The following is a 54,589-nucleotide window of genomic DNA, read 5'->3' as shown; positions in this document are numbered from 1 at the left end:
CGTGAAGCGGCTGCTGCGGCGCCTGGCCGGCCTGGCCAGGAACGCCGGCGCGGCCATCGTGCTGGTCACCCTGGTGTCGCTGGCGGCCAGCTGGATCAACTGGGGCTTCGGCCTGGTGGTCGGCGCGCTGTTCGCCAAGGAGCTCGCCAAGCAGATCCGCGTCGACTATCGGCTGCTGGTGGCCAGCGCCTACTCGGGCTTCGTCGTCTGGCACGGCGGCCTGGCCGGCTCGGTGCCGCTGACCATCGCCACCGAGGGCCACTTCAGCGTCGAGCAGATCGGCGTGATCGGCACCTCCGAGACCATCTTCTCGCTGTTCAACCTGGCGATCGTGCTGGCGCTGTTCGTCGCCGTGCCGCTGTTCAACCGCATGATGCTGCCCGACGAGAAGGACAGCGTGTTCATCGACCCGAGCCTGCTCGAGGACGACGACGATCAGCGCGTGCGCATCACCCGCCCGGCGGAGCGCCTCGAGAACAGCATGACCCTGGCCTGGCTGGTCGGCATTCCCGGGCTCCTGTTCCTGGTCGACCACTTCGTGCTGCAGGGCGGCGGGCTCAACCTGAACGTGGTCAACTTCCTGTTCCTGTTCCTGGCCATCGTGCTGCATCGCACCCCGCGCAGCCTGCTCGAGAGCCTGCAGGAGGCGATCAAGGGCGGCGCCGGCATCGTCATCCAGTTCCCGTTCTACGCCGGCATCATGGCGATCATGGTGCAGTCGGGGCTGGCCGAGACGCTGTCCCAGGCGCTGGTCTCGCTGGCCACCGAGACCACGTTGCCGTTCTGGACCTTCATCAGCGCCGGCATCGTCAACATCTTCGTGCCCTCCGGCGGCGGCCAGTGGGCGGTGCAGGCGCCGGTGATGCTGCCGGCCGCCGAGGCGCTGGGCGTCGACGTGCCGCGGGTCGCCATGGCCGTGGCCTGGGGCGACGCCTGGACCAACCTGCTGCAGCCGTTCTGGGCCCTGCCGGTGCTCGGCATCGCCGGTCTCAAGGCCAAGGACATCATGGGCTTCTGCCTGGTCCAGCTGCTGCTGACCGGCATTATCATCGCCCTCGGACTGACCTTCCTCTAGACCTGGCAGGGAGAACGCTATCGACGCCTTGTCCCCATTGCGGGGGCAAGGCGTTATGCTGTGGGGACAATCGCCTCAAGGATCCCCTCTCGATGGACGAACACGCCCTTTCCGGCCAGCACGAGCTGACCATGACCGTGCTAATGACCCCCGACATGGCCAACTTCAGCGGCAAGGTGCACGGCGGCGCCATCCTCAAGAAGCTCGACGAGGTGGCCTACGCCTGCGCCAGCCGCTTCTCCGGGCACTACGTGGTGACCCTGTCGGTGGACCAGGTGCTGTTCAAGCAGCCGATCCACGTCGGCGAGCTGGTGACCTTCCTGGCCAGCGTCAATCACGTGGGGCGCTCCTCCATGGAGATCGGCATCAAGGTGGTCGCCGAGGACATCCAGAACAAGCTGATCCGCCACACCAACAGCTGCTACCTGACCATGGTGGCGGTGAACGAGCACGGCAAGCCGGCCCGGGTGCCGGAGCTGGCACTCGAGACCGATACCCAGAAGCTACGCTTTGAGAAGGCCGAGATGCGCAAGAAGCGGCGCAAGCAGGCCGAGGAGGAGGAGCGCCGTGCCCAGGTCGAGCACGGCGCCGGCTGATGCCTGGAGGGCTTACTCAGAGGATTGCTGAATGGCCTCGCCGCCCTGCTCGATGTCCTGGCCCACGCCGCGCACGGTGTTGCAGCCGGCGAGCAGGGACAGGGTGAAGAGCGCGGCGATCGACAGCAGAAGGGTCCGTTTCATGTGAGCTCCTTGGGAGTGAGTCGTGAAAACCGTCTGTGCCGGTTCAATCTAGCAAACTCGATGCGTTGAGCCACCCCCGATCAGGTCAACAGCAGCCGCAGCATGATCGCCACGATCACCGCCACGGTCAGCCACTTCACCCACAGCGCCCCTCTGGGGCTCATGTTGACCTTCACCGCCAGCCAGGCGCCGGTCATGCTGCCGGCGGCCAGCGCCAGGCCGTAGCCCCAGCGCACCTGCCCCTCGAACACGAACACGGCCAGCGCCGGCAGGGTGTAGACCAGCACGATCAGCACCTTGAAGACGTTCACCTGGGCCAGGTCGATCTTCAGCAGGCGGTAGAGCACCACGATGAACAGGATGCCGACCCCGACCTGGATGAAGCCGCCGTAGACGCCGATGGCGAACATCGCCAGATAGATCGCCGGCGTGAGCCGCTCCGGCGTCAGCGGCCGGGTCTCGAGCGTCGGCTGCGGCAGCAGCATCAGCAGCGCCGACAGCGCCATGACCACCACCAGCACGGTCTCGAACAGGGCGTCGCTCACGTCCAGCGCCAGGCGCGCCCCGAGCAGGGCGCCGAGCATCGCCGGCACCGCCAGGCGCAGGCTCAGGCCCAGGTGATGGGCGCCGGCGCGGAAGAAGCTGGCCACCGCCGACACGCTCTGCAGGGCGACCGACACCCGGTTGGTGCCGTTGGCGGCCTGGGGCGGCAGCCCCAGGAAGATCAGCAGCGGCAGGGTAAGCATCGAGCCCCCCGCCGACAGCACGTTGATGAAGCCGGCCAGCCCGCCGATGGCGAACAGGGCCAGGAGCTCGAGTGGCGTCATGATGGCATCCCTTCCGGTCGGTGACGCGCCCGGGGCATCGCCGGGCGCCGCGCTGTGCCATCATAGCGCCTTCACGCCCCCAGGATGCCACCAGGAGCCCCCATGACGGATGTCACGCTGGATCCCCGCCTGATCGAGGACACCCATCCGGTCACCGAGCTGCCGCTGTGCCAGCTGCGGCTGATGGACGACACCCGCTACCCGTGGCTGGTGCTGATTCCGCGCCGACCCGGCGCGGTCGAGGTGTTCGACATGAGCGAGGACGACCAGCAGCAGCTGTGGCGCGAGGCCGGCCTGCTCGGCCGCGCCCTCAAGGAGACCCTCGGCGGCGACAAGCTCAACATCGCCACCCTCGGCAACATCGTGCCGCAGCTGCATCTGCACCTGGTGCTGCGCCGCGAGGGGGACGCCGCCTGGCCGGGGCCGGTCTGGGGGCAGGGCCAGGCCGAACCCTTCGGTCTCGACGGCCTGGCGGCGATGCGCGACCGCCTGCTGGCGATCGTCGACGGCATCGACGAGCTGCGCGGCGCGTAAGGCCGAGCCAGGTTCTAGCGCTCGAGGCGAGCGTTCAGATCGGTCAGCAGCGGCTCGACCAGTGACGGCGGCAGCGGCCGGCCGCCGCGCCAGGCGGTCATCGCCAGCCGGCTGCGGCCGACGCTCGCCTCGCCGTTCACGCCGCCGGCCGCCTCGATCTCCAGCCGCACGCGATAGCCGGGCCAGCGGGCGATCACCGCCTCCAGGCGCCCCAGCTCGGCGTCGGCGTGGCGAATCACGTAGCCGCGCTCCATCAGCATCGAAATCGAGGCCGCATGCGCCGAGGCCGGCGCCACCGCCAGCGTGCGGATGGCGGGCACGGCCGGCGACGGCGACGGCGTCGCCGCGCATCCGCTCAGCCCCGGTCCTGGCCCGAGTATCAGCCCCAGCGCCAGCAGCGCCGCCCGCATCACGCCCGAACGTCTCATGAGGCCTCTCCCGACTGACGGCGCATCGCCTCGCGCAGCCCGCGGCAGAAGGCGTCGTCGCTGGCGGTGCGCGAACGGCGCGGCTCGCCCCGCCAGTCGAACAGGCGGATGTCCCGGGTCACCCGCACCGTCGCCTCGCCAATGACCACCGAGACCCGCTCGATCTCGGTGGCCTCGTCGTCGAGCAGGCCGAAGCCCACGCCGCCGCCGATCAGCACCCCGTGGCCGCCGCCACGGGACGCGCCCAGCAGGAAGATGTCCGGCTCGGGGACGCCGTGGAACAAGGTGCGCCGGGAGCGCTCGGCGCTGACCAGCCCCAGCGTGGTCTCGGTGTGGCGGATCAGGAAGTCGTCGTCTTCCAGCGCCACCACCGCGCCGGCCAGGGTAATCGGCGGCACATCGTCGCCGCGCGGCCAGTGGCACGCCTCGGCGGGCGGCGGCTCGGCCACCGGCAGCTGCGACGGCAGCGCCTGACAGCCGGCCAGCCCCGCGAGCAGGATGATTCCCCATGGACGCCACATGCGCGATTTCTCCTCGATCTGCCTGGAGTCTAGCAGCGCGCCCCTTGAAAGACGGCGACGACGCCTCGATATGATGGAGCAGGGCTATGATGGTGATGCAGTCAATTAGCTTATCCCCCATGCTCTGCTCACATACACTGCTGGGATACACCGGCAGTCCAGAGATCAAGGAGGCATCTACATGAGCAACACCAACAGCATCGGCCTGCACGAAGGCAGCGCCAGTCAGCTCGCCGAGCGACTCAACGTCCTGCTGGCCAACTATCAGATCTTCTACATGAACGTGCGCGGCTACCACTGGAACGTGAAGGGCCAGCAGTTCTTCCAGCTGCACGAGAAGTTCGAGGAGCTCTACACCGACCTGCTGACCAAGGTCGACGAGGTCGCCGAGCGCATCCTGACCCTGGGCCACACCCCGGTGCACGCCTACAGCGACTACTTCAAGATCGCCAGCATCGAGGAAGACAAGGACATTCACGACGGCCAGTCCTGCGTGCGTGGCGTGCTTCAGGGCTACCAGCAGATGCTCGAGCTGCAGCGCGAGATCCTCTCCCTGGCCTCCGACGCCGACGATGAGGGCACCGCCGCCCAGGTCGGCGACTACATCCGCGAACAGGAAAAGACCGTCTGGATGCTCAACGCCTACCTGGGTTGATCCCGCAGACGCGCCGTCACCACGAGACGCCGCCCCACGGGGCGGCGTCTTGCGTTGGTCAGGAAGGCATCAGGAAGGCTCGTCGCCCGACGCAGCGGCGCCCGACGCAACGGCGCCAGACGCCTCGCCCTCGGCGGCGCGCACCAGCTCGTCGGGCAGCGGCTTCTTCATGCGCACGCCCAGCCGCTCCAGCTCGCGGGCCTGGGCCACCAGGCTACCCTGGCCCTCGGAGAGCCGATTGACCGCGCGGCGATGGCTGTCGCCGGCGCGCTCCAGGTGGCGCCCCACCTCCTGCAGGCTCTCCACCAGGCCGGAGAACTTGGTCAGCAGCCGCTCGGCACGCTCGCCGATCAGCCGCGCGTTCTCGTTCTGGCGCTCCAGGCTCCAGAGCCCGGCCACGGTGCGCAGGCTGGCCAGCAGCGTGGTCGGCGTGACCATCACCACCTGACGGTCGAAGGCCTCCTGGAACAGCGTCGGATCGCGCTCGAAGGCGGCCGCGAAGGCCGGCTCCACCGCCACGAACAGGAACACGAAGTCCGGCGAGTGCAGCCCCGGCAGGGCGGGATAGTCCTTGGCGGCGAGCCCGCGCACGTGGGCGCGCAGCGAGCGCAGGTGATCGCCCATGGCCGCCTCGCGCTCGGCCTCGTGCTCGGCGTTGACCACCCGGTTCCAGGCCACCAGCGAGACCTTGGCATCGACGATCAGGTGGCGCGACTCGGGCAGGTAGATGATGGCATCGGGGCGCTGCCGGCCGGCCTCGCCGTCGATCGACACCTCGCGGCGGTATTCGACGTCGCGGCGCAGGCCGCTGCGCTCCAGTACCGTCTCGAGGATCAGCTCGCCCCAGTTGCCCTGGGCCTTCTGATCGCCCTTGAGCGCCCGGGCAAGCGTGGCCGCCTCGTCGCCGAGCCGCGCATTGAGCCCGGCCAGCTGGTCGAGCTGGGCCTTGAGCGAGCCGCGCTCGCGCTGCTCCTGGCCGTGCAGCGTCTCGACCCGCTGGCGGAACTGCTCGACCTGCTCGCGGAACGGCTGGAGCAAGGCCTCCAGGCTCTCGCGGCTCTGGGCGCTGTAGGCCTGCTGACGCTCCTCGAAGACCCTGCCGGCGAGCTGGTGGAACTCGTCCTTGAGCCGCTCCCGGGCCTCCTCCAGCAGCGCCAGCTGCTCGCGGTGGCGCAGCGTCGCCTGCTCGCGCTCCGCCTCCAGCCGGGCCGAACGCTCGCGCTGCTCGGCCAGCCGGTCGCGGGCCTCGGCGAGCGCCGCCTCGACGCCCTCGAGGCGCTCGCGGCAGCCGTCGAGCTGGGCGTCGCTCTGGGTGAGCTCCTGCTCCAGCCGCGCCGCGGCGTGCCGGCGCTCGGCCAGTTCGTCTCGGGTCTCGGACAGCTCGCAGCGCGACTCATCCCGCTCGCGACACGTTTCGGCCAGCCGGCGCCGCTGGGCGAGCCCCCAGCCCACGGCCAGCAGCGCCAACGCGCCGAGGGCGATCATCGCGCCGCCGGTTCCCGCCATCTCATCGAGCATGCTGCCCTCCCTGATCACGCCCGTCGCGAGCGCCGCACGCTCCCGCGCGGCGATATCGCCGTCACTATACTGGGAACACCGCTCAGCCGCCGAGGAGCCTTTCGATGCGCCGCCCGACGACCGCCCTGCTCGCCTCGCTCCTGTGGCCGCTCCTGCTGCCGCTCGCGCTGCGGACGCCGGCCATGGCGGACGACCTCCGCCACGGGCCCGTGGCCTACGGCACCGGCGGGACGCATCAGCACGGCCCCGTCGTCTACGGCAATGGCCCGGACGACCGGGAAGTGCCGGGCCGCTATCGCACCCATCCGCGAGAGGCCGATCCCCGGCGGCACGGTCGCGCGACGCCGTGGATCATCGTCGCGCCGCGCATCGAGCTGGAGCGCCATCGACGCCGGTCCCGTGCGCCTCTCAGGCGGCCTCCGCCGCCAGATCCTCGATCAGGGACCTGAGCAGCCCCCAGAACTCCTCCACCGAGGCCAGCTCGACCCGCTCATCCGGCGAGTGGGCGCCGCGGATCAGCGGGCCGAAGGAGATCATCGCCATGTCCGGATACTTGGCGCCGAGGATGCCGCACTCCAGGCCGGCGTGGATCACCTTGACCTCGGGGTCGACGCCCAGCCGCGCGGCGTGCAGCGCGCGGAAGCGGGCCAGCAGCGGGCTCTCGGGGTCCGGCGTCCAGCCGGGGTAGGCGTTCTCGACCCGGGTGCGGGCGCCGATCAGGTCGAACAGCGCGCGGAAGCGGTCGGCCAGGTCCAGGACCGCGCTGTCGCGCAGCGAGCGCACCAGGGCGCAGAGATGGAAGCGACCCGCCTCCAGCGACACCACGCCCAGGTTGTTGGAGGTCTCCACCACCCCGGGCACGGCCACGCTCATGCGCTCGACGCCGCAGGGCGCGGCATGCAGCGCGGCCACCAGCAGACGGCTGGCGTCGCGGCTGAGCGCCTCCCCCTCGGGGGCCGACACGCGCTCGAGCGAGAGCGCCAGGCCATCGTCGGCGCCGGCCAGCTCGTCGCGCAGGCGGGCCTCCAGGGTCGGCAGCCGCTCGCGGGCGGCCTCGGCGGCGTCGGCGGGCAGCGCCAGGGTGGCAAAGGCCTCCCGCGGCAGGGCGTTGCGCAGGGTGCCGCCACGATAGTCGACCAGCCGCGCGTCGAGCGATTCCAGCTCGCGCAGCACCCGCATCAGCAGGCGGTTGGCGTTGCCGCGGCCCTTATCGATGTCGATGCCGGAGTGGCCGCCGCGCAGGCCGGTCAGCGACAGCCGCAGCGCGACCTCCTCGTCGCGCAGCGCCGAGGTCGGCAACTGGGCGTCGACCATCACGTCGGCCCCGCCGGCGCAGCCGATGTAGACCTGGCCGCGGTCCTCGGAGTCCAGGTTGAGCAGCAGCCGGCCGTCCAGCCAGCCCTCGGCCAGGTTCAGCGCGCCGCCCATGGAGGATTCCTCCTCGAGGGTGAACAGCGCCTCCAGCGGGCCGTGGGTCAGGGTGTCGTCCTCTAGCACCGCCAGCGCCGCCGCCACCCCGAGGCCGTTGTCGGCGCCCAGGGTGGTGTGACGGGCGTGCAGCCAGCCGTCCTCCACCAGGGTGTCGATGGGGTCGCGGGTGAAGTCGTGGGGATGATCGGCGTTGGCCTGGGCGACCATGTCCAGATGCCCCTGCAGCACGATGCCCGGCGCGTCTTCATGGCCGGGGCTGGCCGGCTTGCGCAGGCGCAGGTTGCCGTAGGCGTCGCGGTCGTGGGCCAGGCCGCGCTGGTCGGCCCAGGCCTCGAGGAGGGCCACCAGCGCGGCCTCGTGGCCGGAGGGGCGCGGCGTGTTGCACAGGGTGCGGAAGTGGCGCCACAGGGGCTGCGGCGAGAGCTGCTCGAGATGTGCGTTCATGGTGCTTCTGTATCGACGTTGACCCGGGCACTCTACCCCTCGCCCCGGCCCGAGGAAAGCGTCGGCCCGGCCAGCCGGCGCGCCACCTGCTTGCGGCGCCAGGCGTCCACCGCCTTGCCGCCGGCGAGCCCCAGCCGCGTGGCCAGCCAGGCCGTATCGCGGCCCTGGAAGGCCCAGGCGGCGAGCGCCGCCAGGTCATCGTCCGCCTCGCTGGCGCCTTCGCTGCCGGCGACAAGGCGGATCAGCGCCTGCAGCGCGGGGCGCACCAGCGCCGGCTCGCGGTGGCCGTGGGCCACGTCCTCCAGGTCACGGCGCGCCGCGTCGTCGAGCGGCCGAGGCTCGCCCTCGGCCAGCAGCGCCAGCGCCACCGCCGGGTCGAGCGCCTTCAGCTCGAAGGCCAGCAGCGACGGCAGCAGGGCCTGGAAATGGCGCGCCAGCCGCTCGGCCAGGGCCTCGCCGCCCTCGCCCGCCGGCGCGACCACCATCACCGCGTGTTCGCCGGTGGCCGCCTCCCGGGTCAGGCCGAGGCGCACCGTGCGAAAGCCCTGGGCGCGCCAGAAGGCCAGCAGGCCCGGCTCGGCGCCGAAGCTCGCCCCCAACAGGGCGATCCCCGCGTCACCGGCCGCCTCGCGCTCCCGCGCCAGCAGTTCGCGCCCCAGCCCGCGGCGACGCGCGCCCGGATGCACGGCGATGCGCTGCACCCGGCGCAGGCGGCCGGTCAGCGCCTCCCGCGAGCCGGCGTGGGCGGCCAGCGACTGGGCCATCAGGTGCCCACGGGGGCGGCGCTCGCCCCGCGCCACCCGCTCGGCCAGGGCGGCGTCGAAGCCGCCCTCGTCGGCCACCACCGCCACGGCCGCGGGGCCGGCGGCATCGCCCAGGGTCACGACCCGCGTGTCCGGGCCATCCAGCAGGTGACGCAGATCGCTCGGCGTGGTGCGGTAGTGGGCCTGCACCAGCAGCCCGAACAGCGCCCGCAGGCGTGGCTCGTCCCGGGCCAGCGCCTCCGGCGACTCGACCCGCCAGGCGGCCTTCGCCGTAGCTCCGGTGCCATCGGGCGCGACCGGCTCGGCGTCGAGCATCAGCAGCCTCGAGGTCAGCGCCTCCAGCGGGTCGTCCTCGGCCCAGCGGATCGGCGCGGACAGGTGATACGCCCGCCACTCCGGGGTCAGGCGCTCCAGCCGCGCGCGGAAGCGCAGCGCGAAGCCGCGCCCGGCGCCCTCGTAGCCGTGCACGGTGGTGGCGAAGGCGATGCGCGGGAAGGCCGAGAGCCACTGCCCGAGCAGCCCGGCCGGCATCGCCGCGGCCTCGTCGACCAGCAGCCAGGTGCCGGCGCCGCCGGCCTCACCGCGCTCGACCCGGGCGCTGAGCTCGTCCGGGGCGAGGAAGGTCACGCCCCCGCCGGCGTCCGCGGCGCGATTCCCCTGGCGCCGGACCTCGGGGCGCAGCGCGGCGAGCCGCTCGAACAGCCCGGCCACCGCCGCGGGGCGCGGCGCGGTGACGAGGATCTCGATCTCGGCGCCATCCTGCTGCGCCTTCGCCAGCAGCCGGGCGCAGGCGATGCCCAGCGCCGCCGTCTTGCCGCGGCCGCGATCGGCGGTCAGCACCAGCGGCCGGCGCCGGCGCAGCCGGACCAGCCTCGCCACCGCCTCGGCCTGATCGGCGGTCAGGCAGTCGCCATCGTCGGGCGCCGACGGCGAAGACGGCGGCGCCTCGGGCCAGTCGGGCAGCGTCGGCGCGCCCGACGCGGGCCAGCGGATCGTCCGCGGCGAGGCCTCCAGCAGGCGGGCGAGACGCGCCAGATAGTGCGACGAGAGCGCCTCGGCCGCATGCGGGTGGGCGGCGAGCCGGGCGTAGTCGGCGTCGGGGTGCACGCCCCAGTCGTCGGGGGTCAGCAGCACCAGCAGCCCACCGGCGCGCAGGGTGCCCGAGAGCGCGCCGAAGGCGTCGGGATCGAAGCCGGCCCCGGGCGACAGCGCATCGAAGACGATCAGGTCGTGCTCGCCGCCGAGCCGGGTGCGGGCCTTGGCGGCGGGCAGCCAGGCCTCGGCGGCGATGCCCTCGGGCGGCTCGGGGCCGACCCACAGCGGCGCCGTCACGCCCAGGGCGTGCCACAGCGCCACAGCCCGCTCATAACAGAGCGCCGCCCCCCGCTCACGGGCGCTCTCGACATCGCCGGTCAGCCATGCCAGGCCCCGCCAGCGGCGTTCGGTCAGACCCTCCTGGCAGGCCAGCAGCCCGGCGGGCACGGAAGCTTCCATCGTCGACCTCTCTTTAAGAACCTTCTAATGACTTGAATCGCTGAACTTTGGTCTAAGCGGTCGACGCCCTTTCAACGCCCGGCGCCCCTTCGGCGATGCAGCATACCGGTCATACTCTTGTTTTATACACCTGAAAACCAAGGAATTTTCCTGGCCGGGGGGGCAACACGACCGACACGCGCCCGCACCACTTCGACGTTTGGAGGCCTTCTCGCGGTCCCCAAGGGCCATGCTAGCTTGTTGCCAGGGTCGCCACGCGGAGCCCCTCACCGGCGGGCGACCGTGTTTTTTTGCACCGCATCATCCCCACAACCAGAACAAGCTTTCGGGAGAGCATCACCATGAAGCCGACGCGTTTCGCCCTGACCGGCCTGGCTGCTGGCATCGCCCTGGCCGGCATGACCGCCGCCCAGGCCCAGGAATCGTGGACCATGACCACCACCTGGCCGGACAACCTCGATCTGATCCAGATCGACCGCCACTGGGCGGAGCTGGTCAACCAGCTGGCCGGCGACGAGCTGCAGATCGAATTCTACGCCGGCGGCACCCTGATGCCCGGCACCGAGGTGTTCGACGCCACCGAGACCGGCAGCATCCAGGCCGCCGGCGACTGGCCAGGCTACTGGGCGGGGCGCAGCCCGGCCTTCTCGCCGCTGGCCACCACCACCAGCCTGTTCAACGGCGTGGACTACCTGAACTGGATCAACCAGTGGGGTGGCTTCGATCTCTATCAGGAGGTCTACGGCCAGTACAACATGGTCTATCTGCCCTACGGCATCACCAACAACGAGTCCGGCTTCCGCGGCGGCACGCCGATCGAGAGCCTCGCCGACCTGGAAGGCAAGCGCCTGCGTCTCTCCGGGCGCGACCAGGGCCGGGTGCTGGAACAGCTCGGCGGCTCACAGGTCACCCTGGCCGGCGGCGAGATCTACCAGGCCATCGAGCGCGGCGTGGTCGACGGCGCCGAGTTCTCGACCCCGGGCGTGGACTACAAGGCCGGCTTCTCCGAGGTCGCCGACTACTGGATGACCCCGGGCTGGCACCAGTCGGCCAGCGTGTTCGGCGTGATGATCAACCGGGACGCCTGGGACGCGCTCTCCGAGGAGACCCGCGAGACCCTGAAGATCGCCGCCGAGGCCACCATGGCCTGGTCGCTGGCCTGGTCCGAGAAGCAGTCCACCGAGGGTACCGCCAAGTTCCTCGAGGACGGCACCACCATCAACCAGCTCTCCGAGGAAGACCTGGCGACGATCCAGGACATCACCAACGAGGTGATCGTGCAGGGCGCCTGCGAGGACCCGATGCACGCCAAGATCTACCACTCGATGATCAGCTACATGGAGGACTACGCCCAGTGGCGTGACGTCTCGGTGCCCTTCAACATGAGCCGGGTCACCGACAACCTGCCCTCCCTGGAGGACATCGAGGCCTGCATGAACCCGTAAGCGGTTCGCGCCCGATCCCCCTGTCCGGCCGGCGGCACCCTCAAGGCCGCCGGCTTTATACGTTATTCGAGGAGGCTCTCCGGATGCATGCCATCGCCCGGGCCATCGATGCCCTCAACGAGGGCTTCGGTCGCCTGATCGCCCCGCTGATCGCGATCATTACCGTCGTGGTGGTCTACGACATCGCCATGCGCTTCTTCTTCGGCCGGCCCAGCGACTGGGCCTTCGATGTCACCACCATGCTGTTCGGCAGCCACTTCATGCTGATGGCCGCCTACGGCCTCAAGCATCACGCCCACGTCGAGGTGGACGTGCTCAAGCGGCTGCTCTCGCGGCGCGGCCGGGCGCTGATCGAGCTGCTCGGCTACCTGCTGTTCTTTACCCCCTTCATCCTGATGTTCATCACCTACAGCTGGCGCTTCTTCGAGCGCTCCTGGAGCCGTGGTGAATCCACCTACGGCATCGTCTCGATCCCGGTCTACCCGGTGAAGGCGGTGCTGGTCATCGCCGGCGTGCTGGTGCTGCTGCAGGCCATCGCCATCGTGATCCGCGCCGTCGCCGAGCTGACCGCCGGCCCGTCGTCATCGGAGGACCCGTCATGAGCCCGGAAATGCTCACCCTGTTCATGTTCGGCGGCCTGCTGACGGGGCTGTTCATGGGCCACCCGCTGGCCTTCGTGCTGGGCGGCACCGCGGTGCTCGGCGCCTGGTTCGGCCCCGGCCCCCAGGTGCTCGGCATCATCATCAACAACATCTACGGCCGGGCCATGGACAACTACGTGCTGGTGGCCATCCCGCTGTTCATCCTCATGGCGCGCTTCCTCAACGACTCCGGCGTCACCGAGCGGATGTTCGAGAGCATGCGCCTGCTGCTCGGGCGGGTGCGCGGCGGCCTGGCGCTGACCGTGGTCATCGTCTCGGTGCTGCTGGCCGCCACCACCGGCATCGTCGGCGCCTCGATCGCGGTGATGGGGCTGATCGCCCTGGCGCCGATGCTCAAGTACGGCTACCACAAGGGCCTGTCGGCCGGCGTGATCATGGCCAGCGGCTGCCTGGGCATCCTGATTCCGCCGAGCATCATGCTGATCCTGATGGCCAGCTACTCGCCGGTCTCGGTGGGCGCGCTGTTCGCCGGCGCGCTGGTGCCGGGCCTGCTGCTGGGCACCCTGTACGCCGGCTACGTGCTGCTGGTGTGCTTCATCAAGCCGAGCTATGGTCCGCCGGTGGCCGCCGAGGAGCGCGCCGATCTCTCCACCGGCGAGCTGGTGGTGCGCCTCGGCAAGTACGTGCTGCCGCCGATGAGCCTGATCCTCGGCGTGCTGGGCGCGCTGTTCACCGGCATCGCCACCGCCACCGAGGCCTCGGCGATCGGCGTGACCCTGGCCTTCGTGCTGTTCCTGGTCTTCGGCGACCGCAGGGTCTCGACCTGCTATCGCACCTTCATCGAGGCCGGCAAGACCACCACCATGGTGATGTTCGTGCTGGTCGGCGCCACCGCCTTCACCGGGGTGTTCTCGATCGGCGGCGGCATGGACGTGATCAGCGAGCTGGTGCTGGCGATGCCCGGCGGCACTACCGGCGCCCTGATCCTGATGTTCCTGCTGGTGTTCGTGCTGGGCATGTTCCTCGACTGGACCGGCATCGTGCTGCTGAGCTTCCCGATCATGCTGCCGATCATCGAGGCCATGGGCGTCGACACCCTGTGGTTCGTGGTGATGGTGGCCGTGGTGCTGCAGACCTCCTTCCTCACCCCGCCGTTCGGCTATGCGCTGTTCTACCTCAAGGGCGTGGCGCCGCCGGAGATCCAGACCCTGGACCTGTACAAGGCGGTGATCCCGTTCTGCGCGCTGATCCTGCTGGCCTGCGTGCTGATGGCGGTCTTCCCGGCGCTGGTGACCGGGCTGCCGTCGCTGTGGCTGGGCTACTAGCCCGGCCGCCGACGCTCACCGCCCTCGCCTGACCCGCCCGCGACGCCCGTCCCTCCGGGGGCGTCGCGGGACCGGCCGACCGGCTGCGACCCCGCCGAGCAGCTGATACTATCTTGCCCCCGCCAGTCCTTCGCCTCTGGCGAGCGTGTCGGCCACTTCACCGGAAGGAGATCCCGCGTGTCCAGTCCCCTCAGCCATCGGCCCAGCTCGTCCGCGTCCCGGCCGAGGCGGCGCCTCGATGCCTGGAGCGTTTTGACCCTGCTCATCGCCGCGGTCGTGGCCCTGCCGGTGCTCACCGTGCTGGCGCATATCGTGATGCCCGCCGGTGGCGTGTGGCAGCACCTGGCCAGCACCGTGCTCGGCCGCTACCTGGCCAACACGCTGTTTCTCGTCGTCACGGTGGGGCTCGGCACCTTCGTGATCGGCACCGGCACCGCCTGGCTGGTGGTGATGTGCCGCTTCCCCGGGCGCAAGCTGTTCGAGTGGGCGCTGCTGCTGCCGCTGGCGGTACCGACCTACGTGATCGCCTACGCCTACACCGACTTCCTGCAGTACGCCGGGCCGCTGCAGAGCGCCCTGCGCGAGGCCTTCGGCTGGGAGCGTGGCGACTACTGGTTCCCCGACATCCGCTCGCTGGGCGGCGCGGCGACCCTGATCACCCTGGTGCTCTACCCCTACGTCTACATGCTGGCCCGGGCCAGCTTTCTGGAGCAGTCGGTGTGCGTGCTCGACGTCGGCCGCACCCTGGGCCGCGGCCCCTGGCGGCTGTTCACCAGCATCGCCATCCCGCTGGCGCGCCCGGCCATCGTCGGCGGCGTATCGCTGGCGCTGATGGAGACCCTCAACGAGTTCGGCGCGGTGCAGTACTTCGGCGTCGACACCTTCACCACCGGCATCTACCGCACCTGGTTCGGCATGGGCGAGCAGGTCGCCGCGGCCCAGCTGGCGGCCTGCCTGCTGGCCTTCGTGATCATCTTCGTGCTGCTCGAGCGTGCCTCCCGGGGCAAGCGCCGCTACTTCCACACCACCGGCCGCTACCAGCAGCTGCCCGAGTTCCGGCTCGGCGGCCTGCGCGCCGCCGCCGCCACCCTGGCCTGCCTGGCGCCGGTGCTGGTCGGCTTCCTGATCCCCAGCGGCCTGCTGGGCTACCTGTCGATCAAGGGCGGGGACTCGCTGTTCGGCGCCCAGTTCCTGGAATTCGCCGGCAACAGCCTGCTGCTGGCGGCCGTGGCGGCGCTGGTCGCGGTGGGGCTGGCGCTGGTGCTGAGCTACGGCGCGCGGCTCAACCCAGGGCCGCTGACGCGCACCGCCACCCGGGTGGCGGCGATGGGCTATGCGGTGCCCGGCTCGGTGGTGGCGGTGGGCATCCTGATCCCCTTCGCCTGGCTGGACGACACCCTGAACGGCTTCCTGCGGGCGCACTACGGGGTGATGGCCGGGCTGATCTTCAGCGGCTCGGCCTTCATCCTGATCTACGCCTACGTGGTGCGCTTCCTGGCGGTGTCGTTCAACGCCCTGGAGGCAAGCCTCGGCAAGGTCACGCCGAGCATGGACGCGGCCGCCCGCACCCTGGGGCAGACCGCCGGCGGCACGCTGCGCCGCGTGCACACGCCGATCATGCGCGGCAGCCTGCTGGCCGCCGGCATCCTGGTGTTCGTCGACGTGATGAAGGAGCTGCCGGCGACCATCATCCTGCGCCCCTTCGACTTCGACACCCTGGCGGTGCGGGCCCACAACCTGGCCGCCGACGAGCGCCTGGCCGAGGCCTCCACCGCCTCGCTGACCATCGTCGCGGTGGGCATCATCCCGGTGATCCTGCTCAGCCTGGCGATGCGCGGCTCACGCCCCGGCAGCGGCGGGGTCGGTGGCGGGAAAGACGAACACCTGTGACGGATCCAGCCGGATCGTGACCGGCTGGCCCTCCTCGGGCAGGAACACCCCGGGGACCCGGGCGTGCAGGTGCGACTCGCTGCCGCCGCCGTGGGCGCAGATGTGCAAAAGGCTGGTGCGGCCCAGCAGCTTGGCCATGATCACGTGGCTGTGATGGTCCGCCGGCGGCTCCTCGAGGGCCACCACGCGCAGCGCCTCGGGGCGGATCATCACCCGCGCCCGGGCGCCCTCCTCCAGGCCATGGGCCATCACCTCGCCCACCGGGGTATCGACGCGACCGTCGCGCACCGTGCCCTCGAGCTCGTTGACCTCGCCGAAGAAGGTCACCACGAAGGGATCCACCGGCGCGCAGTAGAGCTCCCGGGGCGTGCCCATCTGCACGATGTGGCCGTCGCGCATCAGCGCGATGCGATCGGCCATGAACATCGCCTCTTCCGGATCGTGGGTCACCAGCAGGGCGCCGGCGCCGACCTTCTTGAGCACGTGCAGGGTGTCGTCGCGGATGCGGTCGCGCAGCCGGGCGTCGAGGCTCGAGAACGGCTCGTCGAGCAGCATCAGCCGCGGCGCCGGCGCCAGCGCCCGGGCCAGGGCCACGCGCTGCTGCTGGCCGCCGGACAGCATGTGCGGATAGTTCTCGGCGAAGCGCCCCATGCCCAGCTGGTCGAGCAGCTCCAGGGCGCGTTTGCGGCGCTCCTTGGCCGGCAGCGACTCGAGGCCGAAGCCGACGTTCTGCAGCACCGAGAGATGCGGGAACAGCGCCGAATCCTGGAAGGCCAGGCCGACGTTGCGCTTCTCCGGTGGCACGTGGGCCTGGCCGGGGCGACCGACGGGCCGGCCGTCGAGATCGACCCGCCCCTGCTGCAGCACCTCGAGCCCGGCGACGATGCGCAACAGCGTGGTCTTGCCGCAACCGGAGGGTCCCAGCAGGCAGACCACCTCACCGGGGCGCACCTCCAGGCCGACGTCCTCCACCGCCAGATGGTGGCCGTAGGCATGACGGATATTGTGCATGGCGAGCACCGGGGCCTGCTCCGGCACGGCGTCGGCGGCGGGGGTAAGCTGAGCGTGGCTGGTCATAGGCAAGAATCGACGGCTGGCATGACGGGAGGCTCCATGGTAACGCGAAACCTTCGCCTTTTCGTCGTCATTTGGCGGTGCCCCGATGCCGGTTGACGCCATGACGGGCAGGCGCTTCAATGGCAAGCCTAATACAACCTATTATCATTCCAAGCCTTCGCCGGCTTCCACACCCACGAGGTCATCCATGCATCAGCACAGCCGTCTCGTCATGCCCCTCGCCGCCCTGCTGGCCGGCGCGGCCTTCGCCGCCCCGGCCGTCGCCGACGAGGTCAACGTCTACTCGGCCCGCCACTACGATTCCGACCAGGACCTCTACGATGCCTTCACCGAGGCGACCGGCATCGAGGTCAACGTGCTCGAGGGCGGCTCCGACCAGCTGATCCAGCGCATCAAGCGCGAGGGCCAGGCCAGCCCCGCCGACGTGATGATGACCGTGGACGCCGGCCGCCTGTGGCGCGCCGAGCAGGAAGACATCTTCGAGAGCGTCGACTCCGAGCTGCTCGACGAGCGCCTCCCCGCCAACATGCACCACCCCGAGGGCAAGTGGTTCGGCTTCAGCCAGCGCGTGCGCGCCATCTTCTACAACCCGGAAGCCGTCGGCGCCGACGAGCTCCGGAGCTACGAGGACCTGGCCGATCCGCGCTTCGAGGGCGAGATCTGCATCCGCTCCTCGAACAACATCTACAACCAGTCGCTGCTGGCCTCGATGATCGCCCACCACGGCGAGGAAGGCGCCGAGCAGTGGGCCCAGGGCGTGGTCGACAACATGGCCCGCGACCCCGAGGGCGGCGACACCGACCAGCTGCTCGGCGTGGCCAGCGGCGAGTGCGACGTGGCGGTGGCCAACCACTACTACTACGTGCGCATGCTGACCTCCGACGACGACGCCACCCGCGAGGCCGCCGAGAAGGTGCAGATCCTGTTCCCGAACCAGGACGACCGCGGCGCCCACATCAACGTCGGCGGCGCCGGCATGGTCAAGGGTGCCCCGCACCCGGACAACGCCGTGCGCTTCCTGGAGTTCCTGGCCTCCGACACCGCCCAGTCGATCTTTTCCACCGGCAACCACGAGTTCCCGGTGGTCGAGGGCGAGCCGGTCGACGAGGTGCTGGCCTCCTGGGGCGACTTCAAGACCGACGACCTGAACGTCAGCGTGCTGGGCGAGAACAACCCGCAGGCGGTGCGGATCTTCGATCGCGTCGGCTGGCGTTAAGCCTCGCGCCATCCCTCGGCGCGTCCTGGCCCGAACCAGCGGCCACCACGCTAAAGGCCCGCGGCATTGCCGCGGGCCTTTTCATTTCAGTGGCATACGCGATCAGTCATCGCCCGGACGGGGCGCGGCGACCGGGCCGCCCCGAGCCGACCGGCCTTGAGCGCCCTCACGCGGCCTGCCTCTCGCCCCTTCGTCAGGACGCCTCGGTCGAAGGCGCCTGGCGGGGGCCGTGCTGCCGGACGGTCCAGAGCACGCCGGTGATCAGCAGGATGATGGCGACCAGCTCCAGCGTCCGGGGGGCTCGCCCTTCGTACGCGAAGCCATAGAGCAGTGCGAAGAGCGGTTCGAACACGAACACCTGCCCGGTCAGGGTCAGCGGCAGACGCCGGGACGCGCCATTCCACAGGGCGTTTGCCACCAGCGAGCCGACAATGCCGACACCGGCGCTGACGAGCCAGAACAACGGCCAGTCCCGGGCCGCGGCGCCCGCCACTGCCTCGACATGGGCGTGCGGCGTCGCCGCCCCAGATCACCACGGCCAGCACCAGCGCCCACAGGCCGGACGCCAGGCCCGTCAGGTAGGACCACTGCTGGCTGGACACGGCCACCATGGTCTTCAGTGCCCGGGCGTTCAGCACCGCGAACAGGCTCCAGCTGGCCAGGGCCGCAAAGGCGAAGACCAGCCCCTGAGCGACGTCGACGAGGCTGTTGCGGCTAGCCACGGCGCTATCCAGGGCATCCAGATTGATACAGGCCACGCCGGCGAAGACCAACGCCAGGGGCCATGCCAATTGTCGGAGCGAGGCCGCCCCCGGGTCGTGTCGCCCCAGGACCGTCACCACCACCGGCACGAGCCCCACCACCAGCGAGGCCGGTGCCACGCCGACCTTCTGGATCGACGCCGCCAGCAGGGCGAAGAAGGCGACATTGCCGCAGGCGCCCAGCACCAGCAGCAACGCGACATCCGACAGGGTGAGACGGCGCGGCAGGCGGCGAAGCAGGGGCAGCAGGCAGAACAGCGACACCATGCCGTACATGACGAATCGGCCCGCGGCGATTTCCAGGGCGCTGAACGCGTTCAGCACCAGGGAACTCAGGAACACCAGTCCCCAGCAGGCACCGGCGACCGCTCCCAGGAGCACTCCGGTCAGCATAAGGAGCCGCTGAAGCCGGCCGCACGGACCTTCAAGCACTGGCTGTCATGATGGCGGAACGGGCCCCTCGCGGGACCTCGGCATGGCGCCGGATGACCCGGCGGGCGTCGCCCGGAAGCCTGTCCCGGGCCACGCCTGGCTCAGTGCGCCTCGTCCCAGTTGGCGCCGCTCTCGGCCTCGACGATCAGCGCCACGTCGAGCTCGGCGGCGGCCTGCATGCGCCGCTTCACCTCGGGAATGAAGGCCTCGACGGCGTCTTCCGCGACCTCGAACACCAGTTCGTCGTGGACCTGCATGACCATCATGGCGTCGACCTCGCCCTCGGCCAGCCAGGCGTCGACGTCGATCATGGCGCGCTTGATGATGTCCGCCGCGGTGCCCTGCATGGGCGCGTTGATGGCGGTGCGCTCGGCGCCCTGGCGACGGGCGCGGTTCTGGGAATGGATCTCCGGCAGGTAGAGGCGCCGGCCGAGCACCGTCTCGACGAAGCCGTCCTCCGCCGCCTGTGAACGAATCCGCTCCATGTAGCGGGCCACGCCGGGATAGCGGTCGAAGTAGCGGTCGATGTAGGTCTTGGCCTGCTTCTGCTCGATGTGCAGCTGGCGGCCCAGGCCCCAGGCGCTCATGCCGTAGATCAGCCCGAAGTTGATCGCCTTGGCGCTGCGGCGCTGGTCCGGAGTGACCCTGTCCAGCCCCACGCCGAACACCTCGGCCGCGGTGGCGGCGTGGATGTCGCGGTCGGCGGCGAAGGCCTCGAGCAGCCCCTTGTCGCCGGACAGGTGCGCCATGATGCGCAGCTCGATCTGCGAGTAGTCGGCGGCGACGATGCGATAGCCGGGCCGCGCGACGAAGGCCTGGCGGATCTTGCGCCCCTGCTCGGTGCGGATCGGGATGTTCTGCAGGTTGGGATCGGAGGACGACAGCCGCCCGGTGGCGGTGACCGCCTGATGGTAGCTGGTGTGCAGCCGGCCGGTGGCCTTGTTGACCAGCTTCGGCAGCTTGTCGGTGTAGGTGGAACGCAGCTTGGAGAGCCCGCGGTGCTCCATGATCACCTTGGGCAGCGGGTAGTCCAGCGCCAGCTCCTCGAGCACGGCCTCGGCGGTGGACGGCGCGCCCTTGGGCGTCTTCTTGATCACCGGGATCTTCTGTTCCTCGAACAGGATCTGGCCGAGCTGCTTGGGCGAGCCCAGGTTGAACTCGCGCCCGGCCAGCTCGAAGGCCTGCTGCTCGAGCTCGCCGATGCGCCGGCCGAGCTCCTGGCTCTGGGCGTGCAGGCGCTCGGCGTCCAGCGCCACGCCGCCGCGCTCCATGCGCGACAGCACCCGGATCAGCGGGCGCTCCAGGCCGTCGAGCACCTCGGCCAGGCGGCCCTCGGCCTCGACCCGCGGGCGCAGCTCGCGGTGCAGGCGCAGGGTGATGTCGACGTCCTCGCAGGCGTAGGGCGCGGCCTGCTCCAGGGCGATCTGGTTGAAGGTCAGCTGCTTGACGCCCTTGCCGGCGATGTCCTCGAAGCTGACCGTCTTCTCGCCCAGGTACTTGAGCGCCAGCGAGTCCATGTCGTGGCGGGTGGCGGTGGAGTCCAGCACGTAGGACTCGAGCATGGTGTCCTCGAGGGCGCCGGCCACCGCGATGCCGTGGCGCGCCAGCACCGAGATGTCGTACTTGAGGTTCTGGCCGATTTTGGCCTTGCCGGGGTCCGTCCACAGCGGCGTCAGCGCCTCGAGCACGGCGCGGCGATCGAGCTGGGCCGGGGCGTCCAGGTAGTCGTGGGCCAGCGGGATGTAGGCAGCCTCGCCGGGCTCGAGGGACAGCCCGACGCCGACGATCTCGGCCTCCATGTAGTCGAGGCTGGTGGTCTCGAGATCGAAGCAGAAGGCCTCGGCGTCGTCGAGGCGCGCGAGCCAGGCGTCGAGGTCGGCCCGCTCGAGGATCACCGCGTCCTCGCGCTCGGCGCCGCCTTCTCCCCCTTCGCTGCCGTCGTCGCCCGCTTCGGCCCCCTCGGCCGACGCGGCGTCATCGACGCCCTCGTGCCGGCCCTCCAGCAGCTCCGAGAGCCAGCCCTGGAACTCCAGCCGGCGATAGAGCTCGACCAGCGACTCGCGGTCGGGGTGGGCGATGTCCAGGTCGTCGAGGCCCACCGGCAGCGCGCAGTCGGTCTTGATGGTGGCGAGCTCGTAGGACAGGAAGGCCTGGTCGCGATGCTCCTCCAGCTTCTTGGGCAGCGTCTTGGCGCCGCGGAAGCCCAGCGTCTTGACCCGCTCCAGGTCGGCGTAGACGGTCTCGAGGCCGCCCTCCATGCCCTGCAGCAGCCCCAGCGCGGTCTTCTCGCCGACGCCCGGCACGCCGGGAATGTTGTCGACCTTGTCGCCCATCAGCGCCAGGAAGTCGATGATCAGCGCCGGCGGCAGGCCGAACTTCTCCTTCACCCCGTCCACGTCCAGGGTCTCGTCCTTCATGGTGTTGACCAGGGTGATGTGGGCATTGACCAGCTGGGCCATGTCCTTGTCCCCGGTGGAGATCACGGCGTCGCGGCCGGCCTCGGTGGCGTGGCGCGCCAGGGTGCCGATGACGTCGTCGGCCTCCACGCCCTCGATGCACAACAGCGGCAGGCCGAGGGCGCGCACGCAGTCGTGCAGCGGCTGGACCTGGGCGCGCAGGTCGTCCGGCATCGGCGGGCGCTGGGCCTTGTACTCGGCGTAGAGCTCGTCGCGGAAGGTCTTGCCCGGGGCATCGAACACCACCGCCATGGGGCTGTCGGGGTAGTCCTTGATCAGCCGCTTGAGCATGTTGAGCACGCCCTTGACGGCGCCGGTGGGCAGACCCTCGGAGGTGGTCAGCGGCGGCAGGGCGTGAAAGGCGCGGTAGAGATAGGAGGAACCGTCGACGAGGACGAGGGGGGTGTCGGCCATGAATCGGCATCCCTTGCTGGCTGGGCAGATGATCGCGTGTCGAGGGGTCGGCGGTCATCGCAAGCGCCGCCCCTGATCCTGGTCAGTCATGATACGCATTGCCGAAGCGATTTGCCGGGCAAAGCATGCGTCATCGACCGCCAAGGGCATACACTGGGGGCAACCCCATGGTCAGGAGAACACCATGAACCTCATGCGCTCCGCGCTGCTCGTGCCGCTGGCCGTCCTGGCCCTGGTCACCGCCGCCCTGCCGGCCGCGGCCCAGTCCAGCACCGACGTCGAGCCGGACGTCACCATCCGCCAGGAAGAGGACCGCACCATCCGCGAGTACCGGGTCAACGGCGCGCTCTACGCCATCGAGATCCGGCCCGCCACCGGCCCTGCCTACTACCTCGTCGACCGCGACGGCGACGGCGACTTCGAGCGCCAGGACGGCCAGCGCATCGCCGTGCCCGAGTGGGTCATCAAGCGTTTCTGACGTCCGCCCCCGCCTCCCGCGGGGGCGACGCCATCCGGTTCGTGCATCACGCCGCCAAGCCGCTACAATAGGCGGCTTCGCATACCCGGGCGAGACATCCATGGCCGTATTCACACCGCTGACCGACTCCCAGGTCGAGACGTTCCTGAGCCGCTTCGACGCCGGTTCGCTGGTCGCCTGCAAGGGCGTGCCCGCCGGCACCGAGAACAGCACCTTCTTCGTCACCACCGACCGTCGCGAGCTGGTGCTCACGCTGTTCGAGCAGGGCGAGCATGAGGAGCTGCCGTTCTTCGTCGAACTGCTCGACTACCTGGACGAGCACCGTCTGCCCGTGCCCGGGCCGCTCCACGACCGCGACGGCATCGCCCTGCACAGCCTGGCCGGCAAGCCGGCGCTGCTGTTCCCGCGCCTGCCCGGCAAGCATCCCGAGGCGCCCGACCTGGCCCAGTGCCGGGCGCTGGGCGACACGCTCGGCCGCATGCACAAGGTCTCGCGGCGCTTCCCGGGCCATCGGCCCAACCCGCGCGACCTGCACTGGCTGCTGCCGATGCACCACAAGGTGCTGGCCTACCTCTCGCCCGAGGATCAGGCGCTGATGAAGGACGAGGTGGAGATCTACCAGGGCTTCTTCGGCGACGCGCCGACGCTGCCCCAGGGCGCGATCCACGGCGACCTGTTCCGCGACAACACCCTGTTCGACGGCGACACCCTGGGCGGGCTGATCGACTTCTACAACGGCTGCACCGGCGACCTGCTGTTCGACCTGGCCATCGTGATCAACGACTGGGCCACCGAGGCCGATGGCCGGCTCGACCCGGCACGCTACGAGGCGCTGCTCGGCGCCTATCAGGCGCGTCGTCCGCTGGAGGAGAGCGAGCGCGAGGCCTGGCCGATGATGCTGCGCATGACCGCGCTGCGCTACTGGCTGTCGCGGCTGCTGGTGGTCTACGTCGACCCGCCCGCCCACGACCTCACGCCCCACGATCCGGACGTGTTCCGCGGCGTGCTGCGCCGGCGCATCGCCGACGGCGCCCTGCCTCTGCCCGAGGCCGCTCGATGAGCCCGACCCTCGGCAGCATGGCCGGGCCCGCGCAGCGTGCCCGGCACACCTGGAACATCGACCAGTGGGGCAGCGGCTACTTCGACGTGGCCGAAGACGGCCAGGCCCTGGTGCGGCCTCGCGGCGGCGAGGACGACGGCCCCGCCCTGCCGCTCTCGCCGCTGATCGCGCAGCTGCGCGAGGCCGGCCTGCGGCTGCCGGTGCTGGTGCGCTTCACCGACATCCTCCACGACCGCGTCGAGCAGCTGTGCGCCGCCTTCGACGGGGCCATGGAGGAAGAAGCCTTCGGCGGCGGCTACACCGCGGTCTACCCGATCAAGGTCAACCAGCAGCGCCGGGTGGTCGAGGAGATCCTCGCCACCCGCGAACGCGGCCACGACCGGGTCGGCCTGGAAGCCGGCAGCAAGCCGGAGCTGCTGGCGGTGCTGGCGCTGTCCGGCGACGGCCCCTCGCTGATCGTCTGCAACGGCTACAAGGACCGCGAGTACATCCGCCTGGCGCTGATGGGCGAGAAGCTCGGCCATCGCGTCTATCTGGTGGTGGAGAAGCTCTCGGAGCTGCCGCTGATCCTCGAGGAGGCCGAGCGCCTCGGCGTGCGCCCGCGCATCGGCCTGCGTGCGCGGCTGGCCTCGGTGGGCAAGGGCAAGTGGCAGAACACCGGCGGCGAGAAGTCCAAGTTCGGCCTCACCGCCGGGCAGATCCAGGCCGTGGTCGAGCGGCTGCGCGAGGCCGACGCCCTGGGCAGCCTGCAGCTGGTGCACTTCCACCTGGGCTCGCAGATCGCCAACATCCGCGACATCCAGCGCGGCCTGCGCGAGTGCGCCCGCTTCTACCAGAGCCTGATCGCGCTGGGCGCGCCGGTGGACACCGTCGACGTGGGCGGCGGGCTCGGCATCGACTACGAGGGCACCCGGTCGCGCAGCGACTGCTCGATCAACTACTCGATGCGCGAGTACGCCCGCAACGTGGTCGCGGCCTTCGCCCAGGTATGCGATGCCGAAGGGCTGCCGCATCCGCACCTGATCAGCGAGTCGGGGCGCGCCCTGACCGCGCATCATGCGGTGCTGATCACCAACGTGATCGGCGAGGAGCGCGCCGATACCCGGGCCCCGGTGGCCCGGGTCGAGGGCGATCCACAGGTCGCCGAGCTGTGGCGGGTCCACGACGCCCTGGCCGCCGACCCGGCGCCGCGCGGGCTGGTCGAGGCCTGGCACGATCTGGGCCAGGCCATCGGCGAGCTGCAGGAGCGCTTCGTGATGGGACTGGCCGGACTCGAGGCCCGCGCCGAGGGTGAAGGCGTCTACAGCGCCGCCTGCGCCCGGCTGCGCGAGCGCCTCGATCCGCGCAACCGCGCCCACCGCGAGATCCACGACGAACTGGCCGAGAAGCTGGCCGACAAGCTGTTCGTCAACTTCTCGCTGTTCCAGTCGGTGCCCGACGTCTGGGGGATCGACCAGATCTTCCCGGTGCTGCCGCTATCCGGCCTGGACCGTCCGCCCGCGCGGCGCGCGGTGATCCAGGACATCACCTGCGACAGCGACGGCCGCATCGACGGCTACGTGGACGGCGAAGGCGTCGAGGCCACCCTGCCGCTGCCCGAGTGGGGCGACGACGAGGAACGTCTGCTGGGCTTCTTCCTGGTCGGCGCCTATCAGGAGATCCTCGGCGATCTCCACAACCTGTTCGGCGACACCGATTCGGTGGACGCGTCGCTGGACGAGCGCGGCGCCTGGCGCCTCGACCACCGGCGCCGCGGCGACCGGGTGGCCGACGTGCTCGGCTACGTGGACTTCGACGCCGAGGTGCTGCGCCAGCGTCTCGCCGACCAGCTCGCCGCCAGCGGCCTCCCGGCCGATGAGCAGGCGCGCTTCCTCGACGATCTCTCCGAGGGGCTCGAGGGCTATACCTACCTCGAATGACGCGCCGTTAACCGAGCCCGCCCGACGCCACACCTTCATCAGACCATCGTGAAGGTGTGCGAACGTTCCGGCGGGGTCGGCACAGGGCGACGTTCTGTCGATGTCATTTTTATTTGCATCCTAATGATTTATCATGGGGTGAGTCACGTATTTCTCGCAAGGAGCAAGGAGCATGGGTTCATGATCATACTTTCCCTCATTTTCTGGCTGGTGGGGCTGGCCCTGCTCGGGGGCGGCCTGTGGCTGGTCACCCTCGACGGCAGCTGGTACTACGCCCTGTCAGGCATCGTGCTGATCGCGGTCGGCGCCATGATCCGCTCGCGCCGCCCCAAGGCCCAACTGCTGTATGCGCTGTTCCTGCTCGCGACCGCGGCCTGGGCGCTGTGGGAGTCGGGCTATGACTGGTGGCCGCTGGCCCCGCGCCTCGGCATCTTCCTGCTGCTCGCCATCCCGCTGCTGTGGCCGGCCAAGGGCGGCTCGCGCCTCGGCACCGCCGTGCTGCTGCCGGTATGGGCCATCATCGGCGTCGGCCTGCTGGCCAGCATGACCGTGGACCAGCACCGCATCGACGGCGAGCTGAACCGCGAGGTGGTCAACCAGAACCCCGATCTCGGCGACAGCCCGGAAGAGAGCTGGCACGCCTACGGCCGCAGCAACATGGGCCAGCGCTTCTCGCCGCTCGAGCAGATCACGCCCGAGAACGTGAACGACCTGGAGCTGGCCTGGCAGTACCAGACCGGCGACGAGAAGGGGCCCGACGACGTGGGCGAGACCACCTACGAGGTCACCCCGCTCAAGATCGACGACTCGCTGTTCCTGTGCACCCCGCACAACCTGCTGATCGCGCTCGACGCCGACACCGGCGAGGAGCAGTGGGTCTACGACGCCAAGCCGCCGGCCGAGAGCTCGCGCCAGCACCAGACCTGCCGCGGCGTCTCCTACCTGCCGCCGACCGACGGCGATGCCGACAGCCTCGACGTGCAGATCGCCGGCGCGCCGGCCGAGGACCAGGCCGCCATCCAGTGCGACGCCCAGCTGTTCATGCCGACCTCCGACGCCCGCCTGCTGGCCGTCGATCCGGCCACCGGCGCGCGCTGCGCCAACTTCGCCGACAACGGCGAGCTGGACCTGATGCACAACATGCCGTACGAGCAGTCCGGCTTCTACTACTCCACCTCGCCCCCCGTGGTGGCCGATGGCAAGGTCGTGGTCGCCGGTGCGGTCAACGACAACTACGCCGTCAACTCCCCGTCCGGCGTGATCCGCGCCTACGACGTCAAGACCGGTGAACTGGCGTGGAACTGGGATCCGGGCAACCCGGACGAGACCGCCCCGATCGGCCCGGACGAGGTCTACAGCACCAGCTCGCCGAACAGTTGGTCGGTCGCCAGCGCCGACGAGGAGCTGGGCATGGTCTACTTCCCGATGGGCAACCGCACCCCGGACCAGCTGGGCATGTACCGCAGCGAGGCCGAGGAGACCTACGCGACCTCCGTGGTGGCGCTGAGCCTCGAGACCGGTCAGGTGGAGTGGGTCCAGCAGTTCGTGCACCACGACCTGTGGGACATGGACACCCCGGCCCAGCCGAGCCTGCTCGACCTCGACACCGACGAAGGCCGTCAACCGGCGCTGGTGATCCCCACCAAGCAGGGCGACGTCTATGTACTGAACCGCGAGACCGGCGAGCCGATCTTCCCGATCTCCGAGCAGCCGGCCCCGCAGGGCACCATCGAGGGCGACTACGCCTCCGAGACCCAGCCGGTCTCCGGCCTGAACTTCCGTCCGCCGACCCTGCGCGAAGCGGACATGTGGGGCGCCACGCCGTTCGACCAGCTGATGTGCCGCATCCAGTTCAAGTCGCTGCGCTACGAAGGCCAGTACACGCCGCCCTCCGAGCAGGGCACCATCGTGTTCCCGGGCAACTTCGGCGTCTTCAACTGGGGTAGCCTGGCGGTGGATCCGAAGCGTCAGGTGATGTTCGGCATGCCGCTCTACCTGGCCTTCACCTCCACCCTGGTGCCGAAGGACGGCGCCGACCTGGGTGAGACCAACCAGGGCGAGCAGGGCCTCAACGAGAACGCCGGCGCGGACTACGCCGTCGAGATGAAGCCCTTCCTGTCGCCGTTCGGCGTGCCCTGCCAGCAGCCCCCGTGGGGCTACGTGGCCGGCGCCGACCTGCGCACCGGCGAGGTCGCCTGGCAGCACAAGAACGGCACTGTCGAGGACATGACCGCGCTGCCGCTGAAGATCCGCATGGGCGTGCCCGGCATCGGCGGCCCGATGATCACCGACAGCGGCGTGGTGTTCATGGCCGCCAGCGTGGACAACTACCTGCGCGGCTACGACCTCGAGACCGGCGAGCAGCTGTGGGAAACCCGCCTGCCGGCCGGCGGTCAGGCCACGCCGATGACCTACCTCAACAGCCAGGGCGAGCAGATGGTCGTCCAGGTCGCGGGCGGTCATGGCTCCGTCGGCACCACCATCGGTGACTACGTGATGGCCTACAAGCTGCCCCGGCAGTAAACGGCCAGGGCGTCTCTGTGCAGGCGCCCTCACGCAACGAGGCCCCCGCCGGCAATGCCGGCGGGGGCCTCGTCGTTGATCGGGCCCGCCCCTGGCGTCGCCTCAGTCGGCGACCCGCGTCACGATCTCCAGCCCGCCGGTCAGCGACAGGCGCAGCTCGGCGCCGCGCGGCAGCTCGCCCACCCCGGCCGGGGTGCCGGTCAGCACCACGTCGCCCGGCTCCAGGGTGAAGTGGCGGCTCATCTCGGCGACCAGCTCCGGCACCGGGAACAGCATGTCGGCACCGTGGCCGTGCTGACGCTCCTCGCCGTCCACCCCCAGGGTGAAGGCCAGGGCGCTCCAGTTCGGCACCTCGCTGAGCGGCAGGAAGACCGACAGCGGGCAGGCGCCGTCGAAGCCCTTGGCCACCTCCCAGGGATGGCCCTTGTCCTTCAGCTTGCCCTGGACGTCGCGCAGGGTCAGGTCCAGCGCCAGGCCGATGCCGGCGATGGCCCGCTCTGCCTCGGCGGCACCGGTATCCTTCAGCGTCTCGCCCACCAGCAGCGCCAGCTCGGTCTCGAAGTGCACCTCGCCGCGGGCAAAGGGGGCGTCGATCGTCTCCTCGAGGCGGGCCGCGCTGGTGGCCGGCTTGATGAACAGCAGCGGCTCGTCGGGCACCGGGTTGTCGAGCTCCCGGGCATGATCGGCGTAGTTGCGGCCGACGCAGACGATCTTGCCCAGCGGCTGCGGGAAGGCCCGGCCATCGGTGAAGCGGGGAACGAAACGCATGACGACGCGACTCCTGGCTGACGGAACGAAAACGGCTCTGCCCTCAGTCTACGCGCGCCGGCCCGTCGGCGTCAGGCCTCCGGCGTCCACCGCTCGTCGGGATCATGAGCCAGGAAGCGCGGGCGGCGCCTGCCGGCGGCGTAGGGCTCGACGCAGCGATTGTCGCGGCGGTTGTAGACGAAGAAGGCGTTGCTGCGCGGGTCCGGCGACATGTTGGCGTTGGAGCCATGCAGGGTGTTGCAGTCGAACAGCAGCAGCCCGCCGGCGGCCCCGGTGGGCGCCGCGATGCCGTGACGCTCGATCAGCCGGCGCAGCGCCTCGCGGCCCGGCACGCCGATCTGCTGGGTCTTGAGCGACTGCTTGTGGTTGTCCTCCGGCGTCTCGCCCAGGCAGGGCACGAACACCCGGTGGGAGCCCGGCACCAGCATCAGCGGGCCGTTGAAGGCGTGGTTGTCGGTCAGCACGATGGAGGCGCTCACCGCATGCATGGCCGGCATGCCGTCCTCGGCGTGCCAGGTCTCGAAGTCGGAGTGCCAGTTGAAGCCCTGCCCCTCGAAGCCCGGCTTGTAGTTGATGCGCGACTGATGCACGTAGGGCTCGCCGCCGAGGATCTGCCGCGCGCGGCCGGTCAGGCGCGGGTCATGGGCCAGGCGGCCGAAGAGCCTGGACAGGAAGTGCACGGCGAACAGCGAGCGGATCTCGTTGCCCCGGGGCTCGGTGATGCTGAAGTCGCGCCCGCGATAGGCGTCGTGGTCGAGCAGATCCTGGAGCTCCCGGCGCAGCTCGTCGAGCTCGTCGCCCGCGAGGAAGTCGGGCTCGAACAGGAAGCCCTGGCGCTCGAACGCATCGAGCTGCGCCGCGGAGAGCGGGCCCTGGCGGTCGCGACCCTTCACCACCGGCTCCCGGCGGCTCAGCCAGGGCAGGTCGAGGGGCTCGGACAGCCGGGTGGGATACGGGTCCTCGCCGGGGCGCGGGGCGCTGCGCACCCGGCTCTGGGGATCCGGGGAATCGACGATATCGAACAGGGTCGCCTGATGAAGCGGTCGGTCGGACGATGTCTGCACTGACATCCACTACCTCCTTTGCAGTCGGAATGGGGTTCAGATTCAATCTCGCTACCGACGGCGGTCAGCCGCACGGCGGGGGCCGCAAGGCCCCCGACCCTCTACCCTGGCGACGTCTCGCCGGGGTTTCAAGGCAGGACGAGCTCCCGATCCGCCGAAGGCGCCGACGCCAGACGGGTACCGCGTCGCCTGCCGTCATCTCGTTGCAAGAAACCGGTGCCAGGATAGGCGAAATCACGAGGCGAGCTCGTGATCAGGCAGAGCAGGCATCACACCAGATGCGAGGTTGGCCCGCCCCTCTCGGGGCGGGCTTTTTTGCGTCCGGCGCCGGCGGTCGTCAGACCTCGGGCAGGCGATTGATCATGCGCTCCAGGGTGATCGGGTAGTCGCGCACCCGCACCCCGGTGGCGTTGTAGGCGGCGTTGGCGATGGCCGCCGCCACGCCGCAGATGCCCAGCTCGCCGACGCCCTTGGCCTTCAGCGGCGTGGAGGCCGCGTCCAGGGTGTCGAGGAAGAGCACCTCCTGATGCGGGATGTCGGCGTGCACCGCCACCTCGTAGCCGGCCAGGTCGTGGTTGGCGAAGAAGCCGCGCTCGAGGTCGACCGCGAGCTCCTCCGACAGCGCCCCGCCGACGCCCATCACCATGCCGCCGATCACCTGGCTGCGCGCGGTGATCGGGTTGAGGATGCGGCCCGCGTCGCACACCGCCAGCATGCGGCGGATGCGCGTCTCGCCGGTGGCGACATGGACGCCGACCTCGACGAAGTGGGCGCCGAAGGTGCCCATCTGCAGGCCCTGCTTGAAGTCGCCGAAGCGGATGGTGTCCTCGCCGACCAGCTCGGCGCCGTCGGCGATCTCGCCCAGGGCCAGGTCCACGCCGTCCGCCGTCACCCGGCCGTTCTCGAAGCGCGGCGACTCGGCGCCCAGGCGCTCGGCGATGGCCTCCTGCAGCGCCAGGCAGGCGGCGTAGACGCCGGCGGTGGAGCTCGCCGCACCGAACTGGCCGCCCGAGCCGGACGACACCGGATAGGCGCTATTGCCCAGCCGCACCTCGACCTCGCCGAGCGACAGCCCCATGGCCTCCGCCGCGGTCTGGGCGATGATGGTGTAGGAGCCGGTGCCGATGTCGGTCATGTCGGTCTCGACGATCAGCCGGCCGCCCACCAGCCGCACCCGCGCCCCGGAGTTGAGCGTCAGCGCGCCGCGGAAGGCGCCCGCCATGCCATGGCCGATCAGCCAGTCGCCCTCGCGCCGGCCGCCCGGCATGCGGTTGCGGTCCGCCCAGCCGAAGCGCTCGGCGCCGCGCTCGAGGCATTCGACGAAGTGGCGCTCGGAGAACGGGATCGAGGGGTCGCTGGGATTGACCTGGGTGTCGTTGGCGATGCGGAAGGCCACCGGGTCCATGCCCAGCTTCTCCGCCATCTCGTCCATGGCGATCTCCAGCGCCATCAGCCCGGAGGCCTCGCCCGGGGCGCGCATGTCGGAGGCCTCGGGCAGGTGCATCTCGACCAGGTGATTGCGCACCCGGCGGTTCGGCGCGGCGTAGAAGAACGGCGTCTGGGCGGTGGCGTTCTCGCCGCGGCCGCCCGGCAGGGTGTGCGAGGCCGCCTCGTGCTCGATGGCGGTCAGCCTGCCGTCGGTATCGGCCGCCAGCCGGATGCGCTGCACGGTGGCGCTGCGGTGGGTGGTGTTGTTGATCACGAAGGGCCGCGGCAGCGCCACCTTGACCGGCGCGCCCACCGCGCGGGAGCCGATCGCCGCCAGCACCGCGTCGGCGCGCAGCCACAGCTTGCCGCCGAAGCCGCCGCCGATGTAGGGGCTCTCGACGCGGATGCGGTCGGGCGCGATGCCGAAGGTGGTGGCCAGCGCCTGGCGGTTCCACTCGATCATCTGGTTGGAGGTCCACACCGTCATCCGGCCGCCGTCGGACCAGTCCACGATCGAGGCGTGGGGCTCCATCATGGCGTGGGTCTGCGACGGGGTGTGGTACAGCTCGTCCAGCGTGACCGGGGCCGCGGCGAAGGCCGCGTCGACGTCGCCCACCAGGGTGGACGGCTCGCCGGTGCCCTGCAGGCGCCGCCAGCCGGCCTCGAGGTCGACGTCGACCGGGTCTTCCTCGTAGCGCGCCTCGACCAGCGCCGCCGCCGCCCGGGCCTGCTCGAAGGTCTCGGCCACCACCACGGCGATCGCCTGGTGATAGTGCTCGATGGCATCGCCGCCGAACAGCCGGGCGACGTTGTAGTTCCAGATGCCCAGCGGGTCGATCTGCAGCGTGGTGATCACGCCGCGCACGCCGGGCGCCTGGCGCGCCGCGTCGGCGTCGATGGCCACGACCCGTCCCTTGGCGATGGTCGAGCCCACCGGATAGCCGTAGAGCTGGCCCTCGATCGCGTCATGGCGCTCGTAGGCGTAGGGCGCGCTGCCGGTCACCTTGAGGATGCCGTCGATGCGCGCGTGGGGCTTGCCGATCACGGTCGCGCGGTCGAAGAGGTTGTCGTCGGTCGGTTGATGGAAGTCCATGGATCACCCCTCGGCCAGCATGGCGGCGAGCGTGCGTTCGGCCAGCCGGATCTTGAAAGCGTTCTCTTCGGTCGGACGCGCACCGTCGAGCAGACGTGACATCACGGCGCCGGCGCCGTTCGGCAGCTCGGCATCGGCCCGGGCGCTACGCCACGGCTGGGGCGCCACGCCGCCCAGCGCCACGCGCCCGCTGCCGTCCGGCCGGCGCACCAGCGCCACCGAGACCAGCGCGAAGGCGTAGGAGGCCCGGTCGCGCACCTTGTGGTAGGCCTGATGGCCGCCCACCGGCGCCGGCAGCCTCACCGCGGTGATCAGCTCGCCCGGCATCAGCGCGTTCTCCACCTCCGGGGTATCGCCGGGCAGGCGATAGAACTCGTCCAGCGGGATGCGGCGCGAGGCGCCCGAGGGCGTGACGGTCTCGACCTCGGCGTCCAGCGCGCGCATGGCGACGGCCATGTCCGAGGGATGGGTGGCGATGCAGGCGTCCGAGGTGCCGATGATGCCGAGCTGGCGCGAGAAGGCGCCCTCCCCCAGCGCCGCGCAGCCGCTGCCGGGGCGGCGCTTGTTGCAGGGCATGGCGGCGTCGTAGAAGTAGGGGCAGCGGGTGCGCTGCAGCAGGTTGCCGCCGGTGGTGGCCTTGTTGCGCAGCTGGCCCGAGGCGCCGGCCACCAGGGCGCGGGTCAGCACGCCGTAGTCGCGCCGCACCCGCTCGTCGGCGGCCAGCGCGGTGTTGCTGACCAGCGCGCCGATGCGCAGCCCGCCCTCGTCGGTGGCGGTGATCTCGTCGAGCCCGGTGCCGCGCACGTCGATCAGGTGCACCGGGGTCTCGATCTCGAGCTTCATCAGGTCGAGCAGGTTGGTGCCGCCGGCGATGAAGCGGGCGCCCTCGACCTCGGCCGCGCGGGCCGCGGCCTGCTCCGGCGCGGTGGCGCGTTCGTAGGAAAAGGCTCTCATGCGCCGTCCTCCGCGACCTGGGTGATGGCGTGCAGGATGTTGGAGTAGGCGCCGCAGCGGCAGATGTTGCCGGACATGCGCTCGCGGATCTCGGCCTCGGTGGCCTCGATGCGGGCGGTCAGATCGCCGGTGACGTGGCTCGGCACGCCGTCCTGGATCTCCTGCAGCACCGCCTTGGCCGAGCAGATCTGCCCGGGCGTGCAGTAGCCGCACTGGAAGCCGTCGTGGTCGAGGAAGGCCTGCTGCATCGGGTCGAGCCGCTCGGCCGTGCCGACGCCCTCGATGGTGGTCACCTCGTCGTCCTCGTGCATCACCGCCAGGCTGAGGCAGGCATTGATCCGCTCGCCGTTCACCGACACCGTGCAGGCGCCGCACTGGCCGTGGTCGCAGCCCTTCTTGGTGCCGGTCAGCCGCAGGTGCTCGCGCAGCACGTCGAGCAGCGTGGTGCGGTTGTCGACCACCAGCCGGCGAGGCTCGCCGTTGACGTTGAGGGTGACGGTGGTCTGCTCCGGCCCCACGGGCGCGGCGGCCTCGCCGGACGCGGACTGGGCCCTGGCGCTCCAGGGAATGTTGGTGGCGACGACCGCGCTGGCGGTGCCCGCCAGGAAGGTCCTTCGGCGCAGCTCGAATCTGATGGGAGGGCTCATGGCTAGGTCCTGTCGGTCTCGGTTCCGTTATCGTTAAACGCTTGTTCGGATCACACGGCGGCTGATCATATACAGAGACAGCCTAGTGACATCGTCCGGGATGAAAACCTCGCCCCGGGTCATAACTTCCATGAATCGAGCTCATGTATCGCGGCGGCGCGCGTGAGGCCGCGCACTCAACGAAGGTAGCAGTGCGGGGCGTCGCCCACGAACCGGCGCCGTTAACGGGCCACCGCCCGGGGCATGTCCCGGCAATGCCGATTGGACGTTAGCCTGCGACAGGGGCAGAGTGAGCGGCTTGAGATGGACGTATCGACAAGGAGAGAGGGCGTCGTGACACAACCGGCCTGGTGGGAAGAGGTGCTGAGCCTCTCGCATTCCGCCTATCTGCATATCTCGCGCGAGCAGCGCATCATCGATGCCCTGGGGGACACCCGGACACTGCTGGCCCGCGACCCATCAGCGCTGATCGGCATGGCACTGAGCGAGCTCAAGGACATCCGCGCCCAGCTCGGCGGCGCCGTGGCCGAGAGCCTGGCGCGGCGCGAGATCCGCCCCGGCGAGACCTGGGGCTTCGAGGACGGCGCCGGCAGCTACTACGGCCTCGCCGACGGCAGCTTCGTCATCAAGCTGACGTCGGCGCTGAAGGTCGACCAGGGCATCGTCGGCCGGCTCGCCGATCAGCTGCCGATCCTGGTGACCTACATCGATCAGGACCTGCGCTTCCGCCTCACCAACCAGGCCTACGAGACCTTCATCGGCATCGACCGCGAGACGCTCTACGGCCAGCCGATCGCCACGGTGATGGACGACGCCTCCTACGCGCAGCTCCAGCCGCGCCTGGACAGGGTGCTGGCGGGCGAGGACGTCACCTTCGAGGACCACCTGACGCTGGCCGATGGCCGCGCCTTCTACTTCAAGGTGCACTACATCCCCGACTTCCTGGAGGGCGAGGTGATCGGCTTCTACGCCATCGTCCAGGACATCTCCGAGTACCGCGCCATGATCCAGCTGCTGCGCGACGTGCACAGCGGCGTGAACCGCACCGACATCGGCACCGACGAGATCATCGACCATCTGCTGCGCGACGCCCTGGCCTATCTGTCGCTGGATATCGGCCTGGTCAGCCGCATCATCGACGAGCAGTACATCGTCAAGTGGGCCGCCTCCGACGTCGCCGACATCTCGACCGACGACACCTTCGAGCTGGGCAACACCTACTGCCGGCTGATGCTGGATGCCGGGGGCGTCTACCACACCGCCGAGGCCGGCAAGGATCCGCGCGTCAGCGGCCATCCCTGCTATCAGGCCTTCGGCCTGGAGAGCTACATCGGCGCCCCGCTGCGGCTCAACGGCGAGATCTGGGGCACGCTCAACTTCTCCAGCGCCCAGCCCCGCCAGGAACCCTTCGACCAGATGGAGATCGAGCTGGTGCGGCTGATCGCCGACGCGGTGGAGCGCGTGATCACCGACGAGGCCGAGCTCGAGCAGGTGCGCCAGGAGCTCGACCGCATGGCCGACAAGGCGCTGCGCGACTACCTGACCGGCCTGCCCAACCGCGCCTATCTGGACCAGCACGTCGAGACGCTGATCCAGGCCCACGACACCCGCGACGAGCCCTTCTCGCTCGCCGTGCTCGACATCGACCACTTCAAGCAGGTCAACGACCGGCATGGCCACGACGCCGGCGACGCCGTGCTCCAGTGGCTGAGCGGCCGGGTGTCCGAATGCCTGCGCGAGGGCGACACGGTGGCACGCACCGGCGGCGAGGAGTTCGTGGTGGTGATGCGCGGCACGCGCGCCCCGGAAGCGGCCTCGGCCATGGAGCGGGTGCGCGAGCACGTGAGCGCCGGCGGCGTCACGCTCGAGAGCGGCCAGCGCCTCGGCGTCACCGTCAGCGGCGGCGTCAGCGAGCACGTCGCGGGCGAATCCTTCTCGAACCTGTTCAAGCGCGCCGACACCGCCCTCTACACCGCCAAGCGCAGCGGGCGCGACCTGGTCAGCAGCTTGTAGGGGCCCCGGCCGTGTCATCGTTCGGTAACGACGCGCGACTACGATGATGGCGTCACGACGGGCTTCGTGACTCGACTTCGGAAACTTCCAGCACTTGGCTCGCCCCGTGGCGGGCCATTTTTTTGCCCCCGCGGCGGCCCCGGCGAGCCGATAGCCACAGCCTAACGGGGCCATACAGATTCTTGGATGGGCAGCATCGGGTCGTGGCGATATAGTTAGCACACTTACTGAGTTCCCTGTCCTGTAAGTCCCTTATTGCCCGCCACCCCCGGCGGGCTTTTTTATGGCTGACGGAAACAAGCCAATACGGGCAGATGATGGCCTACCGCTTTTCGGGGCCTGTGCTAGATTTTCTTGGGTCTAGAGAGTCTGCCTGGAGATCAGGGATGATCGCTCCCGCCTTGCTGCTGTTTGTCGCGGCCGTGCTGCCATTTTCTGCTAATGCCCAGGTCTACAAGTGCGAGGTCGAGGGTGACACCCGTTACCAGGATCGTCCCTGCACAGGATCGGATGCTGGTTCTGCTGCCAGTGAGGTGCCGGATCTCGACAACCTCTCGACCATGGGTGGTGACAGCAGGCGTCCACCGGTGGATCTCTCGGCAATCGTGATGGAGCATTTTGCTAACCCTCTAAAGCCCCATCTTGAGGCAAGGGCATCTGCCGGCGGCTATCTGCTGGAAGGCATGTCCAGGCACAAGGCCATTGCGATACTTGGCGAGCCAAACACTCGCCGGGTCAACCTCAACTCAGATGGCCAAGGCTGCGAAATGCTTTACTGGCAACACCCCAACGGAACGCAAGAAGCCCATCAGGCACTGATTTGTGAAAGCCGTGTTGTTCGTTATCAACACTCGCCTTGAGTCAGGACTCAGCCTTATCCACTAGTCGAACTTCTTGGCTCCGGTGATCAACGACCATTCTTTCGAGCCTTAGACCAGCCTCTTTGCAAACCCTGTTAATAATACGGTCGCGCTTCATACGATCTGGCCGTTCATGGCTTGGATCATCCAGCTCTAGCGCACAGAAAACCTTAAAGCCTTCTCGATGACACAGCACATAATCAAAGTGCCATTGCGAAAGCTGCCTGAAAAGCGACATATACTCTCTGCTTTTGGCGTAATACTTCGAGGCATTGGGCTGGATGATATCCACAACGCGAACTTGGCAGAAGATGTGGTACTTGTCCCCATAGGCCTTTTCGAGCACCTTGAAGACGTCACGCTCGGTGGGGGTCATCAGGTGGGTACGGGCGATATAGGCATCGCCCTGGTCCATCAGTTCTTCCGAGTAGTTCCGATCGCTTTTCTCTCGCTTGGCTTCAGGGTTCACCACCGGCTCTTTGGGTGGCTGGGAGGCATCCTCGGTCTTCCGGCGACGCCTGCCACGTCGTCGCCTGTTTCCCGAGCCCAGCAGCTTACCGAGGGAAGAGCGGTAGAAGATGATCTTGAGGATGGTGAGGGCTGCCATGAACAGCACCCCGTAGATGGCGAACGTCACGGCAGTGTTCGTGAGTTCCTGCATGGCCTGTTCCATGGCCCGCTCCTCCGCGGTTTATCGTCGTTGTCCACAGCCAGGTGATGACACGCTCGACGCAAGCACTCTTCCCGTCGGCTCTATCGGGCATCAAGACTGAAGGTAATTTAGCCCTCACCGGATGCTATGACAACGTGGCGCGGCCGAACGGGCACAGACAGGGAAATAGTAGAGATAGGCGTGAGCACCGCCACAGCGGCTTCACAGGCGCCGTCACGGCCTTCACAGTGCCAAGATGCGGCTCAGGCTTGTCGGCCGTCACACGGCTGCAAGAATCCGGGGATAGGATGACCCTATCACGAGGTGACACGTGATATGGATCTGGCTTGGGAAATGCCGAGATTCCGGCTCGCCGTCTGGCGGGCCGTTTTTTTGCCCGAAGGAAGGATATCCACACCCGCCGCCGGCGAAGGGCTGGGGATAGTTGCGCGACGCATCGTGCAGACACAAAAAAACCGCCTTCGAGGGCGGTTCTCATGTCGCTAACACAGTGAAAGCAAATGGTGCCGGCACCAGGAGTCGAACCCGGGACCTACTGATTACAAGTCAGTTGCTCTACCAACTGAGCTATGCCGGCAACGGCGCTTGCAACCACTGCAGGAGGAGCGTGCCCTCCTGAGCGAGAAAAACCGTGAACCTTCGTTCACGGCTTCTCGAAAACTTATGTTGGCGTGGCTGGGGTAGCAGGATTCGAACCTGCGCATGCCGATACCAAAAACCGGTGCCTTACCGCTTGGCTATACCCCAACGTGGTGGCCAGAGACGGAATCGAACCGCCGACACGGGGATTTTCAATCCCCTGCTCTACCGACTGAGCTATCTGGCCCTCGCCAACGGTGCGTATTAAACCGTAATGCCCCGCTGTCGTCAACTCTTTTCGATTCAAAAAGTTGGAAGACGGCCGCAGGCCCCGTCACACCTACTTTTCGGGCGGCACGTAGCCTTCCGCCTGATCGGTCTGCTCGTTATCGAGGAAGCGCTCCAGCTGCTCCATCAGGTACTCGCGGGCCGAGGGCTCGAGCATGTTGAGGTGCTTCTCGTTGATCAGGCGGGTCTGCAGGGCCTGCCACTCCTCCCAGGCCTGCTTCGAGACGCTGGCCTGGATCTCCTGGCCCTTCTTGCCGGGCAGCGGCGGGAACGGCAGGGCCTCGAGTTCTTGCTGATACTTGCGGCAGAAGACGGTCTGGCTCATCGGTCATGGCTCCTGGGATGAGGAAGTATGGGGGGCGTCCTGGACGCTCAGGGTGAAGGGGCGCAGCGCGTCCAGCAAGCCTTTCACCGGGGCGGCCAGGCCGATGCTGTCCGGCTCGGCGGGATCGAACCAGCGCCGCGCCTCGCCCACGCCGTCGAGGCGGCTCACCCGGGCCGGCTGCGGGGTGATCTCGAGGCGGAAGTGGCTGAACACGTGGGTGAAGGCCTCCCAGGGCGCTTCCAGGCTGGCACCGGGAGCATGGTGGTCGAGCCAGGCGCGCAGCTCCAGTGAGGTGTCGAACTGCGGCAGGCTCCACAGCCCGCCCCACAGGCCGCTGGAGGGGCGCTGCTCGAGCAGCACCCGCCCGCCCTCGTCCTGCAGCAGCAGCATGGTGGTGGTGCGGGTGGGAATGGCCTTCTTGGGCTTGGACTCGGGAAAGCGCTTCTGCTCGCCGCGGGCCCGGGCCACGCACACGTCATGGAAGGGGCACCGCTCGCAGTCGGGCTGGCCGCGCCGGCACAGGGTGGCGCCCAGATCCATCATCGCCTGGGTGAAGTCGACCACCCGGCGCTCGGGCGTGTAGTGCTCGGCGAGGCCCCACAGCTCGCGCTCCACCGCGGGCCGGCCGGGCCAGCCTTCCACGGCGTGCAGCCGCGTGAGCACGCGCTTGACGTTGCCGTCGAGGATCACCGCCCGCTGGCCGGTGCTCTGGGCGATCACCGCGCCGGCGGTGGAGCGGCCGATGCCGGGCAGCGCGGCCATGGCATCGAGGCTGTGCACCGGGAACTCGCCGTCGTGTTCTTCTACGACTACCCGGGCGGCCTTGTGCAGGTTGCGCCCGCGGGCGTAGTAGCCGAGCCCGGTCCATAGATGCAGCACCTCGTCCTGCTCGGCGGCCGCCAGCGAACGCACGTCGGGGAAGCGTTCCATGAAGCGCTCGAAGTAGGGAATCACGGTGGTGACCTGGGTCTGCTGCAGCATGATCTCCGAGACCCACACCCGGTAGGGGGTGCGCTCGTGCTGCCAGGGCAGGTCGTGGCGGCCGTGGACGTCGAACCACTCGAGCAGGCGCTGCTGGAAGGTGTCGCGAGGCAGGATGGCGGGGGGCGTCTCCGTCATGGATATTTTCTCGGCACGAAAAAAAGCGCCGACTATAAGAGTCGGCGCAGGGACTGGCTATTGCTTGCTCAATTGAAGAGACCATCAAGGGCGTCGCGAAGTTCCCGACGCGAATCCTCGCCGATGCGTTCGTCGAGTTTTTCCATCGCGCCGTCGAGGCTCTCGCGCAGCTTGTCGTTGGCCCGCTGGGAGGCTTCCTCGCGCAGCAGGTCGCCCAGCGTGGAGCGGAAGGCGTCGCGGTCGAAGCGGCACCACTCGCCGCTGTCGCCGCCCAGCTGGCCCTCGCAGCGCACCGGGAAGGGCACGTCGACCAGCCGCCGATTGACCTCGCAGGCGCTGTCCACGTCCTCGCCGGTGAAGCGGGCGTTGGCGCGTAGGTCGAAGCGCTCGCTGGTCAGGTCGAAGCTGCCCTCGCCGCCCAGGCCGATGCCGGGGATGGCGACGCTGAGGTCGTCGCTCTCGGCCACGCCGTCGCGGATGCGGAAGCTGGCCTCGGCGCGCTGGAAGCGGGTGTCCGGCGCCCAGTCGCGGCTGGTGCTCTCGCCTTCCAGGCGTGCGGTGGTGGTGCACAGCTCCTGGGAGACGTTGACGCCGGGCAGGCGGCCCTCGGCCAGGCGCGTGGCGAGCCGGCCGTTCAGGGCGCGCTTGAGCTCGGGCACGCTGTTGCCGCGGGTCGTCAGCTCGCCCTCGGCGTTGAGCTGGCCTTCCAGCGGCGCCGGCTCCTCGCCCAGCGAGGTCAGCAGCGAGCCCAGGCGCAGGTTCTCGACCCGCGGCGACAGCTGCCAGCGCAGCGGCGTCTCGCGGGCGTCCAGCTCGCCGGTGGCCGAGAGGCGGCCCTCGTGGAGGCCGGACGCGAAGTTCACCAGCCGCTGGCGGCCGTCGTCGCCGGCCAGCGTCAGGCTGACGTCGCTGAAGCTCTGGCCCATCAGGATCAGCTCGTCGAGGCCCAGCTTGGCGTCGAGGGAGAGCGCGGCCAGCCAGTCGGCGGGCAGCAGCGCCTGCTGTTCGTCCTGGGCTAGGGCACGGCCCACGCCCGGCAGGCTCGGGCCGCCGGCGGTCTCGGCGGAAGGCTCGCTGGCCGGCAGGTAGTCGTCCATGTTCAGACGATCGCCCTGCAGGTCGGCCTCCAGGCGGGTGCCGTCGAGGCGGACTCCCAGGCGGCCGTTGAAGCCGCTGCCGTCGAGCTTGAGGTTCAGGCCGTCGAGGGTGACGTGCGTCAGGTCGCCCTCGATGGGGCTGGTCAGCGCCACCTCGCTCAGGGCCGCGTCGTCGGCCATGTCCGGCAGGGCGTCGAAGCGCTCGAGCCAGGGCCGCAGCGAGAGCTCGGCGAGGTTCAGCTGGCCCTGGTAGGCGGGCGCCTCGGCCAGCTCGGTCAGCGCCAGGTTGCCCTGGAGGTCGAGGCCGTCGGGGCCGCTCAGCGCCAGCTCGCTCAGCCGGGCGCTCTGGGCGGCCAGATCGGCGTCGAGGCGGAAGGCCAGCGACAGCGGCAGGCGCTGCTCGCCCAGCCGGGCGGCCATCAGGCTGGCTTCCAGCAGGCCGCCGTTGACCCGCACCCGGTCGCCGGAGAGGTCGAGCACCAGCTCGTCGGCGTCGAGCTCGAGCCGCTGGGCCTCGTCGGCGCCGTCGAGGCGGGTGCGGGTCTCCAGCGCCAGCCGCTGAAGCACGTGGCGCCCCTCGGCCAGGCCCAGGCTGACCTGGGTCTCGAGGCTCAGCTCGCTGGCCAGGCTCGGCGTTTCGGCGCCCGGCTCGTCACGCAGCGCGACCTCGAGGCTGGCGCTGAGCGGGAAGGGCCGATCGGGATTGACGTTGGTGCCGGTGATGTCGACGCCCGAGAACGTGACGTCGCGCCCGGCCTGGGCATCGCGGTAGGTGATGTGGCCGCCGCGCACCTGCACGCTGGCGATGTTCAGCGCCACGTCCAGGGCGCTGGCATCGGCGCTGGGATTGGGCCCGGCGCTGGCCGGCGCCAGCACCGACTCGGCCTGTTCGCCGCGGTTGCGCAGCCGCTCGGTCAGCACCTCCCAGTTGCCGCGGCCCTCGGCGTTGCGCTCGAGGTCGAGGTCGAGGCCGTCGAGGGTCAGGCCGTCGATGGCGATCTCGCCGCGCAGCAGCGGCGCCATGGCCAGGCTGACCTCGGCGTGGTCGAAGGCGGCGAAGGGGGTGTCCTCGGCGGACTGGCCGGGCAGGCGCGCCTCGGCGGTGGCCACGCCGACGCCGAGGCGCGGATAGAAGGACCAGCTCAGCGGGCCCTCGAGCTCCAGCTCCAGGCCGCTGTGCTCGCGCACGACGTCGACCAGGCGCGGCTTGAGGTCGTCGGGGTCGAAGAAGATGGTGATGAACACCACGGCGCCGACCAGCACCAGGCCGAGAACGCCGATGGAGGCCAGCAGGGTACGCAGGATTCGCTTCATTACCCGGCTCCTTTGGGCGAGAGATCCATTTCGAAGTAGTCGCCGGCCTGGGTCAGCCGGTAGCCCATGCGGGTCAGCAGCACCTGGTCGGCCATCGGCAGCTGGGAGGACAGCACGCGCAGCCGGCGGCCATCGGCGTGGGCGGCCTCGCCGGTGAGGGCCAGCAGCCGCGAGCCGACGCCGCGGCGGCGGGTGGTCTCGCGCACGCACAGATGCGACAGCCACCAGGCCTGGTCATCCGGCGATACGGCCAGCGCCCCCAGCAGGCGGTCATTGAAACGGGCGCAGAAGAAGAAGCGCTCGGCGGCCAGATGATCGTCGACGAATTGCTCGGGCGGGGCCGGCAGGCGCTCGGTGGGGGCATCGGCGTAGATGCGGGTCAGATCGCTGCGCACCTGGGCATCCGCTTCCCAGGTCGCTTGATCGACGCGCTGTAGCGTGACCGGCATGCAGGTATCTCCCTGAAAGAGGCAGGCCCGGCCTGCCGCATGGTTGGGGCATTGTAGCGGATGGGGGTAGCGTTTCACTATAATGGCAGCCTTGCAACGGCGGGGCCGCCCCGTCTTTTCCGCCCCGACGGCGACCCCCATTTCGACACGCGCCCAGGCGCTGGAGACCCGACATGTCCGAGCGTATCGCCACGGTCACCCGCGACACCAAGGAAACTCAGATCACGGTCACCGTGAACCTCGACGGCAAGGGCCAGCTGGTCTGCGAGACCGGCGTGCCCTTCCTCGACCACATGCTCGACCAGGTCGCCCGCCACGGAATGATCGACCTGGAGATCAAGGCGGTGGGCGATCTGCACATCGACGATCACCACACCGTCGAGGACCTCGGCATCACCCTGGGCCAGGCCTTCGACCTGGCGATCGGCGACAAGCGCGGCATCTACCGCTATGGCCACGCCTACGTGCCGCTCGACGAGGCGCTGTCGCGGGTCGTGGTAGACTTCTCCGGTCGCCCGGGGCTGTTCATGGACGTCGAGTTCACCCGCGCCAGCATCGGCCGCCTGGATACCCAGCTGTTCTGGGAGTTCTTCCAGGGCTTCGTGAACCACGCCAAGGTCACCCTGCACATCGACAACCTGAAGGGCTTCAACGCCCACCATCAGGCGGAAACCATCTTCAAGGCCTTCGGCCGGGCGCTGCGCATGGCCGCCGCCGAAGACCCGCGCATGGCCGGCCAGATGCCGTCCACCAAGGGCAGCCTGTGATCCCGCCGACCGACACGAGGAGCGTCCCATGACCATTGCCGTCATCGACTACGGAATGGGCAACCTGCATTCCGTCGCCAAGGCACTGGAACACGTCACCCACGAACACGTGGTGGTGACCCGCGACGCCCGCCGCATCCAGGGCGCCACGCGCCTGGTGCTGCCCGGCCAGGGCGCCATCCGCGACTGCATGGGCGAACTCGAGCGCACCGAGCTGCGTGGCCTGGTCGAGGAGCTGCTGGCGCAGCAGGCCAAGCCGCTGCTCGGCATCTGCGTCGGGCAGCAGATGCTCCACGAGCGCAGCGAGGAGAACGGCGGCGTCGACTGCCTGGGCTTCATGACCGGCCAGGTGCGCCGCTTCCCGGCCGACATGCGCGATGACATGGACCATCGCCTGAAGGTGCCGCACATGGGCTGGAACCTGGTGCGTCAGCGCCACGACCACCCGCTGTGGAAGGGCATCGACGACCGGGAGCACTTCTACTTCGTGCACAGCTACTACGTGGAGGCCGGCGAGGACGCCCAGGTGTTCGGCACCACCGACTACGGCCGCGTCACCGCCCACGTGGCCACCGGCCGCGATGCCACCTTCGCCGTGCAGTTCCACCCGGAGAAGAGCTCCCGGGCCGGCCTGCGGCTGCTGGAAAACTTCGTGCAGTGGACGCCCTGAGCGGCGACCACGCCTGCGACAGTTCAAGGGCACCCGCTGCCGCGCCCCTTACAATTTACAGGGCGCCCGCTGCCGCGCCTGCGACAATTTCCAAGGCGCCCGCTGACGCGCCTGAGACAACTTCAAGGGCGCCCGCTGCCGCGCCTACGACAACTTTCCAGGGCGCCCGCTGAGCGCCCGTAGAGGACTGGACATGCTGGTAATCCCCGCCATCGATCTCAAGGACGGCAAGTGCGTTCGCCTCAAGCAGGGCCGGATGGACGATGCCACTACCTACGGCGACGATCCCGTGGCCATGGCCGCGCGCTGGGTCGAGGCCGGCGCCCGCCGCCTGCACCTGGTCGACCTCAACGGCGCCTTCGAGGGCGAGCCGGTCAACGGCGAGGCGGTCACCGCCATCGCCCGCGCCTACCCCAACCTGCCGATCCAGATCGGCGGCGGCATCCGCTCGGCCGAGACCATCGAGCACTACCTGGACGCCGGCGTGTCTCAGGTCATCATCGGCACCAAGGCGGTCAAGGAACCGGCCTTCGTCACCGAGATGTGCAAGGCCTTCGCCGGCCACGTGATCGTCGGCCTCGACGCCCGCGACGGCTTCGTCGCCACCGACGGCTGGGCCGAGGTCTCGACCCTGAAGGCCACCGAGCTGGCCAAGCGCTTCGCCGACGACGGCGTGTCCTCGATCGTCTACACCGACATCGCCCGCGACGGCATGATGGGCGGCGTCAACGTCGAGGCCACCGCCGAGCTGGCCCGCGAGGGCGGCCTGCCGGTGATCGCCTCCGGCGGCGTGACCAACCTCGACGACCTGCGCGAGCTGATCGCCGCCGGCGAGCCGGGCATCCTCGGCGCCATCACCGGCCGCGCCATCTACGAAGGCAGCCTGGACGTGGCCGACGCCCAGGCACTGTGCGACCGCCTCACCGGCCAACGCGACGGGAGCTGACACCATGGGACTCGCCAAGCGCATCATCCCCTGCCTGGACGTCGATGCCGGCCGGGTGGTCAAGGGCGTGAACTTCATCGGCATCCGCGACGCCGGCGACCCGGTGGAGATCGCCCAGCGCTACAACCAGCAGGGCGCCGACGAGATCACCTTCCTCGACATCACCGCCAGCCACGAGGATCGCGGCACCACGGTGGAGATGGTCGAGCGCATCGCCGGCGAGGTCTTCATCCCGCTGACCGTGGGCGGCGGCATCCGCACCTGCGATGACATCCGCACCATGCTCAACGCCGGCGCCGACAAGGTGTCGATCAACACCGCCGCCGTGCACAACCCCGAGTTCGTGCACGAGGCCGCCGAGCGCTTCGGCAGCCAGTGCATCGTGGTGGCCATCGACGCCAAGAAGGTCTCCGCGGAAGGCGAGGCGCCGCGCTGGGAGATCTTCACTCACGGCGGCCGCCGCCCCACCGGGCTCGATGCCGTGGAGTGGGCGAAGAAGATGGTCGACCTGGGCGCCGGCGAGCTGCTGCTGACCAGCATGGACCGCGACGGCACCAAGATCGGCTTCGACATCGGCGTGACCCACGCCATCTCGGAAGCGGTGAGCGTGCCGGTGATCGCCTCCGGCGGCGTGGGCAACCTCGACCACCTGGTCGAGGGCGTGAAGGACGGCGGCGCCGACGCGGTGCTGGCGGCCAGCATCTTCCACTTCGGCGAGTACACCATCCCCGAGGCCAAGCGGTACATGGCCGAGCACGGGATCGAGATGCGGCTGTAACGGTCGCACGCTCGGACACACGAAGGGCCCGCCAACTGGCGGGCCCTTCGTCGTTGTGGCCGGCGTGTCGGCGACTACTCCTCGCCGCCGAGCCCCAGGTTGCTGACGCCCTCGTTGCGGCCCAGCCGGCGCAGGGCCTTGAGGCCGTCGCGGCCGAGCTCGCCTTCCACCGCCTCGAGCACCGCGTCCTGGAAGCCGTTCTCGTCTTCCATCAGCGGATGCTCGCGCACGATGGCGGCGAGGCGTTCGCCGTCCTCCTCGCCCTCGGTCAGCTCGATGAAGGCGCGCACGCCGCCGCGGGACGTGCGGCTGACTTCCAGCACCGCCTCCGGCGAGTCGCCGCGCAGGGTATCGAGCAGCGACGAGATCGCCACCACCGCCTCCAGCGCGCGGCGGGCGCCGAAGCTGTCGTCCTCGGCCGGCGGCTCCAGCTCGGCCAGCTTCTCGGCCTGGCGGTCGAAGTCGATGCGCGCGTCCTTGACCGCCAGCCGCTCCCACACCAGGTCGAGCACGACCCGCAGCGCCCTGGGGTCGCCGTGGCCAGTGGCCTCGGCGTAGAAGGCGTAGTTGGGCAGCAGCCGCTCGCACAGCGCCGCCATGAAGGCCTGCTGACGGCGCGGCTCGAGCCGCTGCAGGCGCTGAAAGAAACCGCTCATGGATTCTCCTTAAGACCCTGTTGTCCGAGTCATTAATAGATGGGACGGCGCGTCGGGGACAGGCCAGAGGGGAGGTCCTACGCCAGGGGTGAGAAGCACTGCTTCGAACGGGCTGGCCACGGATGGCCAGCACCGGCCCTGCAAGCAGAGCAGGACGCGAGAGCGAAGCAGGGCGTCGGTAGCGCCCAGGGAAGGGTTCACAGCGCCTCCCCGATGGTCCGACACTTCGGGGCCTGTCGCCGAGTCAGCGGCGTGGTATCGAGGCTCAGGGCCACATACGCTCCGGCGATACCTTTCCCCGCGCATCGAACGCCACGCCCTCGTCGATCAGCCGCCGGCGCTGCTCGTCGGCGCCGGGATGGTCGGCCAGCTTGCGCGAGGCGGTGATCACCCGGAACCACGGCAGGCCGTGGCCGCTGGGCAGCTCGCGCAGCGCCCGGGCCACCAGCCGGGGCGTGCCGCCCTCGGTCATGGCGGCGATGCGCCCGTAGGTGGTGACCCGCCCCGGCGGGATCTCGGCCAGCACGGTCAGTATCTGTTCCTTGAGGGCCGCGTTCATGTACCCTGCCTTTCCTGATTTTCTGCTGATATCGGCGAGGCCGCCCGCATGCACGTCCACCTGCTTCAGCACAGCCCCCATCTGGGGCCCGCGCGCATCGGCGACTGGCTCGACAGCATGGGCCACAGCCACACCGTGTTCCACCTCGACGAGGGCGAGCTGCCGCCGCGGCCCGGCGACGTCGAGGCGCTGATCGTGCTCGACGCCCCCGAGGGCGAGGCGGCCGCCGCCTGGGATCGCGGCGAGCGCAAGCTGATCGAGCGCATCCTGGATGGCCGCCAGCCGCTGCTCGGCATCGGCCACGGCGCCCGCCGCATCGCCGAGGCGCTGGGCGCGCCGGTGTCCCGCGGCACCCTGGCCGAGAGCGGCTGGCAGACCGTGACCCTGGCCGAGGCCAGCCCCTTCGACCTGCCCGAGCGCTTCGAGGCCTTCACCTGGCATCGCCAGATCTTCGCCCTGCCCGAGGAGGCCCTGCCGCTGGGCGGCACCGCGGCGAGCCCGCTGCAGGGCTTCGCCTGGGACGCCGGCCGGGTGGTGGGGCTGCTGTGCCATCTGGAGGCCACCGCCGAGAGCGTCACCGCCATGCTCGACCACCTGCCGCGCCCGGAGGGCGACGCCGAGAGCCCCTATCGCCAGAACCGCGAGGCGATGCTCGACGATACGCGGCGCTTCGACCGCCTGGCACCGCTGCTCGACCGGGTGCTCACCCGGTGGGCCAGGCACGCCACGATGCGCTGACCCTGTCTCCTCGCCTCAGGCCGAGGCGGTGGCGCTCGGCCGGCGCGCCGATTCCGCCTCGGCGACCCAATCGCGGGCGAAGGCCAGGCAGCTGTCCCAGTCGCCCACGTGGAGGAAGCGCTGGTCGTCGTGCTTCTCCAGCTGATGGCGATACATGGGGTCGTAGTATTCGGTGAGCAGCGGCGCCAGCCAGGCCTCGTGGGCCTGACGATTGCCACGCTCGTGCTCGCGGAAGGCCAGCGCCTGCAGGCGCTGCAGCCTCGCCAGCCGGGCGCCGCCGAGGCGCTTCCTGAGCCGGCCCAGCGCGCCGGAGAGCTGCTTGCGCATCAGCGCCCAGCCCAGCCAGTCGCCGAACTGCTGGCGATAGACCGCCCACAGATCGTCGATGTAGTCCTTGTGGATCTGCGCCAGGCGCCAGTCCAGCGGCATCTCGACGCGAATCCGCGGGGCGGCCTCCATGCCGCGCCAGAAGGTCAGCGGCACGTTGGCCGAACCGATGTGGCGCGACTCGTCCTCCAGCACCAGCGGCCCGGACAGCTCCAGCAACCGCAGCCCCATGGCGTGCTCGAAGTCGATCTGAGACGGCGCCGGCAGCGGATGACGGCCGAAGGCCGAGCCCTTGTGCCGCGCGCAGCCCTCCAGGTCCAGGCCCTGATCCAGGGCGGTGATCAGCGAGGTCTTGGCGCAGCCGGTCAGCCCGCCCACCACCAGCATCGGCCGCTCGGCGGCGGCGTCGATGTGCGCGCACAGCGCCTGACGCATGGCCTTCCAGCCGCCGCGGATGCGCGGCCGGGTAATGCCGGCCTCGGCCAGCCACTGCTGGGCGACCTGGGAGCGCAGCCCGCCGCGGAAGCAGTAGACGATGGCGTCGGGATGGGCCTCCAGCTCGCGCCGCCAGGCGTCGACCCGGGCGGCCTTGATGCCGCCGCTGACCAGCCGCTGGCCCAGTTCGATGGCGGCCTGCTGGCCCTGCTGCTTGTAGGAGATACCGACGAGATGACGCTCCTCGTCGTCCATCAGCGGCAGGTTGATCGCCCCGGGCAGCGCGCCCTGGGCGAACTCCACCGGGGCACGCACGTCGATCAGGGGCCGACGCTCGCGCAGCAGCGCGAGGTCCGGCTCGACCAGCGGCAGATTCATCCCTTCACCTCGATGCGCGTCTCGCCGCGCTCGGCGATCACCTCGCCGAACGGCTCGAGCTCGAGGCCGTACTGGCGGCCGACGCGCTCGACGTCGTCCTCCCAGGACGGATGCACCGACAGCAGCAGGCCACCCGAGGTCTGCGGGTCGCACAGCCACTGCCAGTGGGCGTCGTCCATGGCCGGCAGGGCCTTGCCCAGGGCATCGCGGTTGCGGGCACTACCGCCGGGCACCGCGCCCTGACGGCGGTAGGACTCGGCCTCGGCCAGGCGCGGCAGGCGACGGAAGTCGATCCGCGCCGCCACGCCGCTGGCCTCGCAGACCTCGCTGAGATGGCCGGCCAGGCCGAAGCCGGTGACGTCGGTCATGGCGTGCACGCCGGGCACCTTGGCCAGCTCGGCGCCGATGCGGTTGGAGGCAAGCATGGTGCGCCGCGCCAGGCCCTGGTGGCCGGGCTGGATCAGGCCCTTCTTCTCGGCGGTGGTCAGCAGGCCCACGCCCAGCGGCTTGGTGAGATACAGCAGGTCGCCGACCTGGGCGCCCTTGTTGAGCTTGAGGTGCTCGAGGTCGACCAGGCCGTTGACCGACAGGCCGAAGATCGGCTCCGGAGCGTCGATGGAGTGGCCGCCGGCCAGCGCCAGGCCCAGCTCGCGGCAGACCGCCTGGGCGCCGCCGACCACGTCGCCGGCGATGTCGGCGCCGAGCTTGTCGAGCGGCCAGCCGAGGATGCCCAGCGCCATGATCGGCGTGCCGCCCATGGCGTAGACGTCGCTGATGGCATTGGTGGCGGCGATGCGGCCGAAGTCGAAGGGATCGTCGACGATCGGCATGAAGAAATCGGTGGTGGCGATCATGCCGCGGCCGTCGCCCAGGTCGTAGACGGCGGCGTCCTCGCGGCCCTGGTTGCCGACGATCAGCCGCGAGTGGCTGGCCCCTGGCCCGGCCTTGGCGAGGATGCCGTCGAGGACGTCGGGGGCGATCTTGCAGCCACAGCCGGCGCCGTGGCTGTACTGCGTCAGGCGGATGGCACTCATCACGGTCTCCTTGGCGTCGTTTCCCGGCATTCTACAACACAGCGCCCCCGCCCCGTCGCTGGACGACGATTTCACGCTTCGCGGGGTGGGCGCCTAGAGCGCTTCCAGCGCATCGGCCAGCTTGTCCACGGGCACCACTTCCATGCCCTCGGGCGAGTGCTTGGGCGCGTTGCCGCGCGGCACGATGGCGCGCCGGAAGCCGTGCTTGGCGGCCTCGACGATGCGCTCCTGGCCGCTCGGCACCGGGCGAATCTCGCCGGACAGGCCGACCTCGCCGAACACCACCAGCTCGCGCGGCAGCGGCCGACTCTGCAGGCTCGACACCACCGCCAGCAGCACCGCCAGGTCGGCGCTGGTCTCGAGCACCTTGACCCCGCCGACCACGTTGAGGAACACGTCCTGGTCGCCGGTGAACAATCCACCGTGGCGATGCAGCACCGCCAGCAGCATGGACAGGCGATTCTGATCGACGCCCACCGCCACCCGCCGCGGATTGCCCAGCGCCGAGTCGTCGAGCAGCGCCTGCACCTCGATCAGGATCGGCCGGGTGCCTTCCCAGACCACCATCACCAGGCTGCCGGGCGCCTGCTCCTCGGTACGCGACAGGAAGATGGCACTGGGGTTCTTCACCTCCTTGAGGCCGTGCTCGAGCATGGCGAACACGCCGAGCTCGTTGACCGCGCCGAAGCGGTTCTTCTGCCCGCGTAGGGTGCGGAAGCGCGAGTCGGCGCCGCCCTCGAGCAGCAGCGAGGCATCGATCATGTGCTCCAGCACCTTGGGGCCGGCCAGGGTGCCGTCCTTGGTCACGTGGCCGACCAGCAGCAGCACGGTGCTGGACTGCTTGGCGAAGCGGGTCAGCGCCGCGGCGGACTCGCGCACCTGGGCCACGCCACCCGGCGCCGAGGAGATGTCCTCGAGGTGGGTGGTCTGGATGGAGTCGATGATCAGAATATCGGGCCCCTCGCGCTCGGCCACGCCGAGGATGGTCTCGATGCTGGTCTCGGCCAGCATCTGCAGGCCCTGGGTGGGGAGCTGCAGGCGGTGGGCGCGCATCGCCACCTGGGACAGCGATTCCTCGCCGGTGACGTAGAGCACCTTGCGCTGCTGGGCCAGCTTGCAGGCGGTCTGCAGCAGCAGGGTCGACTTACCGGCGCCGGGATGGCCGCCCAGCAGCACCGCCGAGCCCGGCACCAGGCCGCCGCCCAGCACCCGGTCGAATTCCTCGAAGGTCGAGGACAGCCGCGGCACCTCGCTGAGGTCGACGTTGGCGAGATCGATCACCTCACGGGAGATCGCCCCGGCATAGCCGCCCCGCCCCGCCGAGCCGCCACCGCCGCCATGGCCCGCGCCGGGGCGGGCGGCCGACAGCCGGACCTCGCTCAGGGTGTTCCACTCGCGGCAGCTGGTGCACTGCCCCTGCCACTTGCTGTACTCGGCACCGCATTCGGTGCACACGAAGGCGCTTTTCGCTTTGGCCATGGGATGTCCGACGACGGTTTCTCTGGAATGGCGGGCCGGTGGGCCCAACGACGAGGGGCGGCCCGTCGGCCGCCCCTCGCTGCTACGCGTTGCGCTGCCTTACAGGCGCTGCAGGCGCAGCATCTCGTTGTTCTGGAAACGGCGACGCTGGGGGTCGATCAGTTCCAGGGTCTGCGGGTCGAGGCGCAGGAAGAAGTAGGTCTGGCCCTCGCCCTGGGGCGTCAGCTCATAGACGGTGGCATCGGGATTGTCCGCGGTGCCGTCGAGCAGCTGCCAGCTACCTTCATAGTTCTCGTTCGGCGGGTTCTGCGGGTGGCCACGATAGGAGGCCTGCAGGTCGAAGGTGCGATCCGCGGCAGGGCTCTGGGCATCGCCCATCATGGTCACGTTCAGGTCGATCCCTTCACAGTTACGGCAGGGCAGCGTGCCCTGGTAGGTGCTCTGGGTCGCCTCCATTCCGGGCTCGGTGCCCTGCCCGCCTGGACCACCCGCACAGCCCGCCAGCAGGGCAAGCATCGCGGAACCGGCCAGCAACGTCCTGATTTGCATATTCGTCCTCCTAACCAATGGGCATGACGCCGCCTTTCACGGCAGCCTGCCTCACAGCATAACCTCTTGTGGGAACAGCGCACAGCCCGAACGCCACCGCGTTCCACCAATGCGCGGCGGCCCCTGGCGAGCCGGCTTGCGCGGGCGCCGCGAGCGGGCGACCATGACCCGATTGCCCCACGATCCGAGAAGTGACGATGAGCAAGTTCTGGAGCCCCAAGGTCCGCGAGCTGACGCCCTATGTTCCCGGCGAACAGCCGCGCGAGCGCCTGATCAAGCTGAATACCAACGAGAATCCCTATCCGCCGGCGCCGGGCGTCGAGGCGGTGCTGCGAGAGTTTCCGGCCGACCATCTGCGCCGCTATCCCGATCCCGAGTCGAACGCCCTGCGCGAGGCGCTGGCCCGGGAGTTCGGCGTCGAGGTCGACCAGGTGTTCGTCGGCAACGGCTCTGACGAGGTGCTGGCCCTGGCCTTCCAGGCCTTCTTCGCCAACGGCCGCCCGCTCGAGATGCCGGCCATCACCTACAGCTTCTATCCGGTGTACTGCCGGCTCTACGACGTGGAGCGCCGCACCCTGCCGCTGGACGCCGACTGGCGCGTCGACCTGGACGCCTTCTCGCCGGACGCCGGCGGGGCCATCTTCGCCAATCCCAACGCGCCGACCGGTCACGGCCACGCCCGCGAGGCGATCGCCGCGCTGCTCGAGCGCATCACCGAATCGGTGGTGCTGGTCGACGAGGCCTACGTGGACTTCGGCGGCGAGAGCACCATCCCGCTGATCGAGCGCTTCCCCAACCTGCTGGTCACCGGCACCTTCTCCAAGTCGCGCAGCCTGGCCGGTCTGCGGCTCGGCTACGCGGTGGGCTCACGCGAGCTGATCGAGGGCCTGGAGCGGGTCAAGGACTCCTTCAACTCCTACCCGGTCGACAGCCTGGCGAGCGCCATCGGCGTCGCCGCGCTGGAGGATCGCGAGCACTTCGACGCCTGCCGCGAGGCGGTGATCACCACCCGCGAGCGCACCCGCACACGCCTCGAGAGCCTCGGCTTCCAGGTGCTGCCGTCGCAGAGCAACTTCCTGCTGGTGCATCACCCCAAGCAGGATGCCGCCCAGCTGTTCGTCGGCCTGCGCGAGCGCGGCGTGCTGGTGCGCCACTTCAACACCGAGGCGCTGAACGGCTGGCTGCGCATCTCCATCGGCACCGAGGACGAGATGGACAGCCTGGTCGAGGTGCTGGAAGAACTCTGCCGCTGATCCGGCCTTGAGCGTCAGGGGCGTCCCTCGACGCCCCTCGCCCGCCCCCACCGGACCGATACTCTCCCGACGATACGAGCCCTCCATGGCCGACTCACGACTGCCCCTGAGCCGCGTGCACCACGTGGCGCTGATCACCGCCGACTACCCCCGCGCCAGACGCTTCTACCTCGAGGTCATGGACGCCGAGATCCTCAACGAGGCCTATCGCGAGGAACGGGATAGCCACAAGCTCGACCTGCGCCTGCCGGGCGGCATTCAGCTCGAGCTGTTCTCCTTCCCCTCGCCGCCGTCACGACCAAGCTATCCCGAGGCCTGCGGGCTGCGCCACCTGGCACTCGCCACCTCCGACCTCGACGCCTGTGTTTCCCTGCTAGAGGCCCGCGGCGCGACGCCCGAGCCGATTCGCGTCGATGAGTACACCGGCGCGCGCTTCACCTTCCTGGCCGATCCCGACGGCACGCCGATCGAGCTCTACGAAGTCGCCGACTGATCCATCGTTTCCTTCGAACCCAAAACGCCCCGCCCTCTCGCAGAGGACGGGGCGTTTTTTCGAGGTTCGTTCCAGGCTCGGCCGGCGCCTTGCTCGACCGCCAGACATGAAAAAACCCCGAGCCTTTCGGGCTCGGGGTTTCTCGGAATAAGTGCCTGACGATGTCTCGGTCGGCGTTCCGATACTCTCCACGGGAACTCCCCGATTCGATACGCGCCTGTCGGCCAGACATGAAAAAACCCCGAGCCTTTTGGGCTCGGGGTTTCTTCGATGTAAGTGCCTGACGATGTCTCGGTCGGCGTTCCGATACTCTCCATGGGAACTCCCCGATCCGACACGCGGCCTGTCGGCCAGACATGAAAAAACCCCGAGCCTTTTGGGCTCGGGGTTTCTTCGATATAAGTGCCTGACGATGACCTACTCTCGCATGGGAACTCCCACACTACCATCGGCGCTGAGCGGTTTCACTGCTGAGTTCGGCAAGGGATCAGGTGGTTCCCGCACGCTATGGTCGTCAGGCGAAAAAGGCAATGCGAATCATGCTGACGAGATCGTCTCTCGCGTATCCGCCGTCGTCTGTTGTCAGTCACAGACCACTTGGGTGTTATATGGTCAAGCCTCACGGACAATTAGTATCGGTTAGCTCAACGCCTTGCAGCGCTTCCACATCCGACCTATCAACCAGCTGGTCTTGCTGGGTCCTTCAGGAGGCTCGAGGCCTCGGGGAGATCTCATCTTGAAGGGGGCTTCCCGCTTAGATGCTTTCAGCGGTTATCCCGTCCGTACATAGCTACCCGGCGATGCCACTGGCGTGACAACCGGAACAC

General features: G+C 69.5%; 49 protein-coding genes, 3 tRNA genes and 2 rRNA genes (1 of these 54 cut by a window edge). 23 read left to right on the top strand and 31 right to left on the bottom strand.

Translation table 11 applies throughout. The features are described 5' to 3' along the window. Together ACGTNF_RS07335 and ACGTNF_RS07330 are read left to right on the top strand one after the other, a co-directional pair. Positions 1-1,075, top strand: the 3' portion of a protein-coding gene (locus ACGTNF_RS07335) for a short-chain fatty acid transporter (protein ID WP_152477920.1). 236 nt of this gene lie to the left of the window's left edge; the window shows 1,075 of its 1,311 coding nt (coding positions 237-1,311); its start codon lies beyond the left edge, outside the window; it ends in the stop codon at positions 1,073-1,075. A 92-nt stretch (positions 1,076-1,167) separates the two neighbouring features. After that, the gene (locus ACGTNF_RS07330) at positions 1,168-1,671 is read left to right on the top strand and encodes an acyl-CoA thioesterase (protein WP_394601122.1); all 504 of its coding nucleotides are present in this window, start codon (positions 1,168-1,170) and stop codon (positions 1,669-1,671) included. Positions 1,672-1,683: 12 nt separating this feature from the next. Here ACGTNF_RS07330 and ACGTNF_RS07325 read toward each other — a convergent pair whose 3' ends face one another. Both ACGTNF_RS07325 and ACGTNF_RS07320 read right to left on the bottom strand, forming a co-directional pair. Further along, positions 1,684-1,815: an entericidin A/B family lipoprotein gene (locus tag ACGTNF_RS07325; protein WP_016855265.1), complete on the bottom strand. Its 132-nt coding sequence runs from the start codon at positions 1,813-1,815 to the stop codon at positions 1,684-1,686. 80 nt (positions 1,816-1,895) lie between these two features. After that, positions 1,896-2,642: a sulfite exporter TauE/SafE family protein gene (locus ACGTNF_RS07320; RefSeq protein WP_394601121.1), complete on the bottom strand. Its 747-nt coding sequence runs from the start codon at positions 2,640-2,642 to the stop codon at positions 1,896-1,898. 102 nt (positions 2,643-2,744) lie between these two features. Here ACGTNF_RS07320 and ACGTNF_RS07315 point away from each other — a divergent pair, with 102 nt between their 5' ends. Beyond that, positions 2,745-3,176: an HIT domain-containing protein gene (locus ACGTNF_RS07315; RefSeq protein ID WP_394601120.1), complete on the top strand. Its 432-nt coding sequence runs from the start codon at positions 2,745-2,747 to the stop codon at positions 3,174-3,176. A 14-nt stretch (positions 3,177-3,190) separates the two neighbouring features. On the opposite strand, the gene ACGTNF_RS07310 is transcribed toward ACGTNF_RS07315, so the two are convergent. Both ACGTNF_RS07310 and ACGTNF_RS07305 read right to left on the bottom strand, forming a co-directional pair. After that, positions 3,191-3,604 carry a hypothetical protein gene (locus ACGTNF_RS07310; protein ID WP_394601119.1) on the bottom strand — a complete coding sequence of 138 codons (414 nt, stop codon included), beginning with the start codon at positions 3,602-3,604 and terminating at the stop codon, positions 3,191-3,193. Continuing rightward, positions 3,601-4,125, bottom strand: a complete 525-nt coding sequence (locus ACGTNF_RS07305; RefSeq protein ID WP_394601118.1) for a hypothetical protein — start codon at positions 4,123-4,125, stop codon at positions 3,601-3,603. Before ACGTNF_RS07305 ends, ACGTNF_RS07310 begins: the two co-directional genes overlap by 4 nt. 181 nt (positions 4,126-4,306) lie before the next feature. Here ACGTNF_RS07305 and ACGTNF_RS07300 point away from each other — a divergent pair, with 181 nt between their 5' ends. Beyond that, positions 4,307-4,780 carry a Dps family protein gene (locus ACGTNF_RS07300; RefSeq protein WP_394601117.1) on the top strand — a complete coding sequence of 158 codons (474 nt, stop codon included), beginning with the start codon at positions 4,307-4,309 and terminating at the stop codon, positions 4,778-4,780. Between the two features lie 69 nt (positions 4,781-4,849). Here the strand turns inward: ACGTNF_RS07300 and ACGTNF_RS07295 are convergent, their stop codons facing one another. Next, on the bottom strand, positions 4,850-6,298 hold the full coding sequence (locus tag ACGTNF_RS07295) for a DNA recombination protein RmuC (RefSeq protein ID WP_394601116.1): 1,449 nt from the start codon (positions 6,296-6,298) through the stop codon (positions 4,850-4,852). 104 nt (positions 6,299-6,402) lie between these two features. Between ACGTNF_RS07295 and ACGTNF_RS07290 the strand changes: the two genes are divergently transcribed. Next, on the top strand, positions 6,403-6,747 hold the full coding sequence (locus ACGTNF_RS07290) for a hypothetical protein (RefSeq protein ID WP_394601115.1): 345 nt from the start codon (positions 6,403-6,405) through the stop codon (positions 6,745-6,747). On the opposite strand, the gene ACGTNF_RS07285 is transcribed toward ACGTNF_RS07290, so the two are convergent. Together ACGTNF_RS07285 and ACGTNF_RS07280 are read right to left on the bottom strand one after the other, a co-directional pair. After that, positions 6,707-8,173: an aminoacyl-histidine dipeptidase gene (locus tag ACGTNF_RS07285; RefSeq protein WP_394601114.1), complete on the bottom strand. Its 1,467-nt coding sequence runs from the start codon at positions 8,171-8,173 to the stop codon at positions 6,707-6,709. The genes ACGTNF_RS07290 and ACGTNF_RS07285 overlap by 41 nt on opposite strands. 32 nt (positions 8,174-8,205) lie before the next feature. Beyond that, positions 8,206-10,431, bottom strand: a complete 2,226-nt coding sequence (locus tag ACGTNF_RS07280) for a tRNA(Met) cytidine acetyltransferase TmcA (protein ID WP_394601113.1) — start codon at positions 10,429-10,431, stop codon at positions 8,206-8,208. 341 nt (positions 10,432-10,772) lie between these two features. Here ACGTNF_RS07280 and dctP point away from each other — a divergent pair, with 341 nt between their 5' ends. From dctP to ACGTNF_RS07260, 4 genes are all read left to right on the top strand, one after another. Continuing rightward, positions 10,773-11,876, top strand: coding sequence for a TRAP transporter substrate-binding protein DctP (gene dctP / locus ACGTNF_RS07275; RefSeq protein WP_394601112.1), 1,104 nt, complete (start codon positions 10,773-10,775; stop codon positions 11,874-11,876). A gap of 83 nt (positions 11,877-11,959) precedes the next feature. Then, positions 11,960-12,478 (top strand): TRAP transporter small permease subunit, encoded by a 519-nt coding sequence (locus ACGTNF_RS07270; protein ID WP_394601111.1) that lies wholly within the window; start codon positions 11,960-11,962, stop codon positions 12,476-12,478. Beyond that, positions 12,475-13,803, top strand: a complete 1,329-nt coding sequence (locus ACGTNF_RS07265) for a TRAP transporter large permease (protein WP_394601110.1) — start codon at positions 12,475-12,477, stop codon at positions 13,801-13,803. Before ACGTNF_RS07270 ends, ACGTNF_RS07265 begins: the two co-directional genes overlap by 4 nt. A 252-nt stretch (positions 13,804-14,055) precedes the next feature. Further along, on the top strand, positions 14,056-15,693 hold the full coding sequence (locus ACGTNF_RS07260) for an ABC transporter permease (RefSeq protein ID WP_394601109.1): 1,638 nt from the start codon (positions 14,056-14,058) through the stop codon (positions 15,691-15,693). Here the strand turns inward: ACGTNF_RS07260 and ACGTNF_RS07255 are convergent. Next, positions 15,643-16,770, bottom strand: coding sequence for an ABC transporter ATP-binding protein (locus ACGTNF_RS07255; RefSeq protein ID WP_394601108.1), 1,128 nt, complete (start codon positions 16,768-16,770; stop codon positions 15,643-15,645). The genes ACGTNF_RS07260 and ACGTNF_RS07255 overlap by 51 nt on opposite strands. Positions 16,771-16,957: 187 nt before the next feature. Between ACGTNF_RS07255 and ACGTNF_RS07250 the strand changes: the two genes are divergently transcribed. Then, positions 16,958-17,986, top strand: coding sequence for a Fe(3+) ABC transporter substrate-binding protein (locus tag ACGTNF_RS07250; protein ID WP_394601107.1), 1,029 nt, complete (start codon positions 16,958-16,960; stop codon positions 17,984-17,986). A gap of 86 nt (positions 17,987-18,072) precedes the next feature. Here ACGTNF_RS07250 and ACGTNF_RS16280 read toward each other — a convergent pair whose 3' ends face one another. Both ACGTNF_RS16280 and polA read right to left on the bottom strand, forming a co-directional pair. Next, on the bottom strand, positions 18,073-19,140 hold the full coding sequence (locus ACGTNF_RS16280) for an EamA family transporter (RefSeq protein ID WP_444875008.1): 1,068 nt from the start codon (positions 19,138-19,140) through the stop codon (positions 18,073-18,075). A gap of 140 nt (positions 19,141-19,280) precedes the next feature. Continuing rightward, complete coding sequence (gene polA, locus ACGTNF_RS07235) at positions 19,281-22,049, bottom strand: DNA polymerase I (RefSeq protein ID WP_394601106.1); 2,769 nt, start codon at positions 22,047-22,049, stop codon at positions 19,281-19,283. Between the two features lie 184 nt (positions 22,050-22,233). Between polA and ACGTNF_RS07230 the strand changes: the two genes are divergently transcribed. From ACGTNF_RS07230 to ACGTNF_RS07215, 4 genes are all read left to right on the top strand, one after another. Then, complete coding sequence (locus tag ACGTNF_RS07230; protein WP_394601105.1) at positions 22,234-22,527, top strand: DUF2782 domain-containing protein; 294 nt, start codon at positions 22,234-22,236, stop codon at positions 22,525-22,527. Positions 22,528-22,627: 100 nt separating this feature from the next. Further along, positions 22,628-23,587, top strand: coding sequence for a homoserine kinase (locus ACGTNF_RS07225; RefSeq protein ID WP_394601104.1), 960 nt, complete (start codon positions 22,628-22,630; stop codon positions 23,585-23,587). Further along, positions 23,584-25,506, top strand: a complete 1,923-nt coding sequence (gene speA / locus ACGTNF_RS07220; protein ID WP_394601103.1) for a biosynthetic arginine decarboxylase — start codon at positions 23,584-23,586, stop codon at positions 25,504-25,506. Before ACGTNF_RS07225 ends, speA begins: the two co-directional genes overlap by 4 nt. 180 nt (positions 25,507-25,686) lie before the next feature. Beyond that, complete coding sequence (locus ACGTNF_RS07215; RefSeq protein WP_394601102.1) at positions 25,687-28,029, top strand: glucose/quinate/shikimate family membrane-bound PQQ-dependent dehydrogenase; 2,343 nt, start codon at positions 25,687-25,689, stop codon at positions 28,027-28,029. A 102-nt stretch (positions 28,030-28,131) separates the two neighbouring features. On the opposite strand, the gene ACGTNF_RS07210 is transcribed toward ACGTNF_RS07215, so the two are convergent. The 5 genes from ACGTNF_RS07210 to paoA form a co-directional block, all read right to left on the bottom strand. Next, positions 28,132-28,797, bottom strand: coding sequence for a fumarylacetoacetate hydrolase family protein (locus tag ACGTNF_RS07210; protein WP_394601101.1), 666 nt, complete (start codon positions 28,795-28,797; stop codon positions 28,132-28,134). 71 nt (positions 28,798-28,868) lie between these two features. Continuing rightward, on the bottom strand, positions 28,869-29,867 hold the full coding sequence (gene thpD, locus ACGTNF_RS07205) for an ectoine hydroxylase (protein ID WP_394601100.1): 999 nt from the start codon (positions 29,865-29,867) through the stop codon (positions 28,869-28,871). A gap of 331 nt (positions 29,868-30,198) precedes the next feature. Beyond that, positions 30,199-32,382, bottom strand: a complete 2,184-nt coding sequence (gene paoC, locus ACGTNF_RS07200) for an aldehyde oxidoreductase molybdenum-binding subunit PaoC (RefSeq protein WP_394601099.1) — start codon at positions 32,380-32,382, stop codon at positions 30,199-30,201. Positions 32,383-32,385: 3 nt separating this feature from the next. Next, positions 32,386-33,336, bottom strand: a complete 951-nt coding sequence (locus ACGTNF_RS07195) for an FAD binding domain-containing protein (protein ID WP_394601098.1) — start codon at positions 33,334-33,336, stop codon at positions 32,386-32,388. Continuing rightward, the gene (gene paoA / locus ACGTNF_RS07190) at positions 33,333-33,983 is read right to left on the bottom strand and encodes an aldehyde dehydrogenase iron-sulfur subunit PaoA (RefSeq protein WP_394601097.1); all 651 of its coding nucleotides are present in this window, start codon (positions 33,981-33,983) and stop codon (positions 33,333-33,335) included. The genes ACGTNF_RS07195 and paoA overlap by 4 nt, the downstream gene beginning before the upstream one ends. Before the next feature lie 333 nt (positions 33,984-34,316). Between paoA and ACGTNF_RS07185 the strand changes: the two genes are divergently transcribed. Together ACGTNF_RS07185 and ACGTNF_RS07180 are read left to right on the top strand one after the other, a co-directional pair. After that, positions 34,317-35,996: a sensor domain-containing diguanylate cyclase gene (locus tag ACGTNF_RS07185; protein ID WP_394601096.1), complete on the top strand. Its 1,680-nt coding sequence runs from the start codon at positions 34,317-34,319 to the stop codon at positions 35,994-35,996. A gap of 386 nt (positions 35,997-36,382) precedes the next feature. After that, a complete protein-coding gene (locus tag ACGTNF_RS07180) occupies positions 36,383-36,856 on the top strand; it encodes a hypothetical protein (protein ID WP_152477899.1) in 474 nt (157 codons plus the stop codon). A gap of 1 nt (position 36,857) precedes the next feature. Here the strand turns inward: ACGTNF_RS07180 and ACGTNF_RS07175 are convergent, their stop codons facing one another. From ACGTNF_RS07175 to ACGTNF_RS07140, 8 genes are all read right to left on the bottom strand, one after another. Next, on the bottom strand, positions 36,858-37,529 hold the full coding sequence (locus tag ACGTNF_RS07175) for a DUF2726 domain-containing protein (RefSeq protein WP_394601095.1): 672 nt from the start codon (positions 37,527-37,529) through the stop codon (positions 36,858-36,860). A 501-nt stretch (positions 37,530-38,030) separates the two neighbouring features. Beyond that, positions 38,031-38,106 (bottom strand) — tRNA-Thr (locus ACGTNF_RS07170). A 95-nt stretch (positions 38,107-38,201) separates the two neighbouring features. Then, positions 38,202-38,276 (bottom strand) — tRNA-Gln (locus ACGTNF_RS07165). Positions 38,277-38,279: 3 nt separating this feature from the next. Next, a tRNA-Phe gene (locus ACGTNF_RS07160) sits at positions 38,280-38,355 on the bottom strand. Positions 38,356-38,448: 93 nt separating this feature from the next. Then, entirely contained in the window at positions 38,449-38,721 is a 273-nt protein-coding gene (locus ACGTNF_RS07155) for an oxidative damage protection protein (protein WP_016856607.1), read from the bottom strand. A gap of 3 nt (positions 38,722-38,724) precedes the next feature. Then, entirely contained in the window at positions 38,725-39,840 is a 1,116-nt protein-coding gene (mutY, locus tag ACGTNF_RS07150) for an A/G-specific adenine glycosylase (RefSeq protein ID WP_394601094.1), read from the bottom strand. 68 nt (positions 39,841-39,908) lie between these two features. Then, positions 39,909-42,251 (bottom strand): AsmA family protein, encoded by a 2,343-nt coding sequence (locus ACGTNF_RS07145; protein WP_394601093.1) that lies wholly within the window; start codon positions 42,249-42,251, stop codon positions 39,909-39,911. Further along, positions 42,251-42,700: an acetyl-CoA sensor PanZ family protein gene (locus tag ACGTNF_RS07140; protein WP_152477894.1), complete on the bottom strand. Its 450-nt coding sequence runs from the start codon at positions 42,698-42,700 to the stop codon at positions 42,251-42,253. The genes ACGTNF_RS07145 and ACGTNF_RS07140 overlap by 1 nt, the downstream gene beginning before the upstream one ends. 173 nt (positions 42,701-42,873) lie before the next feature. Between ACGTNF_RS07140 and hisB the strand changes: the two genes are divergently transcribed. The 4 genes from hisB to hisF all read left to right on the top strand — a co-directional run bounded on the left by hisB (position 42,874) and on the right by hisF (position 45,861). Continuing rightward, positions 42,874-43,467: an imidazoleglycerol-phosphate dehydratase HisB gene (hisB, locus tag ACGTNF_RS07135; protein ID WP_016856603.1), complete on the top strand. Its 594-nt coding sequence runs from the start codon at positions 42,874-42,876 to the stop codon at positions 43,465-43,467. Between the two features lie 28 nt (positions 43,468-43,495). After that, positions 43,496-44,137, top strand: coding sequence for an imidazole glycerol phosphate synthase subunit HisH (hisH, locus tag ACGTNF_RS07130; RefSeq protein WP_016856602.1), 642 nt, complete (start codon positions 43,496-43,498; stop codon positions 44,135-44,137). Between the two features lie 193 nt (positions 44,138-44,330). Continuing rightward, positions 44,331-45,083, top strand: a complete 753-nt coding sequence (hisA, locus tag ACGTNF_RS07125; RefSeq protein ID WP_016856601.1) for a 1-(5-phosphoribosyl)-5-[(5-phosphoribosylamino)methylideneamino]imidazole-4-carboxamide isomerase — start codon at positions 44,331-44,333, stop codon at positions 45,081-45,083. Positions 45,084-45,087: 4 nt separating this feature from the next. Then, positions 45,088-45,861, top strand: a complete 774-nt coding sequence (hisF, locus tag ACGTNF_RS07120; RefSeq protein ID WP_016856600.1) for an imidazole glycerol phosphate synthase subunit HisF — start codon at positions 45,088-45,090, stop codon at positions 45,859-45,861. Positions 45,862-45,935: 74 nt separating this feature from the next. On the opposite strand, the gene ACGTNF_RS07115 is transcribed toward hisF, so the two are convergent. Both ACGTNF_RS07115 and ACGTNF_RS07110 read right to left on the bottom strand, forming a co-directional pair. Next, entirely contained in the window at positions 45,936-46,517 is a 582-nt protein-coding gene (locus ACGTNF_RS07115) for a YjaG family protein (protein ID WP_016856599.1), read from the bottom strand. A 265-nt stretch (positions 46,518-46,782) separates the two neighbouring features. Continuing rightward, on the bottom strand, positions 46,783-47,076 hold the full coding sequence (locus ACGTNF_RS07110) for an MGMT family protein (RefSeq protein WP_152477892.1): 294 nt from the start codon (positions 47,074-47,076) through the stop codon (positions 46,783-46,785). Between the two features lie 48 nt (positions 47,077-47,124). On the opposite strand from ACGTNF_RS07110, the gene ACGTNF_RS07105 reads away from it, so the two are divergent. Next, positions 47,125-47,814, top strand: a complete 690-nt coding sequence (locus tag ACGTNF_RS07105) for a type 1 glutamine amidotransferase (RefSeq protein WP_394601092.1) — start codon at positions 47,125-47,127, stop codon at positions 47,812-47,814. A gap of 15 nt (positions 47,815-47,829) precedes the next feature. On the opposite strand, the gene mnmH is transcribed toward ACGTNF_RS07105, so the two are convergent. From mnmH to ACGTNF_RS07085, 4 genes are all read right to left on the bottom strand, one after another. Continuing rightward, positions 47,830-48,954 carry a tRNA 2-selenouridine(34) synthase MnmH gene (mnmH, locus tag ACGTNF_RS07100; protein WP_394601091.1) on the bottom strand — a complete coding sequence of 375 codons (1,125 nt, stop codon included), beginning with the start codon at positions 48,952-48,954 and terminating at the stop codon, positions 47,830-47,832. Beyond that, positions 48,951-49,991 carry a selenide, water dikinase SelD gene (gene selD, locus ACGTNF_RS07095; protein ID WP_394601090.1) on the bottom strand — a complete coding sequence of 347 codons (1,041 nt, stop codon included), beginning with the start codon at positions 49,989-49,991 and terminating at the stop codon, positions 48,951-48,953. The genes mnmH and selD overlap by 4 nt, the downstream gene beginning before the upstream one ends. Positions 49,992-50,081: 90 nt before the next feature. Next, on the bottom strand, positions 50,082-51,467 hold the full coding sequence (gene radA, locus ACGTNF_RS07090; protein ID WP_394601089.1) for a DNA repair protein RadA: 1,386 nt from the start codon (positions 51,465-51,467) through the stop codon (positions 50,082-50,084). Between the two features lie 99 nt (positions 51,468-51,566). Continuing rightward, the gene (locus tag ACGTNF_RS07085; protein ID WP_394601088.1) at positions 51,567-52,016 is read right to left on the bottom strand and encodes a copper resistance protein NlpE N-terminal domain-containing protein; all 450 of its coding nucleotides are present in this window, start codon (positions 52,014-52,016) and stop codon (positions 51,567-51,569) included. 197 nt (positions 52,017-52,213) lie between these two features. On the opposite strand from ACGTNF_RS07085, the gene hisC reads away from it, so the two are divergent. Both hisC and gloA2 read left to right on the top strand, forming a co-directional pair. Then, the gene (gene hisC / locus ACGTNF_RS07080) at positions 52,214-53,269 is read left to right on the top strand and encodes a histidinol-phosphate transaminase (RefSeq protein WP_394601087.1); all 1,056 of its coding nucleotides are present in this window, start codon (positions 52,214-52,216) and stop codon (positions 53,267-53,269) included. 85 nt (positions 53,270-53,354) lie between these two features. Next, a complete protein-coding gene (gene gloA2 / locus ACGTNF_RS07075; protein ID WP_394601086.1) occupies positions 53,355-53,762 on the top strand; it encodes an SMU1112c/YaeR family gloxylase I-like metalloprotein in 408 nt (135 codons plus the stop codon). A 404-nt stretch (positions 53,763-54,166) separates the two neighbouring features. On the opposite strand, the gene rrf is transcribed toward gloA2, so the two are convergent. Beyond that, positions 54,167-54,281 (bottom strand): 5S ribosomal RNA (gene rrf, locus ACGTNF_RS07070). Positions 54,282-54,370: 89 nt separating this feature from the next. Then, positions 54,371-54,589, bottom strand: a 23S ribosomal RNA gene (locus ACGTNF_RS07065); the annotation flags it as partial.

Origin of the sequence: Halomonas sp. B23F22_10 (assembly GCF_043496975.1) — a bacterium.
Taxonomy (GTDB): domain Bacteria; phylum Pseudomonadota; class Gammaproteobacteria; order Pseudomonadales; family Halomonadaceae; genus Halomonas; species Halomonas smyrnensis.
The sequence above is the reverse complement of the archived record's forward strand: the minus strand, read 5'-3'. Positions and strand labels throughout refer to the sequence as shown.

What these genes read in the sequence shown, in the direction of transcription:
- ACGTNF_RS07330 (WP_394601122.1), top strand. Translation starts at nt 1,168, where the DNA reads ATGGACGAACACGCCCTTTCCGGCCAGCACGAGCTGACCATGACCGTG.
- ACGTNF_RS07290 (WP_394601115.1), top strand. Translation starts at nt 6,403, where the DNA reads ATGCGCCGCCCGACGACCGCCCTGCTCGCCTCGCTCCTGTGGCCGCTC.
- ACGTNF_RS07230 (WP_394601105.1), top strand. Translation starts at nt 22,234, where the DNA reads ATGAACCTCATGCGCTCCGCGCTGCTCGTGCCGCTGGCCGTCCTGGCC.
- ACGTNF_RS07210 (WP_394601101.1), bottom strand. Translation starts at nt 28,797, where the DNA reads ATGCGTTTCGTTCCCCGCTTCACCGATGGCCGGGCCTTCCCGCAGCCG.
- ACGTNF_RS07325 (WP_016855265.1), bottom strand. Translation starts at nt 1,815, where the DNA reads ATGAAACGGACCCTTCTGCTGTCGATCGCCGCGCTCTTCACCCTGTCC.
- dctP (WP_394601112.1), top strand. Translation starts at nt 10,773, where the DNA reads ATGAAGCCGACGCGTTTCGCCCTGACCGGCCTGGCTGCTGGCATCGCC.
- radA (WP_394601089.1), bottom strand. Translation starts at nt 51,467, where the DNA reads ATGGCCAAAGCGAAAAGCGCCTTCGTGTGCACCGAATGCGGTGCCGAG.
- ACGTNF_RS07265 (WP_394601110.1), top strand. Translation starts at nt 12,475, where the DNA reads ATGAGCCCGGAAATGCTCACCCTGTTCATGTTCGGCGGCCTGCTGACG.
- ACGTNF_RS07270 (WP_394601111.1), top strand. Translation starts at nt 11,960, where the DNA reads ATGCATGCCATCGCCCGGGCCATCGATGCCCTCAACGAGGGCTTCGGT.
- hisH (WP_016856602.1), top strand. Translation starts at nt 43,496, where the DNA reads ATGACCATTGCCGTCATCGACTACGGAATGGGCAACCTGCATTCCGTC.
- ACGTNF_RS07305 (WP_394601118.1), bottom strand. Translation starts at nt 4,125, where the DNA reads ATGTGGCGTCCATGGGGAATCATCCTGCTCGCGGGGCTGGCCGGCTGT.
- ACGTNF_RS07255 (WP_394601108.1), bottom strand. Translation starts at nt 16,770, where the DNA reads ATGACCAGCCACGCTCAGCTTACCCCCGCCGCCGACGCCGTGCCGGAG.
- hisF (WP_016856600.1), top strand. Translation starts at nt 45,088, where the DNA reads ATGGGACTCGCCAAGCGCATCATCCCCTGCCTGGACGTCGATGCCGGC.
- ACGTNF_RS07295 (WP_394601116.1), bottom strand. Translation starts at nt 6,298, where the DNA reads ATGCTCGATGAGATGGCGGGAACCGGCGGCGCGATGATCGCCCTCGGC.
- mutY (WP_394601094.1), bottom strand. Translation starts at nt 39,840, where the DNA reads ATGACGGAGACGCCCCCCGCCATCCTGCCTCGCGACACCTTCCAGCAG.
- ACGTNF_RS16280 (WP_444875008.1), bottom strand. Translation starts at nt 19,140, where the DNA reads ATGCTGACCGGAGTGCTCCTGGGAGCGGTCGCCGGTGCCTGCTGGGGA.
- ACGTNF_RS07320 (WP_394601121.1), bottom strand. Translation starts at nt 2,642, where the DNA reads ATGACGCCACTCGAGCTCCTGGCCCTGTTCGCCATCGGCGGGCTGGCC.
- ACGTNF_RS07300 (WP_394601117.1), top strand. Translation starts at nt 4,307, where the DNA reads ATGAGCAACACCAACAGCATCGGCCTGCACGAAGGCAGCGCCAGTCAG.
- gloA2 (WP_394601086.1), top strand. Translation starts at nt 53,355, where the DNA reads ATGGCCGACTCACGACTGCCCCTGAGCCGCGTGCACCACGTGGCGCTG.
- paoA (WP_394601097.1), bottom strand. Translation starts at nt 33,983, where the DNA reads ATGAGCCCTCCCATCAGATTCGAGCTGCGCCGAAGGACCTTCCTGGCG.
- ACGTNF_RS07115 (WP_016856599.1), bottom strand. Translation starts at nt 46,517, where the DNA reads ATGAGCGGTTTCTTTCAGCGCCTGCAGCGGCTCGAGCCGCGCCGTCAG.
- paoC (WP_394601099.1), bottom strand. Translation starts at nt 32,382, where the DNA reads ATGGACTTCCATCAACCGACCGACGACAACCTCTTCGACCGCGCGACC.
- ACGTNF_RS07215 (WP_394601102.1), top strand. Translation starts at nt 25,687, where the DNA reads ATGATCATACTTTCCCTCATTTTCTGGCTGGTGGGGCTGGCCCTGCTC.
- ACGTNF_RS07280 (WP_394601113.1), bottom strand. Translation starts at nt 10,431, where the DNA reads ATGGAAGCTTCCGTGCCCGCCGGGCTGCTGGCCTGCCAGGAGGGTCTG.
- ACGTNF_RS07315 (WP_394601120.1), top strand. Translation starts at nt 2,745, where the DNA reads ATGACGGATGTCACGCTGGATCCCCGCCTGATCGAGGACACCCATCCG.
- ACGTNF_RS07105 (WP_394601092.1), top strand. Translation starts at nt 47,125, where the DNA reads ATGCACGTCCACCTGCTTCAGCACAGCCCCCATCTGGGGCCCGCGCGC.
- ACGTNF_RS07145 (WP_394601093.1), bottom strand. Translation starts at nt 42,251, where the DNA reads ATGAAGCGAATCCTGCGTACCCTGCTGGCCTCCATCGGCGTTCTCGGC.
- ACGTNF_RS07110 (WP_152477892.1), bottom strand. Translation starts at nt 47,076, where the DNA reads ATGAACGCGGCCCTCAAGGAACAGATACTGACCGTGCTGGCCGAGATC.
- ACGTNF_RS07310 (WP_394601119.1), bottom strand. Translation starts at nt 3,604, where the DNA reads ATGAGACGTTCGGGCGTGATGCGGGCGGCGCTGCTGGCGCTGGGGCTG.
- hisA (WP_016856601.1), top strand. Translation starts at nt 44,331, where the DNA reads ATGCTGGTAATCCCCGCCATCGATCTCAAGGACGGCAAGTGCGTTCGC.
- ACGTNF_RS07085 (WP_394601088.1), bottom strand. Translation starts at nt 52,016, where the DNA reads ATGCAAATCAGGACGTTGCTGGCCGGTTCCGCGATGCTTGCCCTGCTG.
- ACGTNF_RS07225 (WP_394601104.1), top strand. Translation starts at nt 22,628, where the DNA reads ATGGCCGTATTCACACCGCTGACCGACTCCCAGGTCGAGACGTTCCTG.
- ACGTNF_RS07195 (WP_394601098.1), bottom strand. Translation starts at nt 33,336, where the DNA reads ATGAGAGCCTTTTCCTACGAACGCGCCACCGCGCCGGAGCAGGCCGCG.
- ACGTNF_RS07180 (WP_152477899.1), top strand. Translation starts at nt 36,383, where the DNA reads ATGATCGCTCCCGCCTTGCTGCTGTTTGTCGCGGCCGTGCTGCCATTT.
- hisC (WP_394601087.1), top strand. Translation starts at nt 52,214, where the DNA reads ATGAGCAAGTTCTGGAGCCCCAAGGTCCGCGAGCTGACGCCCTATGTT.
- ACGTNF_RS07155 (WP_016856607.1), bottom strand. Translation starts at nt 38,721, where the DNA reads ATGAGCCAGACCGTCTTCTGCCGCAAGTATCAGCAAGAACTCGAGGCC.
- thpD (WP_394601100.1), bottom strand. Translation starts at nt 29,867, where the DNA reads ATGTCAGTGCAGACATCGTCCGACCGACCGCTTCATCAGGCGACCCTG.
- ACGTNF_RS07140 (WP_152477894.1), bottom strand. Translation starts at nt 42,700, where the DNA reads ATGCCGGTCACGCTACAGCGCGTCGATCAAGCGACCTGGGAAGCGGAT.
- ACGTNF_RS07285 (WP_394601114.1), bottom strand. Translation starts at nt 8,173, where the DNA reads ATGAACGCACATCTCGAGCAGCTCTCGCCGCAGCCCCTGTGGCGCCAC.
- mnmH (WP_394601091.1), bottom strand. Translation starts at nt 48,954, where the DNA reads ATGAATCTGCCGCTGGTCGAGCCGGACCTCGCGCTGCTGCGCGAGCGT.
- ACGTNF_RS07175 (WP_394601095.1), bottom strand. Translation starts at nt 37,529, where the DNA reads ATGGAACAGGCCATGCAGGAACTCACGAACACTGCCGTGACGTTCGCC.
- ACGTNF_RS07250 (WP_394601107.1), top strand. Translation starts at nt 16,958, where the DNA reads ATGCATCAGCACAGCCGTCTCGTCATGCCCCTCGCCGCCCTGCTGGCC.
- speA (WP_394601103.1), top strand. Translation starts at nt 23,584, where the DNA reads ATGAGCCCGACCCTCGGCAGCATGGCCGGGCCCGCGCAGCGTGCCCGG.
- polA (WP_394601106.1), bottom strand. Translation starts at nt 22,049, where the DNA reads ATGGCCGACACCCCCCTCGTCCTCGTCGACGGTTCCTCCTATCTCTAC.
- hisB (WP_016856603.1), top strand. Translation starts at nt 42,874, where the DNA reads ATGTCCGAGCGTATCGCCACGGTCACCCGCGACACCAAGGAAACTCAG.